This is a genomic window from Hydrogenophaga sp. (assembly GCF_026125825.1).
In the GTDB taxonomy this organism is placed as follows: Bacteria; Pseudomonadota; Gammaproteobacteria; order Burkholderiales; family Burkholderiaceae_C; genus Hydrogenophaga.
Map to the genome: position 1 here is coordinate 1 of NZ_JAHCKK010000014.1, position 56311 is coordinate 56311.

The 56311-nt window shown below is 66.4% G+C and carries 54 protein-coding genes (1 of these 54 cut by a window edge); 43 read left to right on the forward strand and 11 right to left on the reverse strand.

The features are described from left to right. From KIT86_RS07435 to lpdA (KIT86_RS07445), 3 genes are all read left to right on the forward strand, one after another. Positions 1–596, forward strand: a 596-nt coding sequence (locus tag KIT86_RS07435; protein WP_297396818.1) for a GGDEF domain-containing protein, incomplete at its 5' end; no start/stop codon positions are given. A 167-nt stretch (positions 597–763) separates the two neighbouring features. Further along, entirely contained in the window at positions 764–2095 is a 1332-nt protein-coding gene (aceF, locus tag KIT86_RS07440; RefSeq protein WP_297396820.1) for a dihydrolipoyllysine-residue acetyltransferase, read from the forward strand. A 12-nt stretch (positions 2096–2107) separates the two neighbouring features. Continuing rightward, a complete protein-coding gene (gene lpdA, locus KIT86_RS07445; protein WP_297396823.1) occupies positions 2108–3952 on the forward strand; it encodes a dihydrolipoyl dehydrogenase in 1845 nt (614 codons plus the stop codon). Between the two features lie 73 nt (positions 3953–4025). Here the strand turns inward: lpdA (KIT86_RS07445) and KIT86_RS07450 are convergent, their stop codons facing one another. Continuing rightward, positions 4026–5378 (reverse strand): hypothetical protein, encoded by a 1353-nt coding sequence (locus KIT86_RS07450; protein WP_297396826.1) that lies wholly within the window; start codon positions 5376–5378, stop codon positions 4026–4028. A gap of 97 nt (positions 5379–5475) precedes the next feature. Between KIT86_RS07450 and KIT86_RS07455 the strand changes: the two genes are divergently transcribed. Then, positions 5476–6411 carry a LysR family transcriptional regulator gene (locus KIT86_RS07455; RefSeq protein WP_297396829.1) on the forward strand — a complete coding sequence of 312 codons (936 nt, stop codon included), beginning with the start codon at positions 5476–5478 and terminating at the stop codon, positions 6409–6411. Further along, a complete protein-coding gene (locus KIT86_RS07460) occupies positions 6408–7385 on the forward strand; it encodes a tripartite tricarboxylate transporter substrate binding protein (protein WP_297396832.1) in 978 nt (325 codons plus the stop codon). The genes KIT86_RS07455 and KIT86_RS07460 overlap by 4 nt, the downstream gene beginning before the upstream one ends. A 43-nt stretch (positions 7386–7428) precedes the next feature. Here the strand turns inward: KIT86_RS07460 and KIT86_RS07465 are convergent, their stop codons facing one another. Together KIT86_RS07465 and KIT86_RS07470 are read right to left on the reverse strand one after the other, a co-directional pair. Further along, entirely contained in the window at positions 7429–7986 is a 558-nt protein-coding gene (locus KIT86_RS07465) for a C40 family peptidase (RefSeq protein WP_297396835.1), read from the reverse strand. 82 nt (positions 7987–8068) lie between these two features. Continuing rightward, on the reverse strand, positions 8069–9727 hold the full coding sequence (locus KIT86_RS07470; protein WP_297396838.1) for a 4-hydroxyphenylacetate 3-hydroxylase N-terminal domain-containing protein: 1659 nt from the start codon (positions 9725–9727) through the stop codon (positions 8069–8071). Between the two features lie 148 nt (positions 9728–9875). On the opposite strand from KIT86_RS07470, the gene KIT86_RS07475 reads away from it, so the two are divergent. From KIT86_RS07475 to zapE, 8 genes are all read left to right on the forward strand, one after another. After that, entirely contained in the window at positions 9876–10598 is a 723-nt protein-coding gene (locus KIT86_RS07475; protein WP_367185428.1) for a TetR/AcrR family transcriptional regulator, read from the forward strand. A 68-nt stretch (positions 10599–10666) separates the two neighbouring features. Then, complete coding sequence (locus KIT86_RS07480; RefSeq protein WP_297396843.1) at positions 10667–11275, forward strand: isochorismatase family protein; 609 nt, start codon at positions 10667–10669, stop codon at positions 11273–11275. Between the two features lie 125 nt (positions 11276–11400). Next, positions 11401–13296, forward strand: a complete 1896-nt coding sequence (locus tag KIT86_RS07485) for a propionate--CoA ligase (RefSeq protein ID WP_297396845.1) — start codon at positions 11401–11403, stop codon at positions 13294–13296. A gap of 109 nt (positions 13297–13405) precedes the next feature. Continuing rightward, entirely contained in the window at positions 13406–13780 is a 375-nt protein-coding gene (locus KIT86_RS07490; protein ID WP_204731485.1) for a helix-turn-helix transcriptional regulator, read from the forward strand. Between the two features lie 178 nt (positions 13781–13958). Then, positions 13959–16850, forward strand: a complete 2892-nt coding sequence (locus KIT86_RS07495; RefSeq protein ID WP_297396850.1) for a 2-oxoglutarate dehydrogenase E1 component — start codon at positions 13959–13961, stop codon at positions 16848–16850. Between the two features lie 89 nt (positions 16851–16939). Further along, positions 16940–18205 carry a 2-oxoglutarate dehydrogenase complex dihydrolipoyllysine-residue succinyltransferase gene (gene odhB, locus KIT86_RS07500; RefSeq protein ID WP_297396852.1) on the forward strand — a complete coding sequence of 422 codons (1266 nt, stop codon included), beginning with the start codon at positions 16940–16942 and terminating at the stop codon, positions 18203–18205. Positions 18206–18268: 63 nt separating this feature from the next. Beyond that, the gene (gene lpdA, locus KIT86_RS07505; protein ID WP_297396854.1) at positions 18269–19696 is read left to right on the forward strand and encodes a dihydrolipoyl dehydrogenase; all 1428 of its coding nucleotides are present in this window, start codon (positions 18269–18271) and stop codon (positions 19694–19696) included. A gap of 9 nt (positions 19697–19705) precedes the next feature. Beyond that, positions 19706–20803, forward strand: coding sequence for a cell division protein ZapE (zapE, locus tag KIT86_RS07510; protein ID WP_297396856.1), 1098 nt, complete (start codon positions 19706–19708; stop codon positions 20801–20803). 8 nt (positions 20804–20811) lie between these two features. On the opposite strand, the gene KIT86_RS07515 is transcribed toward zapE, so the two are convergent. Continuing rightward, positions 20812–21570, reverse strand: coding sequence for a protein phosphatase 2C domain-containing protein (locus KIT86_RS07515; protein ID WP_297396859.1), 759 nt, complete (start codon positions 21568–21570; stop codon positions 20812–20814). A gap of 164 nt (positions 21571–21734) precedes the next feature. Here KIT86_RS07515 and KIT86_RS07520 point away from each other — a divergent pair, with 164 nt between their 5' ends. Continuing rightward, entirely contained in the window at positions 21735–23768 is a 2034-nt protein-coding gene (locus KIT86_RS07520; protein ID WP_297396862.1) for an ATP-dependent DNA helicase, read from the forward strand. Here KIT86_RS07520 and KIT86_RS07525 read toward each other — a convergent pair. After that, entirely contained in the window at positions 23731–24537 is an 807-nt protein-coding gene (locus tag KIT86_RS07525; RefSeq protein ID WP_297396865.1) for an outer membrane protein assembly factor BamD, read from the reverse strand. The genes KIT86_RS07520 and KIT86_RS07525 overlap by 38 nt on opposite strands. Positions 24538–24539: 2 nt before the next feature. On the opposite strand from KIT86_RS07525, the gene KIT86_RS07530 reads away from it, so the two are divergent. From KIT86_RS07530 to KIT86_RS07635, 22 genes are all read left to right on the forward strand, one after another. Next, positions 24540–25622: an RluA family pseudouridine synthase gene (locus tag KIT86_RS07530; protein ID WP_297396868.1), complete on the forward strand. Its 1083-nt coding sequence runs from the start codon at positions 24540–24542 to the stop codon at positions 25620–25622. A gap of 200 nt (positions 25623–25822) precedes the next feature. Continuing rightward, a complete protein-coding gene (gene scpB, locus KIT86_RS07535) occupies positions 25823–26587 on the forward strand; it encodes an SMC-Scp complex subunit ScpB (RefSeq protein ID WP_297396871.1) in 765 nt (254 codons plus the stop codon). Next, positions 26553–27857, forward strand: coding sequence for a pseudouridine synthase (locus KIT86_RS07540; protein WP_297396874.1), 1305 nt, complete (start codon positions 26553–26555; stop codon positions 27855–27857). Before scpB ends, KIT86_RS07540 begins: the two co-directional genes overlap by 35 nt. A 114-nt stretch (positions 27858–27971) precedes the next feature. After that, the gene (ndk, locus tag KIT86_RS07545; RefSeq protein ID WP_297396878.1) at positions 27972–28397 is read left to right on the forward strand and encodes a nucleoside-diphosphate kinase; all 426 of its coding nucleotides are present in this window, start codon (positions 27972–27974) and stop codon (positions 28395–28397) included. Positions 28398–28404: 7 nt separating this feature from the next. After that, positions 28405–29553 carry a 23S rRNA (adenine(2503)-C(2))-methyltransferase RlmN gene (rlmN, locus tag KIT86_RS07550; protein WP_297396880.1) on the forward strand — a complete coding sequence of 383 codons (1149 nt, stop codon included), beginning with the start codon at positions 28405–28407 and terminating at the stop codon, positions 29551–29553. Further along, complete coding sequence (pilW, locus tag KIT86_RS07555; protein ID WP_297396883.1) at positions 29550–30410, forward strand: type IV pilus biogenesis/stability protein PilW; 861 nt, start codon at positions 29550–29552, stop codon at positions 30408–30410. The genes rlmN and pilW overlap by 4 nt, the downstream gene beginning before the upstream one ends. Then, a complete protein-coding gene (locus KIT86_RS07560; protein WP_297396886.1) occupies positions 30403–31338 on the forward strand; it encodes a helix-turn-helix domain-containing protein in 936 nt (311 codons plus the stop codon). Before pilW ends, KIT86_RS07560 begins: the two co-directional genes overlap by 8 nt. Positions 31339–31340: 2 nt before the next feature. Beyond that, complete coding sequence (gene ispG / locus KIT86_RS07565) at positions 31341–32621, forward strand: flavodoxin-dependent (E)-4-hydroxy-3-methylbut-2-enyl-diphosphate synthase (RefSeq protein ID WP_297396887.1); 1281 nt, start codon at positions 31341–31343, stop codon at positions 32619–32621. A gap of 49 nt (positions 32622–32670) precedes the next feature. Continuing rightward, positions 32671–33975 carry a histidine--tRNA ligase gene (hisS, locus tag KIT86_RS07570; protein WP_297396889.1) on the forward strand — a complete coding sequence of 435 codons (1305 nt, stop codon included), beginning with the start codon at positions 32671–32673 and terminating at the stop codon, positions 33973–33975. Positions 33976–34070: 95 nt separating this feature from the next. Further along, positions 34071–34736: a tetratricopeptide repeat protein gene (locus tag KIT86_RS07575; protein WP_297396892.1), complete on the forward strand. Its 666-nt coding sequence runs from the start codon at positions 34071–34073 to the stop codon at positions 34734–34736. A 5-nt stretch (positions 34737–34741) separates the two neighbouring features. Next, positions 34742–35896, forward strand: a complete 1155-nt coding sequence (gene bamB, locus KIT86_RS07580; protein WP_297396894.1) for an outer membrane protein assembly factor BamB — start codon at positions 34742–34744, stop codon at positions 35894–35896. Between the two features lie 50 nt (positions 35897–35946). After that, positions 35947–37281: a ribosome biogenesis GTPase Der gene (gene der / locus KIT86_RS07585; protein WP_291113300.1), complete on the forward strand. Its 1335-nt coding sequence runs from the start codon at positions 35947–35949 to the stop codon at positions 37279–37281. Positions 37282–37346: 65 nt separating this feature from the next. Then, complete coding sequence (gene hfq / locus KIT86_RS07590) at positions 37347–37616, forward strand: RNA chaperone Hfq (RefSeq protein WP_084360358.1); 270 nt, start codon at positions 37347–37349, stop codon at positions 37614–37616. Positions 37617–37737: 121 nt separating this feature from the next. After that, positions 37738–38880, forward strand: coding sequence for a GTPase HflX (gene hflX, locus KIT86_RS07595; protein ID WP_297396987.1), 1143 nt, complete (start codon positions 37738–37740; stop codon positions 38878–38880). Positions 38881–39013: 133 nt separating this feature from the next. After that, positions 39014–40324: an FtsH protease activity modulator HflK gene (gene hflK, locus KIT86_RS07600; RefSeq protein ID WP_297396902.1), complete on the forward strand. Its 1311-nt coding sequence runs from the start codon at positions 39014–39016 to the stop codon at positions 40322–40324. Between the two features lie 26 nt (positions 40325–40350). Further along, complete coding sequence (gene hflC, locus KIT86_RS07605; protein WP_297396906.1) at positions 40351–41244, forward strand: protease modulator HflC; 894 nt, start codon at positions 40351–40353, stop codon at positions 41242–41244. 32 nt (positions 41245–41276) lie between these two features. Then, positions 41277–41462, forward strand: coding sequence for a DUF2065 family protein (locus KIT86_RS07610; RefSeq protein WP_297396908.1), 186 nt, complete (start codon positions 41277–41279; stop codon positions 41460–41462). A 104-nt stretch (positions 41463–41566) separates the two neighbouring features. Then, positions 41567–42760, forward strand: a complete 1194-nt coding sequence (locus KIT86_RS07615) for an ATP phosphoribosyltransferase regulatory subunit (protein WP_297396911.1) — start codon at positions 41567–41569, stop codon at positions 42758–42760. Next, positions 42757–44145, forward strand: a complete 1389-nt coding sequence (locus KIT86_RS07620) for an adenylosuccinate synthase (RefSeq protein ID WP_297396913.1) — start codon at positions 42757–42759, stop codon at positions 44143–44145. Before KIT86_RS07615 ends, KIT86_RS07620 begins: the two co-directional genes overlap by 4 nt. A gap of 66 nt (positions 44146–44211) precedes the next feature. Further along, a complete protein-coding gene (locus tag KIT86_RS07625) occupies positions 44212–44736 on the forward strand; it encodes a phosphoribosyltransferase (protein ID WP_297396916.1) in 525 nt (174 codons plus the stop codon). Between the two features lie 5 nt (positions 44737–44741). Further along, complete coding sequence (locus tag KIT86_RS07630) at positions 44742–45941, forward strand: PLP-dependent transferase (protein ID WP_297396919.1); 1200 nt, start codon at positions 44742–44744, stop codon at positions 45939–45941. Positions 45942–45977: 36 nt separating this feature from the next. Further along, positions 45978–46169 carry a hypothetical protein gene (locus tag KIT86_RS07635; protein WP_297396922.1) on the forward strand — a complete coding sequence of 64 codons (192 nt, stop codon included), beginning with the start codon at positions 45978–45980 and terminating at the stop codon, positions 46167–46169. A gap of 36 nt (positions 46170–46205) precedes the next feature. Here the strand turns inward: KIT86_RS07635 and mnmH are convergent, their stop codons facing one another. Further along, on the reverse strand, positions 46206–47285 hold the full coding sequence (gene mnmH, locus KIT86_RS07640; protein ID WP_297396924.1) for a tRNA 2-selenouridine(34) synthase MnmH: 1080 nt from the start codon (positions 47283–47285) through the stop codon (positions 46206–46208). 6 nt (positions 47286–47291) lie between these two features. Then, a complete protein-coding gene (locus tag KIT86_RS07645; RefSeq protein WP_297396926.1) occupies positions 47292–47954 on the reverse strand; it encodes an arylesterase in 663 nt (220 codons plus the stop codon). A gap of 16 nt (positions 47955–47970) precedes the next feature. Here KIT86_RS07645 and KIT86_RS07650 point away from each other — a divergent pair, with 16 nt between their 5' ends. Continuing rightward, the gene (locus tag KIT86_RS07650; RefSeq protein WP_297396929.1) at positions 47971–48657 is read left to right on the forward strand and encodes an ABC transporter ATP-binding protein; all 687 of its coding nucleotides are present in this window, start codon (positions 47971–47973) and stop codon (positions 48655–48657) included. A gap of 6 nt (positions 48658–48663) precedes the next feature. On the opposite strand, the gene KIT86_RS07655 is transcribed toward KIT86_RS07650, so the two are convergent. Genes KIT86_RS07655 through KIT86_RS07670 form a run of 4 tightly spaced genes read right to left on the reverse strand, consistent with a single transcriptional unit; the run spans position 48664 to position 51740 of the window. Then, on the reverse strand, positions 48664–49011 hold the full coding sequence (locus KIT86_RS07655) for a thioredoxin family protein (protein ID WP_297396931.1): 348 nt from the start codon (positions 49009–49011) through the stop codon (positions 48664–48666). After that, on the reverse strand, positions 49001–50314 hold the full coding sequence (locus KIT86_RS07660) for a cytochrome c (RefSeq protein WP_297396934.1): 1314 nt from the start codon (positions 50312–50314) through the stop codon (positions 49001–49003). The genes KIT86_RS07655 and KIT86_RS07660 overlap by 11 nt, the downstream gene beginning before the upstream one ends. Beyond that, positions 50311–51054: a c-type cytochrome gene (locus KIT86_RS07665; RefSeq protein WP_297396936.1), complete on the reverse strand. Its 744-nt coding sequence runs from the start codon at positions 51052–51054 to the stop codon at positions 50311–50313. Before KIT86_RS07665 ends, KIT86_RS07660 begins: the two co-directional genes overlap by 4 nt. Then, entirely contained in the window at positions 51051–51740 is a 690-nt protein-coding gene (locus KIT86_RS07670) for an acyl-CoA dehydrogenase family protein (protein WP_297396939.1), read from the reverse strand. Before KIT86_RS07670 ends, KIT86_RS07665 begins: the two co-directional genes overlap by 4 nt. 156 nt (positions 51741–51896) lie before the next feature. Here KIT86_RS07670 and KIT86_RS07675 point away from each other — a divergent pair, with 156 nt between their 5' ends. The 6 genes in view from KIT86_RS07675 to KIT86_RS07700 are tightly spaced (at most 56 nt apart) and all read left to right on the forward strand, a layout consistent with a single transcriptional unit that may run on beyond the window. Further along, on the forward strand, positions 51897–52292 hold the full coding sequence (locus KIT86_RS07675; protein WP_297396942.1) for a CidA/LrgA family protein: 396 nt from the start codon (positions 51897–51899) through the stop codon (positions 52290–52292). Further along, positions 52253–52969 (forward strand): LrgB family protein, encoded by a 717-nt coding sequence (locus tag KIT86_RS07680; RefSeq protein WP_297396945.1) that lies wholly within the window; start codon positions 52253–52255, stop codon positions 52967–52969. Before KIT86_RS07675 ends, KIT86_RS07680 begins: the two co-directional genes overlap by 40 nt. Before the next feature lie 56 nt (positions 52970–53025). Then, on the forward strand, positions 53026–54450 hold the full coding sequence (locus KIT86_RS07685) for a PLP-dependent aminotransferase family protein (RefSeq protein ID WP_297396947.1): 1425 nt from the start codon (positions 53026–53028) through the stop codon (positions 54448–54450). Positions 54451–54476: 26 nt separating this feature from the next. Further along, the gene (gene rlmB / locus KIT86_RS07690; RefSeq protein WP_291113339.1) at positions 54477–55220 is read left to right on the forward strand and encodes a 23S rRNA (guanosine(2251)-2'-O)-methyltransferase RlmB; all 744 of its coding nucleotides are present in this window, start codon (positions 54477–54479) and stop codon (positions 55218–55220) included. Between the two features lie 5 nt (positions 55221–55225). After that, the gene (locus KIT86_RS07695; protein WP_297396989.1) at positions 55226–55948 is read left to right on the forward strand and encodes an NAD-dependent deacylase; all 723 of its coding nucleotides are present in this window, start codon (positions 55226–55228) and stop codon (positions 55946–55948) included. A gap of 29 nt (positions 55949–55977) precedes the next feature. Then, positions 55978–56311 carry the 5' portion of an N-acetyltransferase gene (locus KIT86_RS07700; RefSeq protein WP_297396950.1) on the forward strand. Its footprint extends 122 nt past the window's final position, so 334 of the gene's 456 nt are visible here — the first part of the coding sequence; the start codon lies at positions 55978–55980; the stop codon falls past the right edge of the window.

Here is a 56311-nt window from a genome sequence, read left to right on the forward strand (position 1 = left end):
CCGTACTGGCCGATGGCGACTACATCACGATCGGCGGCTGCGTGCTCAAGTTCATGCAGCGCTCGTCGGTGGAGGCGCGCTATCACGAGGAGATCTACCAGCGCGCCACGCGTGATGCGCTCACCGGCCTGTGCAACCGGAGGCTGTTCCTCGAACTGCTTGAGCGTGAGTTGCAACGCTCGGTGCAGCGTGGTTACGCGCTCGCGCTGCTCATCATCGACCTCGACCATTTCAAGTCAATCAACGACAGTCATGGTCACGTGGTCGGCGACCGCGTGCTGGAGCAGGTCGGGGCCGTGCTGCAGGCGGTCGCACGTGGCAACGCGCTGGCGGCACGCATCGGCGGCGAGGAGTTCGCGATCGCGCTGCCCGAGCACGACGCGGCGGCTGCCCGCGCCGTCGCCGAGCGCATCCGTGCCAACGTCGAGGCGCTGCCGCTGCGCCTGGGCGAGCAGGTCCACACACTCACGGTGAGCGTGGGCGTGGCCAGCTGGCGGCCGGGCTGGCACACGGTGGGCCAAGTGCTGGCCGCCGCCGACCAGGCGCTGTACCGCGCCAAGGAAGCAGGCCGCAATCGCGTCGAGGCAGCCACCTGAGCGCAGCCGGTGCAGGTCCCGGGCGGCGACTCATGCGCCCGCGCCGCACGCGGGGCCGGGTGTCGTCCGTGTCGAGCCGCGATGCCGACGATTGGCCTTGCGCCATGCCGGCGTGACAGAATCACAGGCTCGGATCACCTGCCACGCACTGCAACCGGAGTCAGCGGATGGCCACGCACGAAATCAAGGTTCCTGACATCGGCGACTTCAGGGACGTCGCGGTGATCGAGGTGCTGGTCAAGCCCGGCGACAAGATCTCGGTAGAGCAGAGCCTCATCACGGTCGAATCCGACAAGGCCTCCATGGAAATCCCGTCCTCGGCCGCTGGCGTGCTCAAGGAGCTCAAGGTCAAGATCGGCGATACCGTGAACATCGGTGACCTGCTGGCCATTCTGGAAGGCGCTGCCACGTCCGCCGCCCCCGCAGCGGCACCCGCTCCAGCACCCGCTGCCGCCGTGGCGACGGTACCCGCCGCCCCCGCCGCAGCGCCAGCATCTCAGGTCGCCACCGCATCGGCCCCTGCCGCCGCCGCACCGGCACACAACCCCACCGCCACGGCGCCGCTGGGCCTGCCTCACGCCTCGCCCTCGGTGCGCAAGTTCGCCCGCGAGCTCGGCGTGCCACTGGAAGAGGTCAAGGGCAGCGGCCCCAAGGGCCGCATCGTCCTGGATGACGTGCAAAGCTTCACCAAAGCGGTGATGGCGGGCGCCACGCAGACCAAGGCGCAGGCCGCCAAGGCCCCGGCCAGTGGCGGCGACGGCGCGGGCCTGGGCCTGATCCCCTGGCCCAAGGTCGACTTCGCCAAGTTCGGCCCGATCGAGCGCAAGGAGATGGGCCGCATCAAGAAGATCAGCGGTGCCAACTTGCTGCGCAACGCCGTGATGATCCCGGCGGTCACCAACCACGACGACGCCGACATCACCGACCTCGAAGCCTTCCGCGTGGCCACCAACAAGGAAAACGAAAAGAGCGGCGTCAAGGTCACCATGCTCGCTTTCCTGATCAAAGCCTGCGTGGCCGCTCTCAAGAAGTTCCCCGAGTTCAACAGTTCGATCGATGGCGATGCCTTGGTCTACAAGCAGTTCTGGCACATCGGCTTCGCGGCTGACACGCCCAACGGCCTGATGGTCCCGGTGATCAAGGACGCCGACAAGAAGGGCGTGCTGCAAATCAGCCAGGAAATGGGCGAGCTCGCCAAGAAGGCGCGCGAGGGCAAGCTGAGTCCGGCCGAGATGAGCGGCGCGACCTTCACCATCTCCAGCCTGGGTGGCATTGGCGGGCGTTACTTCACGCCCATCATCAACGCGCCCGAAGTGGCCATCCTCGGTGTGTGCAAGAGCACGATGGAACCCGTGTGGGACGGCAAGGCCTTCCAGCCGCGCCTGATGCTCCCGCTCTCGCTGACCTGGGACCACCGTGTGATCGACGGCGCCGCCGCCGCCCGATTCAACGTGTATCTCGGCCAGATCCTCAGCGACTTCCGTCGCGTGTTGCTGTAAAGGACCACGCAGATGGCACTCATCGATATTCAAGTCCCCGACATCGGCGATTTCGACGAAGTGGCGGTGATCGAGTTGCTGGTCAAGCCGGGCGACACGGTCAAGGCCGAACAAAGCCTGATCACGGTCGAGTCCGACAAGGCTTCGATGGAAATTCCGTCGTCTCAGGCGGGCGTGGTCAAGGAGCTCAAGGTCAAGCTGGGTGACAAAGTCAAGCAGGGCAGCGTGGTGCTGACGCTGGAAACGGCGGGTGAGGCCGCTGCCGCGCCCGCTGCAAGCGCACCGGCACCCGCGCCGCAGGCGGCGGCACCTGCCGCGGCACCGGCAGCGGCCCCCGTGCCCGCTCCCACCGCTGCCAGCTTCGGTGGCAGCGTCGACCTCGAGTGCGACCTGGTGGTGCTCGGTGGCGGCCCCGGTGGTTACAGCGCGGCCTTCCGCGCGGCCGACCTCGGCCTGAAGGTGGTGCTGGTCGAGCGCTACGCCACCCTGGGGGGCGTGTGCCTGAACGTGGGCTGCATCCCGTCCAAGGCGCTGCTGCACGTCGCTGCTGTGATGGACGAGGTCAGCCATATGGCCGCCCTGGGCGTGGAGTTCGGCCGGCCTGTGGTCAACATCGAGAAGCTGCGTGGCCACAAGGAAAAAGTGATCGGCAAGCTCACCGGTGGCCTGGCTGCCATGGCCAAGATGCGCAAGGTCACGACCGTGCGTGGAGTCGGCGCCTTCGTGGGCGCCAACCACCTGGAAGTGGAAGAAACCACGGGCGCCACGGGTCAGGAGAAGACGGGCAAGAAGCAGGTGATCGGCTTCAAGAAGGCCATCATCGCCGCTGGCTCGCAGGCCGTGCGCCTGCCATTCATGCCCGACGACCCACGTGTGGTGGACAGCACCGGCGCGCTCGCGCTCAAGGAAGTGCCCAAGCGCATGCTGATCCTGGGCGGCGGCATCATCGGCCTGGAAATGGGCACGGTCTACAGCACCCTGGGCGCGCGCCTGGACGTGGTGGAGATGCTTGATGGCCTGATGCAGGGCGCCGATCGCGACCTGGTGAAGATCTGGCAGAAGATGAACGCGCCGCGTTTCGACAACATCATGTTGAAGACCAAGACGGTGTCGGCCAAGGCCACGCCGGCCGGCATCGAGGTGACGTTCGAGAGCGCTGAGCCCGGTGGCGCGGCGCCCGCGCCGCAGACCTACGACCTGGTGCTGCAGGCCGTGGGCCGCACGCCCAATGGCAAAAAGATCGGCGCTGAGAGGGCCGGTGTGGCGGTGACGGACCGGGGCTTCATCAACGTCGACATCCAGATGCGCACCAATGTGCCCCACATCTTTGCGATCGGCGACATCGTGGGCCAGCCCATGCTCGCGCACAAGGCCGTGCACGAGGCACACGTGGCGGCCGAGGTCATTGCGGGTGAACTGCAGGGCAACAAGGAGCTGGCCAGCGCGGCGTTCAACGCCCGCGTCATTCCGAGCGTGGCCTACACCGACCCCGAGGTGGCCTGGGTGGGCCTTACCGAAGACCAGGCCAAGGCGCAGGGCATCAAGGTCAAGAAGGGCCTTTTCCCGTGGACGGCCTCAGGCCGCGCCATCGCCAACGGGCGCGACGAGGGTGTGACCAAGCTGCTGTTCGACGACTCGCCCGAAGCCCACGGCCACGGCAAGATCCTGGGCGGCGGCATGGTGGGCACGCACGCGGGCGACATGATCGGCGAGATCGCGCTGGCCATCGAGATGGGTGCAGACGCGGTGGACATCGGCAAGACCATCCACCCGCACCCCACGCTGGGCGAGAGCATCGGCATGGCGGCCGAGATCGCCCACGGCTCGTGCACGGACGTGCCGCCGCAACGCAGATAGACGCGCGCAACGCCGCAAATGGAAAAAGCCACCGGCCCTTGAGGTTCGGTGGCTTTTTTCCAGGGGTCCGCGTTCAGCGTGGCGCGACGCGGGTGGCCAGCGGCGCGCTGCGGTAGTCAGGGAGGAGCCTGCAGGTGTCGCCGTAGGCGGACTCGAAGCCCTTGCAGAGCTTGGCCACGGTCTGAGGCGTGGGTTTCTCATTCCTGTCGATCCAGTTGAGCAGGGCGGTGAACAGCGCGGGGTACTGTGGCTCGCTCAGGTAGCTGTGCTCGGACTCGTCGCTGAAGGTCTGCACGAGGAGGTGGCCCTTGCCCGCGCGGTCGATGGTCTCGCGATAGGCGGACTCGAGTTCGACAAACGCAGTCGGATCGTTGACGGCGTGCAAGGACAGCACGGGCATGTTGATCCTGCCTTCGGGGTCGCTGTCCTGTGCCAGCTCGGCCACGGCTGCCGGGTCGGCGGTGTAGCGGAGCACGCCGGCGTTCAGTGCGGCGTCGTCCGTGGAACCGGTGTACCTCACGTTGGCGTTGGTGAACGGATTGCGGTTGCCCAGTCGCAACTGCGTCAGGTCACGGAACAGCCAGGTCGCCCAGTTGAGGTGGGCAATGAGCGAGCGCTCGGGGATCTTGATGACGTTGACGATGTTGGCGAGATGGATCTTCTGCTGCTCGGTGCGTTGACCCGCTGGCTTGCGCACGCCGGTGCATTCGTCCACGCGGTTGGCGAGTTCGGCACGCGTCAGCCGCGCGTCCATGGGCAGGCCTTGCCACAGGGGGTACTGCGGCTCGTCGGCCTTCGGATGGTTCTTGCAGACGTATTGATAGACCACGCGCAAGTCGAGGCGGAAGTCGTAGGCGCGGGTGCCGCCGCCCAGCACGCCGCTGGTGAGCAGCATGCCGTCGTAGGGCCCCTTGAGGGGGCCGTTGGGGCCGTCCACCGTGGCATAGAGCTCGGCACCCTTTGCGGCGACCGAGGCACCGTAGCTTTGCCCGTGCAGGATGGTGCGGCGGGGCGGGCCGAAGTGCTTCACGAACACGCGGCGCACGCGCTCGGTGTCTTCTGCCGCCATGGTCACGCCGAAACCACCCCGGCGGTAGGTTGCGCCTGCCCAGGCGTGGCCCGCCTTGACGGTCACAGCCCAGCGCTTGAGGTCTTCCTCACCGCGCGCCAGGGTGGCCGGGCCGGTGTCGGCGGGGCCGCCGTGGGCATGCACCACGAGCACACCTGTCTTGGCTTCCCATTGGGCGGGCAGCGCGATCCAGTAGAAGCCTCCAAGGCCGTCCTCGCCTGTGTGGCAGGTGGCACCGGTTGGCAATTCGGCCGGACAGGCGCGTGGCTGAGGATCGGTGGGCACCTGGGCAATCGCGCCGCCGCTGTGGCCCGCGAGAGCCGCCAGCGCCAGCAGCGCGATGGGGCGAAGAGTCATGAGGGTCTCCAATGGTGGTTCGATGGCATGCGGACGATAGGTGCGCAGAACCCCCATGTCAAATATACTGAGATGGGCATTTCAATATCTTCAAAGTATGGAAATAAGGCACCTGAGGTACTTTCTGGCCGTTGCCGAGGCCGGTCACATGACTCGTGCTGCAGAGCGTCTGGGCATCCAGCAACCGCCGCTGAGCCTGCAGATCAAGGCACTGGAAAAGGAGTTGGGCGTTGCCTTGTTCCGCCGCCATCCCAAGGGCGTGGCGTTGTCGGACGCCGGGCGCCTGTTCGAACGGGAGGCGCGCCAGCTGATGGACGACATGGCGGCCATGGAGCAACGCATGGCGCGCGTGGCGCGCGGCGAGCTCGGGGTGCTGCATGTGGGTTTCACCAGTTCGGCCGCCGCGCATGCGTTCACGCCCGAGGCCTTGCGCGCCTGCCGGCGGGCCTGGCCGGGTATCGCGCTGTCGATCCGAGAAGACCATGCTGCCGGCATTACCGAGGCGGTCGAGGCGGGGCGGCTGCATTGCGGACTGATCCGCGTGCCGGTGTCGCAGCCCCAGAGCCTGACCTTCGAGGTGCTGCTGCGCGAGCCGGTGCTGGTGGCACTGCCCACGGACCATGCCCTGGCGCGACGCCGGCCGGCCTCGCTGGCGCTGGAGGATCTGCGCGATGAGGGCTTCATCCTGGTGCGCCAGCCGGGTGCCCCGGGGCTCTACGCCAACCTCTTGGCACTTTGCGAAGCCCACGGCTTTCGTCCGCGCATCGCCGCGGAAGTCGAGCGCATGGTGACCAGCCTGAACCTGGTGGCCGCGGGCGCGGGCATCGCGGTCGTGCCTGCCTCCATGAGCGGGCTGCATCCCCATGCGGTGGTCTATCGGCCCTTGCAGGAGGGCACACCGCTGGACGCGCCGCTCACCCTGGTGTACCGATCGGCCGAAGCCTCAGGCCCGGCCGCGCATTTCCTGAAGATCGCCCGGGACACGGCGCGAAAGGCTCAAGCGCCTGCGCGGCGGGGGCATGCCGTGGCATGAAGACACTGCTGTCCCGGCGACGGTCGCTGGTGGCGCTGCTGGGGCTGGTCGGGCTGCAGGCCAGTCGCGCACAGACGGCCTGGCCTTCTCAACCGGTGCGAATCATCGTCGTGTACCCCCCTGGCGGGCTCAGCGATGGGGTCGCTCGCGCGCTGGCCGAGCGTCTTTCGTGGCAACTTGGTGTGGCCGTGCGGGTGGAAAACCGGGGCGGAGGCGGGGGCAGCGTGGGGCTGCAGGCGCTGGCGCGCGCACCGGCCGATGGGCACACGCTGGCCTTTTCAGCGGTCAGCCCCTTGACCCTGCGCCCGCACCTTGGCGCGGTGGGCTACGACCCGTTTCGCGACATCGAACCGGTGGCCAGCGTGATGTACACGCCCGTGCTGCTGGTGGGCACGCCGAGTTTCACCGGCCGCCGCTTTGCGGATCTGCTCGCTCAAGCCAGAGCCCATCCTGGCGCCTTGCGTTGGGGCACTTCGGGCCTGGCCACGGCGGGCCACCTGGTGCTGGAACGGGTGCAGCTGGGCGGCGGAGTGGCGGTCACGCACATTCCGTACAAAGGCGGCGGCCAGCAGCTCACTGACGCACTGGGCGGGCAGTTCGAGTTGCTGTCGACCAATGTGGCGCCAGCGCAGTTGGCCCATGTCCAGGCGGGCCACTTCAAACCCTTGGCTGTGGGAGCTCCTCACCGCCTCGAGGTCTTGCCGCAGGTGCCCACCTTCGCAGAACTGGGCCTGCCTCAGGCGAATGTGACATCCTTGTTTGGTCTGTTCGCGCCGGGCGGCACGCCGACGCAGGTGCTGGATCGCCTGAATGTTGAAATCAACGCAGCGGTGCAGACACCGTCCTTGCGAGAGCGGCTGTTGGCGTCGGACAACCTGCCCGCGCAGGGGGACCGTGCGTCCTTCGCGCGCCGAATTGCCCAGGAGTGGCACAGCAACCGCCAGCTCAAGGGCGCGAACATCAAGATGGAGTGAGCGTCAGGGGTCGACGCAGAGGCCGGAGCGGCCAGAAGGAAAATCAGGGGGCCTTGTCGGCCACTTCCACGCGCCGTGCCCCGTTGAAACGCTTGTTCCAGTAGGACATGCGCATGTCTTCCATGCGAACCTGTGCACCGCTGCGCGGGGAGTGGATGAATTTGCCTTCGCCCACGTAGATGCCGACGTGGCTGAAGGCGCGGCGCATGGTGTTGAAGAACACCAGATCACCGGGCTTGAGCTCGCTGCGGTCGATGGTTTGGGTCGCGGCTGCCTGCTCGTCGGATCGCCGGGGCAGGATCTTGCCAAGCGACTGCTCGTACACCGCGCGCACGAAGCCGCTGCAATCGAAACCCGTTTCGGCGCTGTTCCCGCCGTAGCGGTACGGTACGTCCAGGAAGGCCATGGCGTTGATGACAAGGCTGGAGGCCTGGTCGCTCACCGTCTCGCGGGCGTGTTGCACTTGCTGGCCGATGCGGGCCATGAGGCCTTTGTCGCTGAGCAGCGAGTCCATGTCGTCGTAGCCGGCGGCACTGCCCGGCGCGGCATGGACCACGGCCGAAGTACATACCAGGAGAACAATGGGGAGCCAACGCGACATAGGGCGTGAGGGTATCGGCGCTGCTGTTGGAAGTCAAGCGAGAATCGAGAGCCAACCCCTTGATTTACAACCACTTTCGTATTCACTTCGAGGTGTTCGAGCCGGCTCGCGACGGAAGGCGGCTGGCAACCGACGGGAGATCGACCATCACCGGCTGTCCGGGTGCGGTGCAGCCCGTGTCGCAGCACTTGCCGGGTTGACGGTTCTTCGTGATGGCGCGGGCCGGGTCGTGAGGTGCTGCGGCGGCGCTGCCGTCGGCCGCCACGCCCCGCTCCAGCAGCCGTTCAACCAGCTCCACCTTGTTGCCGACGGGGTAATTGCGCCAGATTTCCTGCTTCATGGCGGCCGGCGAACCACCACCGTGCAGGCTGATCACGCTGTACCAGCCGCCCTGGTAGCCGGCGGTCAGGTCTTCGATGAGGCGTGCCGTCTGGATTCGCTGCTCGTAGGGGACGTCGGGATGGGCGCGCAGCACGTCCGAGAGTTTCGCGCCGGTCTCGGGGTTGTGGTCTTCGTCCGGGCCGGGCAGGGTGACGATCAAGCCGCCGCTCACGTAGTGGGCGATGCGGTGCATGTCGTAGATCTTGGTCGCCAGCAACAGCTTGCCGATGTTGGAAAACACCGGGTCGGGCATGAAGGTTTCGCTGTGCGGGTCGGCTTTGCCATAGACGCTGGCCGCCACGCCGCAGGCGTAGAAGCCCTCGGTGATGGTGATGAGTTCCACCATCTGTTCGCGCAGATGCGTTTCCCGGCCGGGGTCGAAACCGTTGGCTTCGCACATGAGCGCACCGGCACCGATGAGCAGGTCGCCAAAGCCGGCGCGCGCGCCGATGCAGGTGTGGCGGTGGTGGGTGGCGTAGCTGTAGGTGAGGTGGCTGGAGTGCTCCCACTCGCCCGCGTAGAACACCCTGTCCCACGGTACGAACACCCGGTCGAAAATGCAGACACCCGTGCTCTGTCCATACTTGCGGCTGAACAGGGCCTCTCCATGCTCGACCTTGTCCCCAGGCCGGCCGGCGGGGCGCGCGACGATGGTCAGGCCCGGCGCGTCGATGGGCACGGCGCAGCAGACAGCGAAATCCGCATCCTCGCGCCCCATGTGGCGGCAGGGCATCACCAGCAACTCATGCACATAAGGTGCCCCGGTGACGATGGCCTTGGTGCCGCTGATGACGATGCCTCGGGCGGTTCTCTCCACCACGTGCACGTAGCTGTTCGCATTGGCTTGCTCGTGCGGGCGACGGCTGCGGTCGCCCTTGGCATCGGTCATGGCCACGCCCAGGGTCAGATCCTGGTCTTGGACACGGTGCAGGTAGTTGAGGAAGCGTGAGGTGTGATCGGTGGTCCCACGGGCGTCGTCGATGCGGGCCGAAACCTGCCCGATGGCGTTGAGCGCGTCGTGCGTGAGGTAGCGCTGGGCACAACCGGTCTCCTGGCAAACCAGGCGCACGGCTTCCAGCTTGTTGAGCAAGTCGCCGCTGCTGGTGTTGATGTGGCTCAGGCGGTTCACTCGACGGCCACTGCTCTGCTGCACGGCTGTCATGAGGGGCGCGTATCGGTGCTCGAGCGCCAGGTCGTAGGTCAGGGCGATGGCGTTGATCCCGGGCTGCAAGGCCGGCTCATCGGCCACGTTCTCCACGGGCCGCCCATCCACGAACACGCGTGGCTTGCGCTCTCGAAGCGATTCGCGGAAATCCTTCCCGCTCATGAGGGAAGGCGATGGTGCAAGAGTGTCGTTCATCAGCGAGATCCCTTGTCAGCAGATGGATCGGATAGAAGATTTTTGCCGGCTGTATTGACATTTAAACAATGTTCAAATAATTAATCAACAGTTCATTTTGTGCTGCAGATGTTCATCCTGGCGATAAACTGCCCCTATGGATGTCCACTTGAACGAACTCATCCCAGTGCCTTCGGCGGCTGAAGCCGAAGCGGCGCGAGAGCAGCAGCGACAGCGGCAACAGCGACAGGCGGCGCAGTCGGATTCCCGCCGCGCCCTCGTGCTGGAGGCGGCGCGAAGTGTCTTCGCCGAAAAGGGTGTGGAGGGCGCCAGCATCCGGGAGATCGCCAAGCGGGCGGCGTACACACCTGGCGCGATCTACAGTTACTTCGAGAGCAAGGAAGCGATTTACGCCGCGCTGCTGGCCGAATCGCTGGAGCGGCTCAATCGCGAGGTGGCCGCCGCCAGGCCCGCCAAGTCCCAACCCCAGGCGATGCTCGCGGCCAAAGCGCAGGCCTGGTTCGGTTTCTACGCCCGAAACCCGCGCGATCTGGATCTGGGCTTCTACCTGGTGCAGGGGTTGGCACCAAGAGGGCTGACCAGCGAGTTGAACCAGCAGCTCAATGGCCGGCTGCACGATGCCTTGCATCCTTGCGAGCAGGCCTTGCAGGCCATGGGGCTCTCGCCTGAATCTGCGCTGCGCGAGAACACCTCGCTTTTTGCCCACGGGGTGGGGCTGCTTCTGCTTCAGCACACAGGTCGCATTCGCATGTTCGGGCAGTCCCCCGACGCGCTGTTCCAGGCCTATGTGGATCATCTCGTGGCCCGGTTGAGCCCGCGCGATGGTGCGAGTGCAGCCGAGCCAGGGCAGGCCGATCTGTTTGGTGGCTGAGGGCATTGGCGGCTGCGCCAGGCGGGCCTGCGAAAATCCCGGTGACTTCTTAGACGAAAGACAAACCGATGCTGCTGGATGCTTCTGACTCTCAACTCGTGCTGGTGGACTACCAGGCTCGCCTGATGCCCGCCATTTTCGAAGGCCCTCAAGTGCTGGCCAATGCCGTGCGCCTGGCGCGCATGGCCCATGTTCTGCGGGTCCCCACTTGGGGCACCGAGCAGAACCCAGAGAAGCTGGGCCCGAACCCGCCCGAGTTGCGCGAGCTTTGCCAGAAAACCTTGTCCAAGATGCACTTTGGCGCCGTGTCCGATGGCCTGGGTGACTGGCTGCGCCCGCCCGTGCGTCAGCAGGCGTCAGGCAACGCGCGCAGCCTGCCCAAGCACCTGCAGAAGCCGGCGGCGGCACCCGCCGCCGAACGCCAGACGGTGGTCGTGGCCGGATGCGAAGCCCATGTCTGCCTCCTGCAGACAGCGTTGGAGCTGATCGAGCAGGAGTTTGACGTTTGGGTGGTGACGGATGCCTGCAGCTCGCGCACGGAGCGCAACCGCGATGCGGCGTTTGACCGGCTGGCTGGCGCGGGCGCCGAGTTGGTGACGACGGAAATGGTGGCCTTCGAGTGGCTGCGCACGGCCGAGCACCCTGCCTTTCGCGAGGTGCAGGCGATGATCAAATAAGGGAACGGGGCGCACGGAGCGAGGTGAAGGTCACGCGCCGTGTCAGTCTCGCGCAAGCGGGCTCGACATAATTATGAATTCAGTTCGAGCATGCTCTTTGAGCCAACCATCCGCAGGAGACATCCATGAGTCAGGGCTACGCCGAGTTCTACCGCCGCTCCATCGAGGAGCCCGATGCCTTCTGGACGGAGCAGGCCGCGCTGGTGGACTGGCACAAGCCCTTCCACCGGGTCTGCAACCACGACAACCCGCCGTTCGCGCATTGGTTTGAAGGGGGGCTCACCAACCTGTGCCACAACGCGGTAGACCGGCATCTGAAGGATCGCGCCGATCAAAACGCGCTTATCTATGTGTCTACCGAGACCGACACCGAGCGCACTTACAGCTTCCGCGAGCTGCACGTCGAGGTGCAACGCATGGCGGCGGTGTTGCTGGGGCAGGGCGTGAAGAAGGGCGATCGGGTATTGATCTACATGCCCATGATTCCAGAGGCCACCTTCGCGATGCTGGCCTGCGCGCGCATTGGCGCCATTCATTCGGTGGTGTTTGGCGGTTTCGCCAGCCATTCGCTGGCCAACCGCATTGACGATGCGTCCCCCGTGGCCATCGTGAGCGCCGACGCAGGCTCGCGTGGCGGCAAGGTGGTCGAGTACAAGCCCTTGCTGGACGAAGCCCTGCGGCTTTGCAGCCACCAACCGGCCTCGGTGATCCTGGTGAATCGGGGCTTGGCACCAATGTCTCTGGTGCCTGGTCGCGACCACGACTACACCGCGCTTCGCCAGCAGCACCTGGATTCGCAGGTGCCCTGTGAATGGATGGCGTCGACCGACATCAGTTACACCATCTACACCAGCGGGACCACGGGCAAGCCCAAGGGCGTGCAGCGCGACACCGGGGGCTACCTGGTGGCGTTGGCCGCGAGCATGAAGCACATCTTCATGGGCAAGCCCGGGGAGACCTACTTTTCCACCAGCGACATCGGCTGGGTGGTGGGGCACAGCTACATCGTCTATGGTCCGCTGATTGCCGGCATGGCGACCATTCTTTACGAGGGCCTGCCGATCCGGCCCGATGGAGGGATCTGGTGGCGATTGGTCGAAAAGTACAAGGTGACGGTCATGTTCAGCGCTCCCACTGCGGTGCGCGTGCTCAAGAAGCAGGACCCGGCCTACCTGAAGCAGTACGACCTTTCCAGCCTCAAGGCGCTGTTTCTCGCTGGCGAGCCGCTGGACGAGCCCACGGCACGCTGGATCAGCGAAGGCCTGGGCGTGCCCATCATCGACAACTACTGGCAGACCGAGAGCGGCTGGCCCATCCTCACCATTGCCAACGGGGTTGAGCGAAAGCCCAGCAAGTTCGGCAGCCCGGGTGTGCCGATGTACGGCTACCGTGTCAAGCTGCTGCACGAATCCACTGGGGAAGAACTCACCGGCGCTGACGAAAAAGGCGTGGTGGTGATCGAAGGGCCGACGCCACCCGGTTTCATGCAGACGGTTTGGAAGGACGATGCGCGCTTCGTCAACACCTATTGGAAGAGCATTCCGGGCAAGCAGGTCTACAGCACCTTCGACTGGGGCATCCGTGACCGGGACGGCTACTTCTACATCCTTGGCCGCACCGACGACGTCATCAACGTGGCTGGCCACCGGCTGGGCACGCGCGAGATCGAAGAGAGCATTTCCAGCCATGCGAACGTGGCCGAGGTGGCGGTGGTGGGCGTGGCGGACCAGCTCAAGGGGCAGGTGGCCATGGCCTTCGTGGTCGCCAGGGACACCTCGGCGCTCGGTGACGACGCGTCAAAACTCCGGCTGGAAGGTGAAATCATGAAGCGGGTGGACGAGCAGCTCGGTGCCGTGGCCCGGCCAGCCCGGGTCCGTTTCGTGACCGTGTTGCCCAAGACACGCAGTGGCAAGCTGTTGCGACGAGCGATCCAGGCGGTCTGCGAAGGCCGCGATCCGGGCGATCTCACCACCATGGACGATCCGGCCGCACTGCAGCAGATCAAGGACCTCCTGAATTGACGCGCGGGAGACGCCGCGCCGGCATGGCCGCCTCGCGGGCAAGGCGTGGTGGATCCGGGTGTTTGTAAGTACAATTCATGCTTATATTTACCCGAGCAACGAGACCGCCATGGAACAGATGATCGCGTCCGAAGGCCAAGTGGAAAAAGTCCGCGTGTTTGAACTCGCGGCCGAACTCTTCGGCGTGCTTGCCACTCCCATGCGGCTGCGCATCCTCAGTGCGCTTTGCGACAAGGAGAAGTCAGTCTCCCAGCTGTTGCAGGAAATCGACACCACCCAGCCCAATCTGTCGCAGCACTTGAACCTGCTTTACCGGGCGGGCGTGCTGGCCAAGCGCAAGGACGGCACGCAGGTGATCTACCGCGTTCAGAGCGAAAAGGCCGTCACCCTGTGCCGCACGGTCTGCACCCAGATCGCCATCGAGATGGACGAACCGAGCTCTGTGCCGGCGTCCGAGCGGCTGTCGCCCCGCGTCGCATCCTGACGGGCGGTTGCCGCAACGCATCTTTTTACACAGGGCTGGTCCCGCGGTGGCACAATCGCGGGTTGCAGTCAGGTCCTTCCACAGTCACTGTCGCATCCGCCAAACGGTTCAGCCGTGCCGCGGAAGGTTGTCTTAACCAGCTTATGTTTCCTGAAGGGAAACGGAGGTCAGCGGATTTATGAGCGATTCCCAATCGAACGGGGGCAACGTCTATGTTGCCTACAAAGGCAACTCGTACCTCTTCGGCGGCAACGCGCCGTATGTGGAAGAGATGTACGAAAACTACCTGGACAATCCTGGTAGCGTCCCCGACAACTGGCGCGGCTACTTCGACGCGCTGCAAAACGTTCCCGCCGGTGATGGCACCGACGCCCGCGACGTCCCCCACCAGCCCGTCATCAACGCCTTCGCCGAGCGCGCGAAGCAGGGTGGCACCAAAGTCGTCGTCGCCGCCGGAGCCGATTCCGAACTCGCTCGCAAGCGCACAGCCGTCCAGCAACTGATTGCCGCCTACCGCAATGTCGGCGCCCGCTGGGCCGACCTGGATCCTCTCAAGCGCGCCGAACGCGATCACATTCCCGAACTCGAGCTGTCGTTCTACGGCTTCACCGATGCCGACCTCGAGACCGTGTTCAACACGAGCAACACGTTCTTCGGCAAGGAGACCATGTCCTTGCGGGAGCTGCTCAACGCCCTGCGCGAAACGTACTGCGGCTCCATCGGCGCCGAGTACATGTACATCACCGACCAGAGCCAGAAGCGCTGGTGGCAGGAGCGCCTGGAAGCCACGCGCACCAAGCCCGCCTTCAATGCCGAGAAGAAGAAGCACATTCTCGATCGCCTGACGGCGGCCGAAGGCCTGGAGCGTTTCCTGCACACCAAGTACGTCGGCCAGAAGCGCTTCTCGCTGGAAGGTGGCGAGAGCTTCATTGCCTCGATGGACGAGCTGATCAACCAGGCCGGCCAGATCGGCGTGCAGGAAATCGTGATCGGCATGGCCCACCGCGGTCGCCTGAACGTGCTGGTCAACACCCTGGGCAAGATGCCCAAGGACCTGTTTGCCGAGTTCGATCACACCGCACCCGAAGAGCTGCCCGCCGGCGACGTGAAGTACCACCAGGGTTTCAGCTCCGACGTGACCACCCCGGGCGGCCCGGTCCACCTGTCGCTGGCTTTCAACCCCTCGCACCTGGAAATCGTGAACCCCGTCGTGGAAGGTTCGGTGCGTGCCCGCATGGACCGCCGTGGCGACCCGTTGGGCAAGCAGGTGCTGCCGGTGCTGGTGCACGGCGATGCCGCTTTTGCCGGCCAGGGCGTGGTGATGGAAACCCTGGCGCTGGCCGAAACCCGTGGCTATTCCACGGGTGGCACGGTGCACCTGGTGATCAACAACCAGATCGGCTTCACCACTTCCGATCCGCGCGACAGCCGCTCCACGCTGTACTGCTCCGACGTCGTGAAGATGATCGAGGCGCCGGTGCTGCACGTGAACGGGGACGACCCTGAAGCGGTGGTTTTCGCCACCCAACTGGCGCTCGACTTCCGCATGACCTTCCAGAAGGATGTGGTGGTTGACATCGTTTGCTTCCGCAAGCTCGGTCACAACGAGCAGGACACCCCGAGCCTGACGCAGCCGCTCATGTACAAGAAGATTGCGGCCCACCCCGGCACGCGCAAGCTGTACGCTGACAAGCTGGCCGCTCAGGGCCTGGGCGATTCGCTGGGCGACGACATGGTCAAGGCCTACCGTGCCGCGCTGGATGCCGGCCGCCACACGGTGGACCCGGTGCTGACCAACTTCAAGAGCAAATTCGCGGTCGACTGGAGTCCTTACCTGGGCAAGAAGTGGACCGACAGCGCGGACTCTGCCATCCCCATGGCCGAGTGGAAGCGCCTGGCTGACCGCTTGACGGCGATCCCCGACAACATCACCCCGCACCAGCTGGTGAAGAAGGTGTACGCCGATCGCGCGGCCATGGGTCGTGGCGACATTCCGGTGGACTGGGGCATGGGCGAGCACATGGCTTTCGCTTCGCTGGTGGCCAGCGGCTTCCCGGTGCGCCTCTCGGGTGAGGACTGCGGCCGTGGCACGTTCACGCATCGGCACGCCGTCATTCACGACCAGAACCGCGAAAAGTACGACGAGGGCACCTACGTCCCGCTGCAAAACGTGGCCGACAATCAGGCCCCGTTCGTGGTGATCGACTCGATCCTGTCTGAAGAGGCCGTGCTCGGTTTCGAATACGGTTACGCCTCGAACGACCCGAACACCCTGGTGATCTGGGAAGCGCAGTTCGGCGACTTCGTCAACGGCGCGCAAGTCGTGATCGACCAGTTCATCGCCTCCGGCGAAGTGAAGTGGGGCCGTGTCAACGGCATTACGATGATGCTGCCGCATGGCTACGAAGGCCAGGGCCCGGAGCACAGCTCGGCGCGCCTGGAGCGCTTCATGCAGCTGGCCGCCGACACCAACATGCAGGTGGTGCAGCCCACCACCGCGAGCCAGATCTTCCACGTCTTGCGCCGCCAGATGATTCGTGGGCTGCGCAAGCCGCTGATCATCTTCACGCCCAAGTCGCTGCTGCGCAACAAGGACGCGACGTCCCCGCTGTCCGAGTTCACCAAGGGCGGCTTCCAGACCGTGATCCCGGAACAGAATGCCGACGTCGTGAAGAAGGCCGAGAAGGTCAAGCGAGTGATCTGCTGCTCGGGCAAGGTGTACTACGACCTCGTGAAGAAGCGCGAAGAGCGGGGTTCGGACGACGTGGCGATCGTGCGCGTGGAGCAGCTGTACCCGTTCCCGCACAAGGTGTTTGGTGCCGAGCTGCGCAAGTACCCCAATGCGACGGACATCGTCTGGTGCCAGGATGAGCCGCAGAACCAGGGTGCCTGGTTCTTCGTGCAGCACTACATCCACGAGAACATGCTCGACGGGCAGAAGCTGGGCTACGCCGGGCGTGCGGCCTCCGCATCGCCGGCAGTGGGTTATGCCCACCTCCACCAGGAGCAGCAGAAGACGCTGATCGAAGCCGCTTTTGGCAAGCTCAAGGGCTTCATCCTCACCAAGTGACTTGAACGGACCCCCAGCCGGTCACCCGACGTTGACGTCCCGTGACCGGCTTGTCCGGAGCACCCCATAAAACCCTAGGTAGAACACTCATGGCAATCGTAGAAGTCAAAGTTCCGCAACTGTCCGAATCCGTGGCCGAAGCCACCTTGCTGGCATGGAAGAAGAAGGCCGGCGAGGCCGTCGCCGCCGATGAAATCCTGATCGAAATTGAAACCGACAAGGTCGTGCTCGAGGTGCCCGCGCCCGCCGCTGGCGTGCTGGTTGAACTCGTCCAGGGCGATGGCGCCACCGTGGCCGCCGACCAACTGATCGCGCGCATCGATACCGCCGCGGTCGCTGGTGCCTCAGCGCCCGCGCCTGCCGCAGCGCCAGCCGTGGCGGCGGCACCCGCCGCCACGCCGGCCGCCGCCGCGGCTGCAACGTCTCAGTCCAAGGCCGGTGTGGCCATGCCGGCCGCCGCCAAGTTGATGGCCGACAACAACCTGGCCGCTGGCTCGGTTGCCGGCACCGGCAAGGACGGTCGCGTGACCAAGGGCGACGTGCTGTCGGCCGTGGCCGCGCCCAAGGCCGCTGTGGCCGCGCCCGTGGCGATTCCCACCGGCGCACCCACCAAGGTGCTGCCGCAGGTGCCCGTGGTCGCTCCCGACCTGGGCGACCGTCCGGAAGAGCGCGTGGCCATGACCCGCCTGCGCGCCCGTGTGGCCGAGCGCCTGCTGCAGTCGCAATCGACCAACGCCATCCTGACCACGTTCAACGAAGTGAACATGGCGCCCGTGATGGAGATGCGCAAGAAGTTCCAGGAAAAGTTCGAGAAGGAACACGGCGTGAAGCTGGGCTTCATGAGCTTCTTCGTGAAAGCCGCTGTGCACGCGCTCAAGAAGTATCCGATTCTGAACGCCTCGGTGGACGGCAACGACATCGTCTACCACGGCTACTTCGACATCGGTATCGCGGTTGGCTCGCCCCGCGGCCTGGTGGTGCCCATCCTGCGCAATGCGGACCAGATGAGCTTTGCCGACATCGAGAAGAAGATCGCCGAATTCGGTCAGAAGGCCAAGGACGGCAAGCTGGGTCTGGACGATCTCACCGGCGGCACGTTCTCCATTTCCAACGGCGGCACCTTCGGCTCGATGATGTCCACCCCCATCATCAACCCGCCCCAGTCGGCCATCCTGGGTGTTCATGCCACCAAGGACCGCGCCATGGTGGAAAACGGCCAGGTGGTCGTGCGCCCCATGAACTACTTCGCCATGTCCTATGACCACCGCATCATCGATGGTCGTGAGGCCGTGCTGGGTCTGGTGGCGATGAAGGAAGCGCTGGAAGATCCTGCCCGCCTGCTGTTCGACATCTGATCTGCAAACTCTCCCGCCAACGCCCCGACAGGGGCGTTGGCCCATTGAATTCAGGAAAACAACATGTCCCAATCCTTTGACGTGGTCGTGATCGGCGGCGGCCCCGGTGGCTACATCGCGGCCATCCGCGCAGCGCAACTCGGCTTCAAGGTCGCCTGCATCGACGAGTGGAAGAACGCCGCCGGCGGTCCGGCACCGGGTGGCACTTGCACCAACGTGGGTTGCATCCCCAGCAAGGCGCTGCTGCAATCGTCCGAGCACTTCGACCATGCCAACCACCACTTTGCCGACCACGGCATCAGCGCGACCAATGTGAAGATCGACATCGCCAAGATGATCGGCCGCAAAGACTCGGTGGTGAAGCAGAACAACGACGGCATCCTTTACCTGTTCAAGAAGAACAAGGTCACCTTCTTCCATGGCCGCGGATCGTTCGTGAAGGCCGTCGAGGCGGGCTACGAGATCCAGGTGACCGGACCCAAGGAAGAGCTCATCACGGGTCAGCAGATCATTCTGGCCACCGGTTCCAACGCCCGTGCACTGCCGGGCGTGCCGTTCGACGAAGAGAGCGTCCTGTCCAACGACGGCGCGCTGCGCCTGGGTGCCGTGCCCAAGAAGCTGGTGTTGATCGGCTCCGGTGTGATTGGCCTGGAAATGGGCTCTGTCTGGCGCCGACTGGGTGCGGACGTGACCATCCTCGAAGGTCTGCCCACTTTCCTGGGGGCGGTGGATGAACAGATCGCCAAGGAGGCCAAGAAGGCGTTTGACAAGCAGGGCCTGAAAATCGAGCTGGGCGTCAAGGTCGGCGAGGTCAAGACGGGCAAGAAGGGCGTGAGCGTGGCCTACACGAACGCCAAGGGTGAGGCGCAGAACATCGATGCCGACAAGCTGATCGTCTCCATCGGCCGTGTGCCCAACACCGTCGGCCTCAATGCCGAGGCTGTGGGCCTGCAGCTCGACGAGCGCGGCGCGATCGTGGTGGACGGCGAATGCCGCACCAGCCTCAAGGGCGTGTGGGCTGTTGGCGATGTGGTGCGCGGCCCCATGCTGGCACACAAGGCGGAAGAAGAGGGCGTGGCGGTGGCCGAGCGCATCGCTGGCCAGCATGGGCACGTCAACTTCAACACCATTCCCTGGGTGATCTACACCAGTCCCGAGATCGCCTGGGTGGGCCGCACCGAGCAGCAGCTCAAGGCTGACGGTGTGAAGTACAAGGCCGGCACCTTCCCGTTCCTGGCCAACGGCCGTGCGCGGGCCCTGGGCGACACCACCGGCATGGTGAAGTTCCTGGCCGACGCCACCACCGACGAAATCCTAGGCGTGCACATCGTCGGTCCCATGGCCAGCGAACTGATCGCAGAAGCCGTGGTGGCCATGGAGTTCAAGGCCAGTGCCGAGGACATCGCGCGCATCTGCCACGCCCATCCTTCGCTGTCCGAAGCGACGAAGGAGGCCGCACTGGCGGTGGACAAGCGCACGCTGAACTTCTAAGCGCCGATCTTGAGCGTCCGCAGCACGTATGAGGCTGCGCTCAAGGAGCGCGGCTACACGACGGATCCCGCCCAGCAGCGCGCCATCGACGCGCTGGAGCGGTGTGCGTCCGAGTGGGCGGCGTACAAGCAGAAGCGCTCGAACTCGCTGAAGAAACTCTTTGTCAACCCGGAGATCCCGCGAGGCGTGTACATGTACGGCGGCGTGGGCCGGGGCAAGAGTTTCCTCATGGAGTGCTTCTTCGAAGCGGTGCCGCTGCGGCGCAAGACACGGCTTCATTTTCATGAGTTCATGCGGGAGGTGCACCGGGAACTGCGCGAGTTGCAGGGCACCGTGAACCCGCTGGACGAGCTTGGTGCGCGCATCGCCAAGCGGTACAAGCTCATCTGTTTCGATGAGTTCCATGTGGCGGACGTGACAGATGCGATGATCCTGCACCGCCTGCTCGACGCGCTGTTCAAGGCGGGCGTGGGGTTCGTCACCACTTCCAACTTCCGACCGGACGACCTTTACCCCGATGGCTTGCACCGGGATCGCATCCTGCCCGCGATCGAGTTGCTCAAGCAACGGCTGGAGGTGCTCAGCGTGGACAACGGCACCGACTACCGCCAGCGCACGCTCAATCACATCCAGCTTTACCACTGTCCCCTGGGGCCGCAGGCCGACGCTGCGATGGAGGCCACCTTCAACGAACTGGCCGAGATGGGTGACCAGGACGCGGTCATGCACATCGAAGCGCGGCAGATTCAGGCACTGCGGCGTGCAGGCGGCGTGATCTGGTTCGACTTCCGCACCCTGTGCGGCGGACCCCGCTCGCAAAACGACTACCTGGAGATCGCGTCCCAGTTTCACACGCTGATGTTGTCGAACGTGCCTCAAATGTCGGTGCGACAGGCGTCGGAAGCCCGGCGCTTCACCTGGCTGGTGGATGTGCTGTACGACCGGCGGGTCAAGCTGGTGATGTCCGCCGCCGTGCCACCCGAGGAGCTGTACGTGGAAGGGCCGATGTCGCACGAGTTCCCGCGCACGGTGTCTCGACTGACCGAGATGCAGTCACAGGAATTCCTGTCGCTCGAGCATCGGCTGGTGGACACCGGCCTGACTTGAACCCCTTTTTAGCCCAGTGGGTCGAGTTTGACGATTGCGATCGACAGGTTGTCGCCCATGCCCTTGGCGCGCGAGCGCGCCTTCTGGATCAGGAACTCGCAGGCCTCGCGAGGCGAGAGCATGGCAATGGTGCTGGAGAGCTCTTCCGGGGTGAAGTAGTGCCAGATGCCGTCGCTGCAGGCCATGATCGCGTCGCCCGCGCTCAGCTGAGGCACCACATGAAGGTCCACGGGGGGATCGTTCTCCGTGCCCAGGCAGCCCATCAGGATGTTGGCGTGCGGGTGGTCCAGCGCTTCTTCTTCACTGATTTCGCCCTGGTTGACCAGCGTCTGCACATAGGAATGGTCCATGGTTCGAAAGACCATCCGGCCATTGCGGAAGTGGTAGATCCGCGAGTCGCCTGCATGCACCCAGTGGCTGTCACCGCCCGGGTTGATGAGGAAGGCGGCGATGGTGCTGTGCGGCTCCTGTTCGGCGGAGACGGCCGTGAGCTTGATGACCAGATGCGATTCCTCGACGATCTGGCGCAGCAGCGCGGCGGCATCATCCGTTTCGGGGTCGTAGCGTTCAAACAGTTGCCGCGCCGTGAGCATCACCTGGTCAGAGGCCTTGCGCCCGCCGCTGCGACCTCCCATCCCGTCGGCCAGCACCGCAAGCAGGCAGGAGCCTTGGCGCGGATGGTGCAGCAAGCAGACCTGGTCTTGCTGGTAATCGCGGTCGCCCCGATGGATGCCGGTGGAGGCCTGGATGCGGTAGCCTTTGGACATGAATATGCTGGGCGATCTGTTCGAGTAGGGAAATGCGCCCAATGGTATCCACATCTGTGGCGTGCAAAGCCCGGCAAAGGCCGAAACCGTGAACCCTTGCGCACCGGCCCGCCGTCCGGCAGCGTGGACCTGCTCAACGGTGTCCGGCTTGACCTGGAGGCAGCTTGAGCGAACTTGAAGTCGGTGTGGCGGCCGCGTTCGCCGCAGACGGTCCCCTGGCGCGTGCGCATGGCAGGCTGAGCCCGCGTCAGGGGCAGCTTGACATGGCCGTCGCCGTGGCCCGAGCCATTGAAAAAGGCCACGGCCTGGCTGTCGAGGCCGGAACCGGGGTGGGGAAGACATTTGCCTACCTGGTGCCCCTGCTGCTCAGCGGCCGGCGCGCGCTGCTGTCGACCGCCACCCAGGCTTTGCAAGACCAGTTGTTCACGCGTGACATTCCTGCGGTGGTCCGCGCGCTCGGTCTGCCGGTGCGTGTGGCCTTGCTCAAGGGCCGCTCAAGCTACGTGTGCCTGCACCGGCTGGAGCAGGCCTTGCATGGGCCGGCGTCGGCCGGGTTGCGCGATCCGGCGATCACCGCTGCGCTTGCACAGATGCTGAGTTGGGCCCATCGATCGCGCAGCGGCGACCTCGCCGAGCTGGAGGCACTGGACGAACGCTCGCCGTTGCGGCCGATGGTCACGTCCACCCGCGACAACTGCCTGGGCGCGAGCTGTCCGCGCCACGGTGAGTGCCACGTCAACCGGGCGCGCGGTGAGGCCCTGCAGGCCGAGTGGGTGGTCGTCAACCACCACCTGTTCTTTTCCGATCAGCTGCTGCAGGAGTCGGGCGTGGCGTCGTTGTTGCCGGCCGCCGAGGTGGTGGTGTTCGACGAAGCGCATCGGCTGAACGACACGGGCATTCCGTTTTTGGGTCGCACCCTGGGCACAGGGCAGTTGCGGGAGTTGGCGCGCGATCTGGCCCTTCAAGGGCCGCAGTGGGCGCGGGGCCAGCGGCCGTGGGCGCACCTCGCACTGGCCATCGAACAGGCCGCGCGCGCGATGGCCACCGTGCCCCGCCAGGCCGGTGGCAGTGGCGGCCGCCACCGTTGGCAAGCCATGGCGCCCGAAGGCGTTGACGCTGCCGCCTGGCAGGCCTGCGTCATCGGCCTTGACCGGGCGCTGGCTTCCAGTCAGGAGGCGCTGGCCGCCACCGCTCAGGCCTCGGTGGAGCTGGAGCGCCTTGAAGCCCGTGTGCTGGCCCTTTTCTCTGCGTGGAGAGGCATGGCCGCTGGCATGCCGGCGGCCGATCGGGTTCGGTGGGTGGAGTGGGCCGGTAGCGGACATTGGCGTGCGGTGTATGCACCATCCGACTGCGCTGGTCTGTTCCAGCCTCTGCTGGACGAATCATCGGGTCGGCGCAGCTGGGTGTTTTCATCGGCCACCTTGGGCAGCGACGACGGGCTGAGCTGGTTCACGCGGGGCCTCGGCCTGGAGGCGCTGCCGAGTCTGCACACGCTGCGCGTGCCGAGCCCGTTTGACCACGCGGCCCAGGCGGCGCTGTATGTGCCCCACGACCTGCCCGAGCCGGCCGACGCCTCGCACACGCCCGCGCTGGCCGACGCGGTGGCGCGTTGGGCGGCGAGACTGGGCGGCCGAACGCTGGTGTTGACCACCACCTTGCGCGCTGCGTCGCGCATGGCGGAGCATTTGCAGAGCCTGGTGGCGCAGGGGCGATGTGCACCCCTTCAGGTGTTGGCTCAGGGGCGCCTGTCCAAGCGCACACTGTTGGCCCGGTTCCGTCAGGCGGACGCTCCTTCGGTGCTGGTGGCGTCGGCGTCGTTCTGGGAGGGCGTTGATCTGCCCGGCGACGCGCTGCAGCTGCTGGTCATCGACAAGCTGCCTTTCCCACCGCCGGACGATCCCCTGATGCAGGCGCGCGGCCAGCGCCTGGAAGCCCAGGGCTTGAGCGCATTCAACGACGCCTTTCTGCCCGAGGCGGCCATGGCGCTCAAGCAGGGGGCGGGGCGCCTGATCCGCTCCGAGACCGACCAAGGCATTCTGGTGATCGGCGACAGACGCCTGCTCACCCGTTCTTATGGCAACCGTTTGCTTGGCGCTTTGCCACCCATGAGCCGGCTGGTGGATGAGGCGGACATGACCGCACGCCTCGATGCGCTGGTGCTTACCAGATCTTCCACCAGGGATCGTCTTTTGACTTGAACCCCTTGCTCAAGTACTCGCTCTGGGGATAGCTGGCCTGCATCACACGGCGGGTGTCGTCGCGCAACTGCGTCATGCCCAGGGCCTCATAGGACTGCAGCATGATGAAAAGGGCCTCCTCGAGGGCCGGCGCGTTGACGTAGTCCGTCAGCGCCGTCTGGGCCCGGTTGATGGCCGCCAGATAGGCGCCGCGGCTGTGGTAGTAGCGCGCGACATGCACCTCATACTGCGCCAGCGAATTGACGATGTAGGTCATGCGGTCCCGCGCATCGGGGCTGTAGCGCGAATCCGGGAATCGCGAGACGAGCTCTCGGAACGCTTCAAACGATTCCTTGGCGGCCTTCTGGTCGCGTTCGGAGAGGTCCTGTCGCGCCAGCGAGCCAAAGAGGCCCAGGTTGTCGTTGAAGTTGACCAGCCCCTTGAGGTAAAGGGCATAGTCCATTGCCGGGCTGGTGGGGTGCAGCTTCTGGAAACGGTCCAGGGTGGCAAGCGCCTGGGCCTGCTCGCCGGCCTTGTACTGGGCGTACGCCTTGTCGAGTTGCGCCTGTTGCGCCAAAGGGGTGCCGGCAGCTCGGCCTTCGAGCTTTTCGTACAGCGTCACCGACTTCTCGTAGTTGCCCGCTGCACGCTCTTCGGTGGCTTCGCTGTAGATTCGGTTCGGGCTCCAGCCGACCGTTTCATCCACGGGTGTCGAGCTGCATGCGCTGAGCACCAGCGCCGAGGCCACCGCGGACAGGGGCACAGCCGATAATCTGGACGTCAACTTCACGGGTGCACCTTTACAACGGAACAATGGACTTGGCTTCGCAAATTATATCGACGGGGGATGTGACAGAAGGTTCCGTGCCGGGCCTCGACTCGGAAGCGGGCGCCATGCTTGAGGAATTCGCGGCGGAAGTGGAAACCCGGCTGTGTGAAGTGCCTGCCGACATGCACGGCTGGCGCATCGATCGCGCACTGGCGCAACTGATCCCGGAGTTCTCTCGCTCGTACCTGCAGCAACTGATGGCCGACGGCGCCGTCGTCATGCGTGGCTTGCCCCTGCGCAAGCCCTCGGCCCGCATTGCCGCGGGGGATCGGTTGGCCGTGGAACTGCGTCCCACCCAGCAGGCGCAGGCCTTTGTGGCACAGACCATGGCGCTGGACGTGGTGTTCGAAGACGCTGACTTGCTGGTGATCCAGAAACCTGCCGGCCTGGTGGTGCACCCGGCGGCAGGCCATTGGACCGGCACTTTGCTCAACGGCCTGCTCGCGCACCACAGTGGCGCTGCGGCGCTGCCGCGCGCCGGCATCGTGCACCGCCTGGACAAGGACACCTCAGGTCTCATGCTCGTGGGCAAATCGCGGCAGGCCGTCGAGTCGCTTGTGCGCGCCATCGCCGCGCGCGAGGTGAATCGCCAATACCTTGCCCTGGCCCACGGCGCATGGCAGGGCGCGCCCGAGAAGGGTGTGGACCAACCAATCGGTCGCGACGTGCACAACCGCCTGCGCATGGCCGTCGTGCGCGCCGACACCGGCATCGGAAAGGCCGCGCAGACCACCATTCGCCTGCTCGACGGATCGGATCAGGCCTGCCTGGTGGCCTGCAAGCTGCATACGGGGCGCACGCACCAGATTCGCGTCCACATGGCCTGGTTGGGGCATCCCCTGGTGGGCGACACGATCTACGGTGGCCGCGCACGGTGGGGCATGCAACGCCAGGCCTTGCATGCAGCGCGGCTTTCGCTGCGGCATCCGATCACCGGGGAGCCGTTGACGTTTCGCTCAGATCCTCCACCGGATCTTCTCGCCGCCATCGCAGGCAGCGGCCTCCATTACAATGGGGCGGGTCTGGGCAGCGGATTCCTCGAGTGAGTGCTACCGCGCGACCACCGCTGCGCGGCGAGTCGAGGTCCTGACTTCACGATCTCCCAGTTTGCCCTGCCAGGCAACAGGTTCTTTGCCGGCGTTCCGAGCCGACGGCCACCGCCGTCTTCGCCGGTTTGAGTGCGACGGGCCCCGTGCCCACCCCCTGTACCGTCCCGGTCCCTACCGGTTTTTGACAGACTGAAACCATGAACACCACGGATGCCAAGCGCGTCCTCGAGACGGCGTTGATCTGCGCGCCCCAGCCCCTGTCTGTGCGGGAGCTGGGCGCGCTGTTCGATGGCGAAGTCTCGGCGGACACGCTCAAGACCTTGCTGGCCGATCTTCAGCTGGAATGGACCGGGCGCGGCGTCGAGCTGGTGCGGGTGGCCAGCGGCTGGCGTTTCCAGAGCCGGCCCGAATTGCGCCCCTACCTGGATCGTTTGCACCCCGAGAAGCCGCCGCGCTACAGCCGCGCCACGATGGAGACCTTGGCCATCATCGCCTATCGCCAGCCAGTGACGCGCGGCGACATGGAAGACATCCGTGGCGTGACGATCAACTCGCTCATCATCAAGCAGCTGGAGGACCGGGGTTGGGTCGAGGTGATCGGCCACCGCGAGACCGTGGGCCGTCCTGCGTTGTTTGCCACGACGCGCCAGTTTCTCGACGATCTGGGTTTGTCATCGCTCGATCAACTGCCCCCGCTCGAAGGCAATGAAATCCAGGAATCGGCGCTGGATCGGCTGGACTTCGAAGCGCTGTCGTCCAACCTGCCATCCGAGGCTGCGCAGGAGGCGGAGGCCGCAGAGGTGGCAACCGGTCCGCAGATGGCGGCGGTCGATGCACCCGAAGCACCCGTGGCCGCCGAGCCGGCGACCAACGCCGAAACCGTCCCACCCGATCCGCTGAGCCCCGATCCCACCACCCAGGAACACCATGAACCCGGCGAACACCCCTCCCGCGACGCCTGAGTCGATCTCCGACGCCACCCTGCCGTCCGCCGACCACGTGGTGTCGCCTCCGGCGGCCCATGTCGATGCCGAAGTCCTGCGCTTCGACGATGTGGTCAGCGGGGCTTTTGACGCCGAGCAGGAGCAGCCCCTGGCGCTGCCGACCAAGCGCGTGCTCGCGCCGCAGGCCGAGTCGCCCAAGCTGCACAAGGTGCTGGCCCAGGCGGGTATGGGCTCGCGCCTGGAGATGGAGCAGCTCATCTTGGAAGGGCGCATTTCGGTCAACGGCGAGCCAGCCCACATCGGACAGCGCATCCAGTTCGGTGACGTCATCAAGGTCAACGGTAAGCCGGTTCGCGTGCGCATGACACCGCCACCGCCCCGCGTGCTGGCCTACCACAAGCCCGCCGGGGAAGTGGTCTCCCACGACGACCCGCAGAACCGACCGACCGTGTTCCGCCGCCTGCCCAAGCTGATGCAAGGCAAGTGGCAGTCGGTCGGCCGGCTCGACCTCAACACCGAAGGCCTGCTGCTGCTGACCAACTCGGGTGAGCTGGCCAACCGCCTGATGCACCCCCGGTTCGGTCTGCAGCGGGAATACGCCGTGCGCGTGCTCGGCGCCTTGTCCAACGAAGAAAAGCAGCGTCTGCTTGACGGCGTGCGGCTGGACGATGGCGTGGCCCAGTTCGCCTCGATCGAAGATGGCGGTGGCGAGGGCGCCAATTGCTGGTACCGCGTGACGATCGGCGAGGGCCGCAACCGCGAGGTGCGCCGCATGTTCGAAGCCGTCGGCCATGCGGTCAGCCGGCTCATTCGCATCCGTTATGGCGCTGTGATGCTGCCGCGCGGGCTCAAGCGTGGCGTGTGGCTGGAGTTGGACGACCGCGACATCGCGCGGCTGACTGCGGCGGCCGGGCTGGTGGAGGCCGACGAACCGCGTGGCCCGCGCCCCGGCGGTCGTCACCCGGCCCAGCGCGGCAAGCAAGGCCCAAAGGCCGGTCGTACCCAGGGCAAACCGCCAGGCAGTCGCGCTGATGGCCCCGGTTTCGGCGATCGGCGCACCAACAGCGGCTACGGTATGGGCGGGGCGCCGGGTGGCGCCAAGCCGCGCGGCGTCAAAGGCGCGGGCAAGGGGCCCGGGGGGGCGGGCTCGCAGCCTGATCCGATGAAGACCTCCTTTGGCTACATCGGACAGGACGCCCTGCAGCGCAGGCGCGAGCAGGATGCTGGCAGAGGTGGCCCACCGGGTGGCGGCCGGCGCCGGGGCGGCGGACGTTCGGGCGGGCGCTGAAAGGCGCCTGCCACGCCCCCACTCCTCAGCGCGGACACCCGAGCAATGTAGAATCGTGGGCTTTGTGAGGCCTTGTGGCTTCGGCAAATTCAACCAAGAAACTTCAGGATTCCTATGGCCATCGAACGCACCCTCTCGATCATCAAGCCCGACGCCGTCGCCAAGAACGTCATCGGCCAGATTTATGCCCGCTTTGAAGCCGCTGGCCTGAAGGTCGTGGCCGCTCGCATGGCCCACCTCTCGCGTGGCGAAGCCGAGGCCTTCTACGCCGTGCACAAGGCCCGTCCCTTCTTCAAGGATCTGGTCGACTTCATGATCTCCGGCCCTGTGATGATCCAGGTGCTCGAAGGCGAAGGCGCCATCGCCAAGAACCGCGACCTGATGGGCGCCACCGATCCCAAGAAGGCCGCTGCCGGTACCATCCGCGCCGACTTCGCCGACAGCATCGACGCCAACGCCGTGCACGGCTCCGATGCGCCCGAGACGGCAGCCGCCGAAGTGGCTTTCTTCTTCGCCGGTCTCAACGTCTACTCGCGTTGATCATGGTATGACGGCCAATCTGCTCGACTTCGATCTCGAGGGTTTGGCCGCCTTTTGCGAGCAGCTGGGCGAAAAGCGCTTCCGCGCCGTCCAGTTGTTTCGCTGGATTCATCAGAAGGGGGCGTCTGACTTCGCCCAGATGACGGACCTGGCGCGCAGCCTGCGCGACAAGCTGCCCGGCGTCTGCACTGTCACCGATCTGCCGGTGCTCTCGCGCCAGGACTCGGCCGATGGCACCATCAAGTGGCTCTTCGATGTGGGCGACGGCAACGCGGTGGAAACCGTGTTCATCCCCGAGGACGACCGGGGCACCCTGTGCATTTCTTCCCAAGCCGGTTGCGCCGTCGGCTGTCGCTTCTGCTCGACTGGCCACCAGGGCTTTTCGCGCAACCTCACCACAGGTGAGATCCTGGCCCAGCTCTGGCATGCCGAGCATTTTCTCCGCCGTCACTTGAAACGTGGGGAACGCGTGATCACGAACGTGGTCATGATGGGCATGGGTGAACCCTTGCAAAACTACCACGCGCTCGTGCCTGCACTGCGCGTGATGCTTGACGACCATGGCTACGGGCTCTCGCGCCGCCGCGTGACGGTGTCCACTTCGGGCGTGGTGCCGATGATCGATCGCCTGGCACAGGATTGCCCGGTGGCCCTGGCGGTGTCGCTGCACGCGCCGAACGACCCTCTGCGCGACGACCTTGTGCCCTTGAACCGCAAGTACCCCATCGCCGAGTTGCTCGATGCCTGCCTGCGCTACCTGCCCGCCGCGCCGCGCGACTTCATCACCTTCGAGTACTGCATGCTCGACGGCGTCAACGACCAGCCCGAGCATGCACGCGAACTGCTGGCCCTCCTCAAGCGGCATGGCGAGCGGGGCGTGCCCTGCAAAATCAACCTGATTCCCTTCAATCCTTTCCCCGACTCTGGGCTGATCTGTTCACCGCGCGCGGTGGTGCAGCGTTTTGGGCAAATGCTCAACGAAGCCGGGGTGGTGACCACGGTGCGCAAGACCCGTGGGGACGACATCGACGCGGCCTGCGGCCAGCTCGCTGGCGACGTGCTGGACCGTACCAACGCGGCCAAGCGCCTGGCGCAGCGACGCAGCAGCGCCAGCGAGCGCCCCATTCGTTTCGTTCAAAAGGAAAGGCAGGCATGACAAATCCGACCCGCACCGCTTCTTGGTCGCAAGGCGCACCATCGCGTGGCATGGTGGCCAGCTTCTGGCTGGGCGTGCTGCTGATCCTGCTGGCCGGTTGTGCGCAGACGCGCGGCCTGCCTGCCACCACGGCCGCTGCCGTGGCCGCTGGCGCAGAGCCGGTCACCGAGTCGGACGAGCCCGAATCACGCAAGCGCGCGCGCATCCGCGTGGAGCTGGCGTCAGGCTACTTCGAGCAAGGTCAGACCACGGTGGCGCTCGACGAGATCAAGCTGGCCTTGGGTGCCGATCCGAACTACGCGCCGGCCTATACGCTGCGCGGCCTCGTGTACGCGCGCCTGAACGAACTGCGGCTTGCAGAGGACAGCTTCAAGCGCGCGCAATCCCTCAGCCCGCGCGATCCTGACGTGCTGCATCACTACGGTCTGTTCGCTTGTCAGCAAGGCCGTTACCCCCAGGCGATCGAACTGTTCCAGCAGGCGCTCGCCAGTCCGGTATACGGCGGACAGGCCAAGACGTTGATGGTCAAGGGCATCTGCCAGGTGCGGGCGGCGCAGTTCGACGAGGCCGAGGGGAGTCTGGCGCGTTCCTACGAACTCGACCCTGGCAACCCGATCACAGCCTACAACCTGGCGGCCTTGCAATTCCGCCGAGGCGAGAACGCCAAAGCGCAGTTCACCATCCGCCGGTTGAACAACAGCGAACTGGCCAACGCCGAAACATTGTGGCTGGGCATCAAGGTGGAGCACCGCATGGGCAACGCCGAGGCCATGGCCCAGCTGGCTCAGCAGCTGAGCCGGCGTTATCCCGACTCGCGTGAGTGGGCGTCGTATCAGCGGAGAGCTTTTGATGAATGAGGTGTATGCCAACGAGGGAGCCGCGCCGGCGGGGGAGGGCGCTTCCCGTCCCGTGTTGCTGCGCGCCGCGCGCGAGGCTGCGGGTCTGCACATTGCCGCACTCGCCGCGGCCCTCAAAGTGCCGGTGAAAAAGCTTGAAGCCCTGGAAGCAGGGCGCTATGGGGAGCTGCCCGACCTGACCTTCGCGCGCGCGCTGGCATCCAGTGCCTGCCGCCACCTCAAGGTTGATCCGGCACCCATCCTCGAACAGATCCCGCAAGGTGGCATCCCCGAACTGGGCGGATCGCGCCATGCGATCAACGCACCCTTTCAGCCCGCGCACGATCCGGCACCCATCAACCCCTTGAGCTGGCTCTCGCGCCCTGCGCTGCTGGCAGCGATCGTCTTGCTGCTGGGCGCTCTGGTGATCGTGTTCCTGCCTCGCATGGAAGAGTCGGCACAGGAGCCGGCAAAGGCCGAGACGGGCCAGGTGGCGACGCCGCTGGAGCAGCCTGCGGAACCCGTGGCGGCCGTGGAGCCCGAGCCTGCTCAGGAGCCCGTTGCGTCGGCTGTGCCTGCGGCGCCCGCTGCGGGAGGCGCGACGCCTCCGGCTCCCGTCGCGCCGGTGTCCGCGTCGCCCGCACCCGCCACAGCCGCGACCGCCGGCCCTCCCGCTGCGCCTGCCGCGGCGACGCCTGCCGCACCCGCGTCGGGCAGCTTGCTGACCATCGCCGCCACCGGGGAGTCCTGGGTGGAGGTCGTCAATGGTTCGGGCAGTGTGGTGATCCAGCGTGTGCTGCAGGCAGGTGACGCCGTTGATTTCTCCAGTGCGCCGCCCTACACCGTGGTCCTCGGCCGTGCCGAGGCCGCGCAGGTGACGGTGCGTGGCAAACCGTTCGACGTGACCCGCATTGCGCGCAACAACGTCGCCCGATTCGAGGTCAAATGAACATGGACAGCTTGGTCCGCCCCGCCACGTCGTGCGAACCGATTCCCTTGTCGGCGGCGCGACCGCGCCGCACCCGCCAGGGCGTTGTGACCTGGGGTGACCACCGCGTTACCGTGGGCGGCGATGCGCCGGTGCGCGTGCAGTCCATGACCAACACCGACACCGCAGATGCCGTGGGCACGGCGATCCAGGTCAAGGAACTGGCGCTGGCCGGTTCCGAGCTGGTGCGCATCACGGTCAACAACGACGATGCCGCCAAGGCTGTGCCTTACATCCGCGAGCAGCTCGACCGCATGGGCGTGAACGTGCCGCTGATTGGGGACTTCCACTACAACGGCCACCGCCTTCTCACCGATCACCCGGCGTGCGCCGAGGCACTGTCCAAGTACCGCATCAACCCGGGCAATGTGGGCCGGGGCGACAAGGGCGACCGCCAGTTCGCGCAGATGGTGGAAATCGCAGCGCGCCATGACAAGGCCATCCGCATCGGTGTGAACTGGGGCAGCCTGGACCAAGATCTGCTGGCTCGCCTCATGGACGAGAACGCCAAGCGCAGCATTCCCTGGGAAGCGCGCCAGGTGATGTACGAGGCGCTGATCACCTCGGCGCTGGAATCCGCTCGCAAGGCCGAAGAGATCGGCCTGAACGGCAACAACATCGTGTTGTCCTGCAAGGTCAGTGGCGTGCAGGATCTCATTGCGGTCTACCAGGCCTTGGCCCAGCGCTGCGATTACGCACTGCACCTGGGTTTGACCGAAGCCGGCATGGGCACCAAGGGCGCCGTGGCGTCGGCGGCGGCGCTGTCGGTGCTGTTGCAGCAGGGCATTGGGGACACGATCCGTGTCTCGCTCACGCCGCAGCCGGGCGAAGCACGCACGCAGGAGGTGGTGATCGCCCTGGAGATCCTGCAGGCCCTTGGCATGCGCGCCTTCGTGCCGTCGGTCACCGCCTGTCCGGGCTGTGGCCGCACCACCAGCACCACCTTCCAGGAACTTGCCAAGCAGATCGACGACTACCTGCGCAGTTCGATGCCGCTCTGGCGCGCGCGCTACCCTGGGGTCGAGAACCTCAAGGTCGCCGTGATGGGCTGCATCGTCAACGGCCCGGGTGAAAGCAAGCACGCCGACATCGGCATCAGCCTGCCTGGCACCGGCGAGGCGCCTGCCGCCCCGATCTTCATCGACGGTCAGAAGGCCATGACGCTTCGGGGCGACGGTATCGCGCGCGAGTTCCAGCAGGTCGTTGAAAACTACATCGAGAAGAAGTACGGTGCGACGGCCTGACCGTCGGAACCATCCGGTGCCGCTGGCGCATGGCTGAACGAGAAATTGCATGGCAGAGAAACTGAGCGCCGTCAAAGGCATGAACGACATTGCCCCTCCCGCGTCGTCGCACTGGGAGTGGCTCGAAGAGACCCTGCGCACGCTGATGCGCCGCTACGGCTATCGCAACCTGCGCACACCCATTGTTGAGCCCACAGCGCTGTTCGTGCGGGGGCTGGGCGAAGTGACCGATATCGTCGAGAAGGAGATGTACTCCTTTGAGGACCGGCTCAACGGCGAGCAGCTCACCTTGCGGCCAGAGAACACCGCGGGCGTTGTGCGCGCGGCGCTGGAGCACTCCCTGTTGTACGACGGCGGCAAACGGCTGTACTACATGGGCCCGATGTTCCGGCACGAGCGGCCACAGCGGGGCCGTTACCGGCAGTTTCACCAATTCGGCGCCGAGGCTCTGGGCTTCGCTGGTCCCGACGTGGATGCCGAACTCATCGTGCTGGCCTGCGACCTGTGGACCGAGCTCGGCCTGACCGGCATCGAACTCGAGATCAACAGCCTGGGCCAGCCGCCCGAGCGCCTGGCCCATCGCAAAGCGCTGATTGCCTACCTTGAGGCCCACGCCGAGCAGCTCGACGAGGAAGCGAAGCGCCGCCTGCACAGCAACCCACTGCGCATTCTGGACACCAAGAACCCCGCCATGCAGGATCTGGTCAATGCCGCCCCGCGCCTGATGGACCACCTGGGCGAGGAGTCGCTCGACCATTTCAACCGGCTGCGCAGTCTGCTCGATGCGCATGGCGTCATTTACCGCATCAATCCGCGCCTGGTGCGCGGCATGGACTACTACAACCTCTCGGTGTTCGAGTTCGTCACCACCCAGTTGGGTTCACAGGGAACCGTCTGCGCAGGGGGCCGCTACGATGGCCTGTTTGAACAGATCGGCGGCAAGGCCGCTCCGGCGGTCGGCTGGGCCATGGGCATGGAGCGCATCCTGGAGCTGCTGAAGGAGCAGGGTCGCCTGCCCGAGCAGCCCGCGCCCGATGCGTACGCGGTGGTACCAGATGCAGCCCGTGTGCCGCAGGTCATGCCCGTGCTGCGGGCTTTGCGCCATCAAGGTGTGAACGTGCAGATGCATGCCGCAGGCGCCGATGGCATGGGTAGCATGAAATCCCAATTCAAGAAGGCCGATGCCAGCGGTGCGCGCTTTGCATTGATTTTTGGCGAACAGGAAATGCAGCAGGGCATGGTGGCGCTCAAGCCCCTGCGCGGCCCGCGCACCGACGCGCCGGGGGACGCCGCGCAAAGCATGCTGCCCCTGGACACCGTCGCCGATTGGGCGGACCGTCTGCGCGGCGCCTGAAGCCCGCCCACCCACCCCCGGGGCGGCCCCCGGGGCCGCCCGCCTACAATCCTCCGTTGCGCAACCTGCGCACGCATTCCAGACCCGCATCCACCATGGCCAAACACCTCGACCTCGAAGAACAGGAACAGATCGACCAGATCAAGCACTTCTGGGCCCAGTACGGCAACCTCATCAGCTGGGTGCTGATCGTTGTCTTCGGTTCGTTCGCTGCCTGGAACGGCTGGAACTACTGGCAACGCACGCAGGGCGTGAAGGCCGCTGCGTTGTATGACGAGGTCGATCGGGCCGTGCTGGCGCGCGACAACGAGCGCCTGGAGCGCGCCCTGGCCGACATGCAGGCCCAGTTCGGGCGCACCACTTTCGCCAGTCAGGCATCGCTGCTGGCGGGCAAGACCCTCTTTGAAGCAGGGCAGGTCGACAAGGCCCGAGCCGCGCTGACCTGGGTCGTCGACAAGTCCGGTGACGCGTCGTACCAGGCCGTGGCACGTTTGCGCCTCGCCGCACTCGACGTGGAGGCCAAGGCTTTCGATCAGGCCCTCAAGACGCTGGAATCGTCCGTGCCCAAGTCATTCGAACCCCTGGTGGCCGATCGCCGAGGCGATGTCTTCATGGCCCAAGGCAAGGCCGATGAGGCCAAGGCTCAATACCAGAGCGCATGGCGGGCCTTGGGCGCGCGCACCGAATACCGCCGATTGGTCGAGGTGAAGCTTGCCGCCCTGGGCGTCGACACCGCCAGCCTGTCTTCCACCGGACGTTGAAACCCATGGCCACCTGCAAAACCCGCTCATTCATGGCGCCTTGGCGCCGGTGCCTGCCCGCCATCGTGCTGCTCGCTGCGGCCTCGCTGTCGGCGTGTGGCTCGAGTTCAAAGAAGCCGCAGCCGGCCGAGCTGCCTGCTGTGGCTGCCCTCATGGGCACCCAGCTGGTATGGTCGGCCCAGGTCGGCGAAGGCCACGCTTCGCTCGCGCCGCTCGTGGCGGGTGGGCGCGTCTTCGTCGCAGGCGGCGCGGGCAACGTGGCTGCGTTGGATGCCGCCACCGGCAAGGACGTCTGGCGCCTGAACCTGGGCACAGCCATCGCAGCCGGGGTGGGTGCCGACGGGCAGACCGCTGCCGTGGTGACCCGCAACAACCAGCTGGTCGCGATCGCCGATGGCGCCGAGCGCTGGCGCGTGCGTCTGCCGGCGCGCTCGTTCACGGCACCTCTTGTGGCCGGTGAGCGGGTGTTCGTGCTGACGGCCGATCGCGTGGTCACGGCATTCGACGGCAAAACCGGCGCGCGGTTGTGGAGCCAGAGCCGTCCCGCAGAGCCGCTGGTGCTGAGCCAGACGGGCGCGCTGCTGGCGGTGGGCGACACCCTCGTGGTGGGCCTGGCCGGGCGCCTGACGGGCCTGAATCCCGACAACGGCTCGGTGCGCTGGGAAGCCCCTGTGGCCACGTCCCGAGGCACCAACGAGGTCGAGCGGCTCGTCGACATCGTGGGGCCGGTCAGCCGCATCGGCAACAGCGTGTGCGCACGGGCCTATTCGGCTGCCGTGGGCTGCGTCGACGCGAGCCGTGGCACCGTGGTATGGACGCGCGCCGCGCAAGGCACGACGGGCGTGCACGGCGATGACCGCCTGGTTTTTGGCAGCGAGAGCGATGGCCGCTTCCAGGCCTGGCAGCGCGCCACCGGAGAGCCGGCCTGGAACATCGATCGCCTGAAGTACCGTGGGCTGACCGCGCCGCTGGCCCTCGGCCGTGTGGTGGCCGTGGCTGACAGCCGTGGCCTCGTCCACCTCATCTCGCGCGAGGACGGCAGCGAAATGACCCGCCTGACCACCGACGGCTCGGCCATCGTGGCCCCACCGGTGCTCGCTGGCGATGCGCTGGTGGTGCAAACACGCAATGGCGGCGTCTTCGCCTGGCGTCCCCAGTAATGCGCATCGCGAACACCGTGTTCGTGGTGGCCTGAACGAAAGCTCTCTTCGTGAAACCCGTCATCGCCCTGGTGGGCCGGCCCAATGTGGGCAAGTCCACCCTGTTCAACCGCCTGACGAGTTCACGCGACGCCATCGTGGCAGATTTTGCCGGCCTCACCCGCGACCGCCACTACGGCAACGGGCGCCAGGGTCGGCGCGAGTACATCGTCATTGATACGGGTGGCTTCGAGCCAGAGGCCAGTGAGGGCATCTACAAGGAAATGGCCAAGCAGACCCGGCAAGCCGTGGCCGAGTCCGACGTGGTGATCTTCGTGGTCGATGCGCGTGCCGGCATCAGCGCTCAGGACCATGAGATCGCGGGCTACCTGCGCCGCCTGGGCAAGCCCACGCTGCTGGTGGCCAACAAGGCCGAGGGCATGACGCAGGGCCTGCAACTGGTGGAGTTCTACGAGCTGGGGCTGGGTGAGGTGATGGCCGTCTCTGGCGCCCACGGGCAGGGCGTTCGCTCCATGCTGGATGGCGCTCTGGAACTCATCCCCGGCCTGCCGCCCGAGGACGAGGAAGAGCCCGAGGTCGAGACGGGGGTGATCCGGCTCGCGGTGGCCGGTCGTCCCAATGTCGGCAAGTCCACCCTCATCAATGCTTGGCTCGGCGAAGAACGCCTGGTGGCCTTTGATTTGCCGGGCACCACGCGCGACGCCATTTCCGTGCCATTCGAGCGCTCGGGCCAGAAGTTTGAACTGATCGACACGGCCGGCATCCGCCGCAAGGGCAGGGTGTTCGAAGCGATCGAAAAATTCTCGGTCGTCAAGACCCTGCAGGCCATCGAGAACGCCCATGTGGTTCTGCTGCTGCTGGACGCGACGCAGGGCGTGACCGATCAGGACGCCCATATCGCCGGCTACATCCTGGAAAGTGGTCGCGCCGTGGTGCTCGCCATCAACAAATGGGATGCGGTGGATGCGTACCAGCGCGAGCAGATCGAGCGCCAGGTCGAGACGCGGCTGGCTTTCCTCAAATTTGCCTCGCTGCACCTGATTTCCGCCCAGAAGCGCCAGGGCCTGGGCCCGGTGTGGAAGTCGATCACGCAAGCCCACGCTTCGGCGATGCGCAAGATGTCAACGCCGGTGCTCACCCGGTTGCTGATGGAGGCGGTCGCCTTCCAGGCGCCGACCCGCAGCGGAATGTTCCGGCCCAAGATGCGTTACGCCCACCAGGGCGGCATGAACCCACCGGTGATCGTGATCCACGGCAATTCCCTGGAAAACGTGCCGGACGCCTACAAGCGGTTCCTCGAAGGTCGCTTCCGCAAGGCCTTCGATCTGGTGGGAACGCCGCTGCGCATCGAGTTCAAGACCTCGGCCAATCCCTTCAAGGAGTAGGAGTTTCGACTCAACTGCAGTCCGCTGGCAAGGCTGTGGTATTGTCCATTCCTCATTAACTTTCATTGAACACGGAGCATATCGTGAGCAATAACAAAGGCCAGCTCTTGCAAGACCCTTTCCTGAACCAGCTTCGCAGGGAACATGTGCCTGTTTCGATCTATCTGGTCAACGGCATCAAATTGCAGGGTCAGATCGAGTCGTTCGACCAGTACGTCGTGCTGCTTCGCAACACGGTCACGCAAATGGTTTACAAGCACGCGATCTCCACCATCGTGCCGGGTCGCCCGGTGCAGTTCTCGGCCGTCGGCACGGACGAGCCGGCAGCCTCCTGATTCACCACCTGAATCACACCCGGCCCGTGCAGCCGATCTGCCGGGCCGGCAACGCCTCGCGCGTTGCTTCCCTACCGAATTGAATTCACCTACTTCCCTTTCATCTTCCACGCCCTCCGTCATTCTGGTTGGCGTGGACTTTGGTGTGCCTCATTTCGACGCCGGCCTCGAGGAGCTGGGCCTGTTGGCCCAGACGGCGGGTTACACCGTGGCCGAGCGGGTCAGCTGCAAGCGCCGCGCACCCGACCCTGCCTTGTTCGTGGGATCGGGCAAGGCCGACGAAATCAAGATGCTCGCGCAGTCCACCGGGGCGACCGAGGTGCTGTTTGATCAGGCACTCAGCCCTGCGCAGCAGCGCAATCTGGAGCGGCATCTGGGTCTGCCGGTCAACGACCGCACCCTGTTGATCCTGGAGATCTTTGCCCAGCGGGCGCGCAGCCACGAGGGCAAACTGCAGGTCGAGCTGGCTCGCCTGCAGTATCTTTCGACGCGGCTGGTGCGTCGCTGGTCGCACCTGGAGCGGCAAAGCGGGGGCATCGGCATGCGCGGGGGGCCTGGTGAAACGCAGATCGAGCTGGACCGCCGCATGATCGGCGAGGCCATCAAGCGAACGAAAGAGCGGCTTGAAAAAGTGAAGAAGCAGCGCTCCACCCAGCGCCGCCAGCGTGAGCGCCGCGATACCTTTTCCATCTCGCTCGTGGGCTACACCAATGCGGGCAAGTCCTCGCTGTTCAACGCCCTTGTGAAGGCGCGGGCCTACGCGGCCGACCAGCTCTTCGCCACGCTGGACACCACCACCCGCCAGCTCTATCTTGGCGAAGCCGGGCGCTCGGTCTCGCTCTCGGACACCGTGGGGTTCATCCGCGATCTGCCGCACGGGCTGGTCGATGCCTTCGCCGCCACGCTTCAGGAGGCCGCGGATGCCGACCTGCTGCTGCACGTCGTCGATGCCTCCAACCCGTCCCACCTCGAACAGATCGCCTCGGTGCTGGGCGTGCTCAAGGACATCGGCGCCGATCGTGTGCCCCAGATCCTGCTGTTCAACAAGCTCGACGCGATGGACCCCGCGAACGTGCCACACGTTTTAAGCGATGCCATGGAACTGGAAGGCCAGTCGGTCCCTCGAATCTTCGTCAGTGCGCACACTGGTGCGGGGATGCCCGAGTTGCGGGCCCTGCTGGCGGCGCAGTTGATCGCGCAAAAACCCGGGGCGAACCCCATGCTCCCCGGGGCGCTCCCGGAAATAGGCGAACCGGTGTCCTGATTGGGCACAATGTGATGGTTTTGAATCGAAAAAGAGTTGCCAACCCATGGATGTGAATCTGCAAACACCCGCCCGCGGCGCTGATCGAGCGACCCGCCCTGACCGCCGTCCTGGTTGGCGTGGGCTGTGGGGCATGTTCAATCTGAACGACCCCCGCTGGGGCCGGGGCGACGACGAACCGCGCAACGATGCTGGCCAGGAGCCGGGGCGGGACGACGATCGCAACCCACAGCGCCAGCCTCCGCGCGGGCAAGGTCCGAACCAGGGTCCGCCGGACCTGGACGAACTCTGGCGCGATTTCAATCGAAAGCTCGGTGGACTGCTCGGCAACAAGGGCCGCGGCGGTAACCAGGGCGGCGGCAACGGTTCTGGCGGCAACGGTGGCATGCAGGGCTTCAACCCCAATCCCAAGGCCACCGGCATCGGCTTTGGGCTCATCGCTGGCGTGGCCGTGCTCATCTGGATGGGCACGGGCTTTTTTATCGTGCAGGAAGGCCAGCAGGCCGTGATCACCCAGTTCGGCAAGTACCACAGCTCCGTGGGTGCCGGCTTCAACTGGCGCCTGCCGTACCCGATCCAGCGCCACGAGACCGTGTTCGTCACCCAGATCCGCTCGGTGGATGTGGGCCGTGACAACGTCGTGCCTGCCACGGGCCTGCGCGAGTCGGCCATGCTCACCGAAGACGAGAACATCGTGGAAATCAAGTTCGCCGTGCAGTACCGTCTGAACGACGCACGAGCTTTTCTGTTCGAGAGCCGGGACCCCGACGCGGCCGTCGTGAAGGTCGCCGAGACCGCGGTGCGCGAAGTGGTCGGCAAGATGAAGATGGATGCCGCGCTGGCCGAGGAGCGCGATCAGATCGCGCCGCGCGTGCGCACCCTGATGCAGAGCATCCTCGACCGCTACAAGGTCGGCATCGAGGTGGTCGGTATCAACCTGCAGCAGGGTGGGGTGCGTCCTCCTGAGCAGGTGCAGGCGTCGTTCGACGATGTGCTCAAAGCTGGCCAGGAGCGTGAACGCGCCAAGAACGAGGCCCAGGCCTACGCCAACGACGTGGTGCCGCGCGCCCGTGGTGCAGCCTCGCGGCTGACCGAAGAGGCAGAAGGCTACCGTGCTCGCATCGTGGCCCAGGCCGAGGGTGATTCGCAGCGGTTCCGTGCGGTGTTGACCGAGTACCAGAAGGCGCCTCAGGTGACCCGTGAGCGCATGTACACCGACGCCATGCAGGAGATCTACAGCAACGTCACCAAGGTGCTCGTGGATTCCAAGTCGGGCTCCAACTTGCTGTATCTCCCGCTGGACAAGATCATGCAGATGACAGGGCAACCCGCCGCCACGCCTAGCAGCGCACAGCCCAGCACCCCTGCGCCGAGCACGATCCCGGTGCCCACGAGCCGCAGCACGGACAACACAGCCCGTTCGCGCGAGCGCGAGAGCCGCTGAACGCCGCCAGCGACGAGAGAAGCAACATGAACAAACTCGGTTTCATCATCACATCTTTCATCGTGGTTCTGGCAATCGCCAGCTCCATGCTGTTCGTGGTGGACCAGCGCCAATTCGGCGTGGTCTTCCAATTGGGCCAAATCAAGCAGGTCGTCACCGAACCCGGCCTGAATTTCAAGCTCCCCCCGCCATTCCAGAACGTCTCCTACATCGACAAGCGCCTGCTCACGCTGGAAAGCACCGACACCGAGCCGACACTCACCGCTGAGAAGCAGCGCGTGGTGATCGACTGGTATGTGCGCTGGCGCATCAGCGAGCCTCAGGAGTACATCCGCAACGTCGGCGTCAACGAGCGCGCCGGTGCGCTGCAGCTCAACCGCGTGGTGCGCAACTCCTTCCAGCAGGAAGTCAACAAGCGCACGGTGAACGAACTGCTGTCGACCCGGCGCGAGCAGCTCATGGCCGACGTCAAGCGCGAAGTGCTGGCGGCCGTGCGCGGTGCCGACAAGCCCTGGGGCATGGACGTGGTCGACGTGCGCATCACACGCGTCGATTACGCTGAAAGCATCACCGCCTCGGTCTATCAACGCATGGAAGCCGAGCGCAAGCGCGTGGCCAACGAACTGCGCTCCACCGGCTTTGCCGAGGGCGAAAAAATCCGCGCCGATGCCGACCGCCAGCGGGAGGTGATCGTCTCCGAGGCTTACCGCGACGCGCAAGCGATCAAAGGTGCAGGCGATGCCAAGGCGGCGGCCTCGTTCTCCGAAGCCTTCGGCCGCGATCCGGCGTTCGCCCAGTTCTACCGCAGCCTGGAAGCGTACAAGTCAAGCTTCGCCAGCAAGTCCGATGTGCTGGTCGTCGATCCGTCGTCGGACTTCTTCAAAGGCATGCGCAGCAGCAACGTGGCGCCGGCCCGATGAGCCCTGTGCGCTGAAGGGCCCGGGGTCACGACATGTCCGACGCGATCTGGCCTGCGCTGGCCCTGGTGCTGATCTTCGAAGGGGTGCTTCCCCTGGTGGCGCCCAGGCTGTGGCGTCGCGTCTTCACCGACATGCTGAGCCTGCGCGATGGGCAATTGCGATTCTTCGGACTGATCTGCCTGGGCAGCGGCGTGCTGCTCTGGTGGTCGCTGTCCTGACGCCGCGCTTCTTTTCCAGCGCGGCCCCGCGCTGAACAATACCCGCCGGAGTAGCCTCCGGGGGGCCGGTAGAATCACGTTTTTAACAGCGCCTGAAAATATCCATGTCTGCCTGGGTCCTCCCGGATCACATTGCCGATGTCCTGCCTTCCGAGGCCCGTCACATCGAAGAACTTCGCAGGGGCTTGCTGGACACGGCCCGTGGCTACGGCTACGAGCTGGTCATGCCGCCGCTCCTGGAGCACCTGGAGTCCCTGCTCACCGGCACGGGCGAGGCACTTGGTCTTCAGACCTTCAAGCTGGTCGATCAGCTCTCTGGCCGCACCCTGGGTTTGCGCGCGGACAGCACGCCCCAGGTCGCCCGCATCGACGCCCACCTGCTCAACCGCCAGGGCGTGGCGCGACTGAGCTACTGTGGCCCCGTGGTGCACACGCGCATCGACCGGCCACTGGCCAGCCGTGAACCGCTGCAATTTGGCGCCGAGATCTACGGTCATGCCGGGCAGGAAGCGGACCTCGAGATCATCGAACTCGCGCAGGCCTGTCTGCGCAACGCAGGCGTAAAAGGCCTGCAGCTGGACATGGCGGATGTGCGTGTGATCGACGCTGTGCTCGCGCCGGTGTCGCTGACCGCCGCGCAAGAGGCGCGCATCCATGCTGCGCTCAACGCCAAGGACGTGGCCGAACTCGATGTGCTCGCACAAGAGCTGCCGGCCGCCGTGCGCCGCGATCTGACGGCGCTGCCTCGCCTGTTCGGCGGGGTGTCCGTGCTGGATGAGGCCCGGCGCATTCTGCAGCCCTCGCCAGCCCTGCACGCGGCGTTGGACAGCCTGCGCTGGCTGGCTTCGCACGCGCAGGGCATGGACGTGTCGATAGACCTGGCCGACCTCCGCGGTTACGCCTATTACACCGGCATGCGTTTCGCGCTGTTCGCCCATGCCCCCGAAGGCCGGGCGGGGCAGACGCTCGAACTGGCACGGGGCGGCCGTTACGACGAAGTCGGTGCCGTGTTCGGCCGAAACCGCCCGGCGGTGGGTTTCAGCCTGGACCTCAAGGAACTGGTGGCGGCGGTGGCGCCGCGTCCCCTGGTGGCGGCGATCCGCGCACCCTGGGGCATGGACGCCGGCCTGCGCCAGGCCATTGCCGAACTGCGTGCGCAAGGGCACACCGTGGTGTGTGCGTTGCCAGGCCACGACCACCAGGTCGACGAATTTCATTGCGACCGCGAACTCGTGCCTGATGCGGCCCGTCGCGGCGCCTGGACAGTTCAAACCCTTCAAACGGAAACCAGCAAATGACGAACAGCAGCAGCGCCGTGACCCCAGGGCGCAACGTGGTGGTGGTAGGCACCCAGTGGGGTGACGAAGGCAAGGGCAAGCTGGTGGACTGGTTGACCGAGACCGCCACGGGTGTGGTGCGCTTTCAGGGCGGCCACAACGCAGGCCACACGCTGGTGATCAACGGCGTGAAGACCGCCTTGCACCTGATCCCCAGCGGCATCATGCGCGCTGGCGTCAAGTGCTACATCGGCAACGGCGTGGTGCTCTCGGTGGGCAAGCTGTTCGAGGAAATCGCCGGCCTGGAGAAAGCCGGTGTGGAGGTGCGATCGCGCCTGCGCGTGAGCGAAGGCTGCCCGCTGATCCTGCCGTTCCATGCCGCGATCGACATCGCGCGTGAGGCTGCCAAGGTCAAGGCCGGGACCGAGAAGATCGGCACCACCGGCCGTGGCATTGGCCCGGCCTACGAGGACAAGATCGCGCGCCGTGCACTGCGCGTGCAGGACCTGAAGTACCCCGAGCGGTTTGCGGCCAAGCTGCGCGATCTGCTCGACCTGCACAACCACGTGCTCACCACCTACCTGCACTCGGCCGACATGGCCTGGGACGACAAGATCGCCCCCTACATGAAGGACGGCGCGATCCAGTTCGACGCCGTGTATGGCGAGGCCATGCAGCAGGCCGAGCTGCTCAAGCCCATGATCGCCGACGTCTCGCGCGAGCTCAATGAGGCGCACGGTGCCGGTGCGAACCTGCTGTTCGAAGGCGCGCAGGGCACGCTGCTTGACATCGATCACGGCACTTACCCCTTCGTGACCTCCAGCAACTGCGTGGCCGGCAACGCCGCCGCCGGTTCGGGCGTGGGTCCCGGCCTGCTGCACTATGTGCTGGGCATCACCAAGGCCTACTGCACCCGCGTGGGCGGCGGCCCGTTCCCCACCGAACTGGAATGGGAGAAGGAAGGCACACCCGGCTGGCACATGGCCACCGTGGGGGCCGAGAAGGGGGTGACCACGGGCCGCAGCCGCCGTTGTGGCTGGTTCGATGCCGCGCTGCTCAAGCGCTCGGCCCAGGTCAATGGTCTGTCGGGCCTGTGCATCACCAAGCTCGATGTGCTGGACGGGCTCAAGGAGCTCCAGTTGTGCACGGGCTACGAACTGGATGGCGAGGTCATCGACATCCTGCCGATGAGCGCGGAAGACATCGCGCGCTGCAAGCCCATCTACGAGACGCTGCCCGGATGGAGCGAGTCATCGGTGGGGGCAACGCGGTACGAAGACCTGCCGGTCAATGCCCAGCGCTACCTCACGCGCATCGCCGAGACCACCGGGGTGCCGATCCACATCGTCTCCACCAGCCCGGACCGCGATCACACCATCCTGCTGCACAACCCCTACCATGGGTGAAACCACCGGGGGCCGCGCGCGGCCCTTCGTGCAAAATTCCCCACGACATTCCCATCCGGAGCCCGCATGCTGACCGAAGACGGCAAACACCTCTACGTCTCCTACGACGAGTACCACAACCTGATCGAGAAGCTCGCGCTCAAGGTCTACCAGTCGGGCTGGGAGTTCGACACCATCCTGTGCCTGGCACGGGGTGGCATGCGGCCGGGAGACATCCTCTCCCGCATTTTCGACAAGCCGCTGGCCATCATGTCCACCAGTTCCTACCGCGCCGCCGCAGGCACGCAGCAGGGCAATCTGGACATTGCGCGCTACATCACCACGCCCAAGGGCGAGATCGCCGGCAGGGTGCTGCTGGTGGACGACCTGGCCGACTCGGGCCACACGCTCAAGGCGGTCATCGACCTGCTCAAGAACAACTACAAGCCGATCACCGAAATGCGCAGCGCCGTGATCTGGACCAAGCAGCTTTCGACCTTCACGGCCGACTACTCGGTGGAGTTCCTCCCCACGAACCCGTGGATCCATCAGCCCTTCGAAGGCTACGACAGCCTGCGTCCCGCGCAACTCCTGGAAAAGTGGAAGCTCTGACCTGAATGAGTGACGACCTGTCCACCCGCCTGATCCACCATCCCTACAAACCCCCCGAGGGCTTCGAGGGGGTGGCGCCAGGGGTGTACAAGGCATCCACCGTCTTCTTTCCCACCGTCGAGGCCCTGCGCTCCACCGACTGGAAAGACAAGAGCGGCTACACCTACGGCCTGCACGGCACGCCGACCACCTTCACCCTGGAAGAGCGCATCGCCACCATCGAAGGCGGCGCGCATTGCGTGCTTGCGCCCAGCGGGCTGGCAGCGGTGTCGCTGGTGGATATGGCGCTGCTGCGCCAGGGCGATGAGGTGCTGATTCCCGACAACGCCTACGGGCCGGGCAAGTCGTTCGCCGCGGTGGAACTCGCGGCCTGGGGCATTTCGCACCGCTACTTCGATGCCATGGACCCGGCCGACCTTGCGCGCAAGATCGGTCCGGCCACACGCCTGGTCTGGCTGGAGGCGCCGGGGTCGGTCACGCTGGAGTTTCCCGACCTGCCCGCCCTGGTGGCCCAGGTGCGCGATGCCAATGCCCGCCGCGGCGGTGGCCACCAGCGTCCCATCGTCACAGCGCTCGACAACACCTGGGGCGCGGGCATCGCGTTCGCGCCTTTTGATCTGGGCGTTGACATCTCGGTGCAGGCCCTCACCAAGTACCCCAGTGGCGGTGCGGACGTGCTCATGGGCTCGGTCGTCACGCGCGATCTGGCGCTGCACCGACAGGTGTTGCTCACCCACATGCGCCTGGGCCTGAATATCGGCGTGAACGACGCCGAGCTGGTGCTGCGCGGCCTCCCCAGCATGGCGCTGCGCTACCACGCCCAGGACGCGAGCACCCGCGAACTCGCCACCTGGATGCAGCATCAGGCCGGCGTCGTGCAGGTGCTGCATCCGGCGCTGCCAGGTTCGCCCGGCCACGCCACCTGGCAACGCGATGCGAGCGCCGCGGCCTGCCTGTTCAGCGCGGTGTTCGACGCCTCCATTTCCCAGGCACGCATCGACGCGTTCTGCGACAGCCTGCGCCTGTTCAAGCTGGGCTGGAGCTGGGCCGGCCCGGTCAGCCTGTGCGCCCCTTACGACATCGGCCCCAGCCGCAGCCAGGGCTGGCCCCATGCCGGCGGTCTGGTACGCTTTGCCGTGGGCCTGGAGTCCGTGCACGACCTTCGTGCCGACCTGGCTCAGGCTTTGACCGCATTGAAGCCTTGAGACCCTTATCCTTTTCCACTGACCTGAAAGACTGACTTGGCTACTCCCAATTACGGATACGAAAAGCGCCAGCGCGAGCTTGCCAAGAAAAAGAAGAAAGAGGAAAAGCTCAAAGCCAAGGCCGCGGGTCGCCAGCACCAGGACTCCGATGCACCCGAAGAGCCGGGTGCTGGATCGCCTGAGGCACCTGGTGACGCCCCGGCGGGCGGCGACAGCGCGGCCGACTGAGTCCGCTGGCTCCCGCGTCGGCCGGCGCTGTCGCGCTCAGGCCGGGTGGGTGGCTGTGGCCTCGTCGGCCATCAGCGACCGAGCCGCCTCCATCAAGGCGTCGGGGGACCGGTCCCTCAGCACCAGCGGCCGGGCCTGCGAGAACCGCGTGAAATTGCGCGCAATCGACTGGGCGTACATCGGGTCATAGTGTCCCGTGAGCAGTTCCAGCACCACCTCTGGCGTGTGGCCCGCACGCACTTTGCCCGTCCAGCCCGACACCACCTGCTTGCCCCGCAGTTCCGTGAGGGCCTCCAGCCGTTCGCAAAACGCCGCCGGGTCCTTCACGAAGAAGTCGTAATCTTCCAGCAGCAAGGCCACCCGCTCCTCGTCGCCCAACTGCAGATCGATGCACGGGCTGGCGCGCATGGCATCGATCAGCGCCTCGTTCACGCGAACATTGCCCACCTTCTTGCTCTCGCTCTCGACGTACACCACCCGGCCTGGGTCGAAACCACGCAGGGCTTGCCACACCAGGGAATCGAATCGCTTCTGGCTGGGCTGCGGTTGGCCGGGGATCTGGCCGAGCACCGAACTTCGGTGGCTGGCCAGGGCCTCGAGGTCGAGCACCTGGGCGCCCTGGGCGGCCAGGGCATGGAGCAGGCGCGTCTTGCCGCTGCCGGTCGGGCCGCAGACCACACGGTACGACAAGCCTTGGGCCAGAGCCGGCAACGCTTCCACCAGCGCGGCGCGCCAGGCCTTGTAGCCACCTTCGATCAGCGTCACGTGAAAGCCGATGGCGCCCAGGATGGTGGCCAGCGCGCCGCTTCGATTGCCCCCGCGCCAGCAGTAGGCCAGCGGCTTCCAGCCCTTGGGCTTGTCGATCACCTCGCGTTCGATGTGGGCCGCGATGTTGCGAGCCGACAGGGCCGCGCCGCGCTTCTTGGCCTCGAAGGGGTTGACCTGCTTGTACATCGTGCCGATGTCGATGCGCTGCTGGTTGTCCAGCGTCGGCCAATTCACCGCGCCCGGCACGTGATCGAGCGCGTACTCGTCTTCGGTGCGCGCGTCGATCAGGGTGTCGAACTCGTCGAGGCGGGCCATCGCCGCGGTGGCGCTCAGGATGTGGACAGGCATACCCGATTATCGGGTGGCGAGCAGTTTGCGCAGTTCGGGCCAGACGTTGTCGCGCATGGTGGCCTGGGCGGATTCGTTGGGGTGGATGCGGTCGGCCTGAAACATCGCGGTGGGGTCTTTCGTGTCGGCGACGCCCTTGAGGAAGAAGGGCACGAGCGCGGTCTTCTCCGCCTTGGCGACGCTGGTGAAGACCTCGCGGAATTCCTGACCGTACTTCGCACCGTAGTTGGGTGGCATCTCCATGCCCAGCAGCAGGACCTTCGCGCCTGCCTCACGCGAGAGTCGGGCCATGGTGGCGATGTTCTCGCGTGTCATGTTCAGTGGCAGGCCGCGCAAGGCGTCGTTGCCGCCCAGTTCGATCACCACCAGCGCGGGCTGGTGCTGCTTGAGCAGTGGAGTGATGCGCGAGCGCCCGCCCGACGTGGTGTCGCCGCTGATGCTGGCGTTGACCACCCGGGCGCGAACTTTTTCCCGTTTCAGACGCTCTTCCAGCAAGGCCACCCAGCCGGTGCCGCGCTTGAGGCCGTATTCGGCGCTGAGGGAATCCCCCACCACGAGGATCAGCGGATCGGCGGACGTGCTGGCCTGAGCATGGGTCAAGCCCGAAGACCCTGCGACGGCCAGGGCGCACAGCGCGCCGGCCAGCGCGTTAAAGTGACGGCGTTTCAACTTGAGAAGTCCTTCCATGTCCGATGTGATGATTGCGGTCCAGCATGTGTTCAAGTCCGTGACCGACTCCACCGGCTCCCTGACGATTCTGCGCGATATCGATTTCACTTTGAACAAGGGTGAAACCGCCGCCATCGTGGGCGCATCCGGGTCGGGCAAGAGCACCCTGCTGTCGATCGTTGCGGGGTTGGACACGCCCAGCAGCGGCACAGTTCACATCGACGGCGTCGATTTGTTCGCCATGAACGAGGATCAGCGTGCCGCGCTGCGCGCGCAGAAGGTGGGTTTCGTCTTCCAGAGCTTCCAGTTGCTGGGCAACCTCACCGCGCTGGAGAACGTGATGCTGCCGCTGGAGCTGGCTGGCCTGCGCGACGCGCGCGCCACCGCCACCCAGATGCTGCAGCGGGTGGGCCTGGGCGAGCGCCTCTCAAGCTACCCCAAGGTGCTCTCGGGCGGCGAACAGCAGCGTGTGGCGCTGGCGCGCGCCTTTGTGGTGCAGCCGTCGGTGTTGCTGGCCGACGAACCCACTGGCAGCCTGGATTTCGCCACCGGCGCCCGGATCATGGAACTCATGTTCGAGCTCAACCGCGAGCAGGGGACCACACTCGTGCTGGTGACGCACGACCGGGCCATTGCCCAACGCTGCGAACGCCGCATCACGATCGAGGCTGGCCAGGTGGCCGTCGAGGGCGAAGCGGCCTGAGGAAGCTCAGGCGGACGCCCTGCGCAGCCGCTGCCAGAGCGCAGCCACCTCGCCGTCCACCTGCGTGGCCCGGTAGCCCGGTTCGCCGAGTGTCTCCAGCAGGCGCGTCAGCAGCTCCACGCGGGGCAGGACCGGCCCGAAAAACAGCACCCGCTCACCTTGGCCGATCAGCACGGAAGGCAGGGTTTCCACATCGAGGTCGCCCAGCAGCTCGGCTTCGTCCTCGATGTCCAGCCAGCGCCAGCGCAACTGCGGGTGGGTGCTGGCGACCTCGTCCATCACCGGCTTCCAGTCGCGGCAGGTGCCGCACCACTGGGCGCACAGGCTCACGACATGGAGCGGTTCAGCGACCAAGCGGTCCCCTGAGCTGTTGCACGTCCAGGGCACTGACCGGTGGCGCCTGGTTGCCCCACTGGGTGCGCACATAGGTCAGCACGTCGGCCAGTTCCTGGTCGCTGAGCTGCAGCACGAACGGAGGCATGCCAAAGGGACGCGGGTGGCCTTCGGTCGCGGGGCCGAAGCCACCGTTGAGCACGATTTGCACCAGGTTGGCGGGCGACGCCATCGTCACCGCACGGTTGCCGGCCAGAGCGGGGTAGGCCGTCGAGCCCTGGCTGAGGATGCCTTCACCCTGCTTGCCGTGGCATTGGGCGCAATGCTGCTCGTACCGCTGGCCGCCCATGCTGAGCGCGCGGCTGTCGGCGGCGGGAGGCTTCTCGCCGCGCGATGCCGATGGCTTGGGCAACTGCTGGAGGTAAGTGGCCATGGCCCGAAGGTCGGCCGGTGCCCAATGCTGCGTGCTGTGCTGCACCACCTCGGCCATGGGGCCGGACACCAGCGCGTCCCGGGCGCGGCCGTCCTTGAACAGGGCGACGATCTCCTCGATGGACCAGTCCTGGACGCCGGCCTCCGCCGGGTCGAGCAGTGAGGGCGCGTACCAGCGCTGCATGGGGATCAGACCGCCGGAAAGGCCGAGCATGTCCCCCTGGCCGCCCAGGGCGTCGCGCGGCACGTGGCAGGCGCTGCAATGGCCCAGGCCATTGACGAGGTAGGCGCCGCGCAGCATCTCTGGCGCGCGCGCGGCCGAGGTGGGCGGTTCGTCCGCGCCGGCCTTGAAGTACAGGGTGCGCCAGGCCTTGAGCGCGAGCTGGGTGTTGTAGGGCCAGCGGATGTCGTGCGGAGGCACCTGCGCGTCCACCGGTGGCAGGCTGCGGAAATACGCGTAGAGCGCGTCGCTGTCCTCGCGGGTGACCTGGGTGGTGTTGTTGTAGGGGAAGGCCGGGTTGAGCCAGCGGCCATCGGGTCCCTGGCCGTGGTGCATGGCGCGCCAGAAGTCGTCGGCGGTCCAGGGGCCCAGGCCGCTGTCGCTGGGTGTGAGGTTGCTGCCGTACACGGTGCCGAATGGCGTTGGCAGGGCATAGCCGCCGGCGAAAGGCTCGCCACCGCGCGTGGTGTGACACGCCTGGCAATTGCCCACCACCGACAGGTAACGCCCACGCTCGATGGTGTGCGGGTCGCGCAGGTCGGTGGCCACGGCGGGTGGTGCGACGGCGATGGGCTGTGCGGGCCATGCGAGCCAGGCGACCACGGCCACGCCAACAAGCACACATGCGGCGAACGCTCGCAAGGCGATGCGGGGAAGGGGGGCGGCGCTCATGGACGGCCTCCCTTCGGTGGCATGGCGCTGCCGCATTGCAGGGGCAGAGGCGTCGCGCCTGGTGGCACGGCGTGGGTGTTCGCCGGCAGGCGCTGCGTGGAGAGCCAGGCGCTCACGGCCGCGATGTCGCGGATGTCCAGGCGCTGGGCGATATCGGCCATGCAATCGGGCGCATGGGCCTTGCGTTGGCCGGTGCGCCAGGCGCCGAGTTGTGCGTTGAGGTAGTCGCGTGGCAACCCCAGCAGGCCAGGGGTGGCCGGCTGCACGCCGGTGAGCGCCGCACCGTGGCAGGCGACGCAGGCTGGCAGGCGGCGAGCGGAGTCGCCGTGCAGGGCCAGCTGCTCACCGCGCTGCAGTTCCTGCGGCGTGGCGTCGGCCTTGGCTGGCGCGGGGTAGGGCACGTCCATGGCGGCGAAGTGCTCGGCGATTTCCAGCAGGTAGGCGTCGCTCAGCGGATCGACCATCTGCGTCATCAGGCGGTAGGTACGGCGGCCATCGCGGAAATGCAGCAGCTGGTTGTAGAGATAGCCGGCGGGTTTGCCCGCCAGGCGCGGGTAGTAGCCATCGGGCGCGGCGCGCCCCTGGTTGCCGTGGCAGGCGGTGCAGGCCAGCATGCGCTGGGCCATGGTGTCCTCGAAGGTCGGCGGCTGCGCGGCGGCCGGCGCCAGCACGCAGGCCAGCGCAAGCAGCAGGGAGGGGCGCCAGCGCGGGCGCAGGGTTGAACGCGAAAACAGGGTCATGTCGTGGGGAACGTTGGAGGTGAGAGCGTGGGCAGGGCGGTTCGGTTCCAGTCGGTCGGGCAGGGCAGGCCGGCGGCCAGCGCGGCCGCCACTGGGCCCAGGCGCTGGGGCAGGTCCGGGCCGCACAGCCATTCGTCCTCGCGAAAAAAGACGTGCTCGAGCCGCAGCGTGGCGGCGTGGGCATTCGCAGGCCAGTGTGCCCCAGTATCGGGGAGAACCGACAGGCCATCTTCCTCGCTGCGCAGCAGCACCCAGTGGTCCACCGGGCCATTCAGGCGCACCGGCGCGACCAGGGAGAAGCCCGCCCATTGCAGGTTGGGCACCGGTTGAAGTTCGCCGCGCAGCAACCAGCCCCGGCCGGTGTCGTGCGCGTACAGCGCATCGAACGAAGGCGACACGGTGGCGGCGCGCTCGCCCGAGAGGAAGTCGGCCAGCCAGTGGTCGCGCAGGGCGATGTTGGGGGTTTGGAGCAAGGCTTCGATGGCCAGCCGCTGGGCCCAGAGCACCCCAGCCGCCGCCCGGTCGTGCCGCGCCAGCTCGGCCGCCCCGGCCGCCAGCGCGTCCAACCCTTCGCCCGAACCACCGAGGTGGATGGGCACGCCGCAGCGCAGCAGGCCGCTGTCCACCACCTCGCGCAGCGCGTCGGGGCCGGGTTGGGTCGGTGGCTTCACGGATTGCTGAGACATGCCGCCATCGTGGCCCAGGACCGTCTGATGTGCAAGATTCAGATTTATTGAAAAAACGCCGGATCAGATGGACTGGCTGATCCGTTCTGATCCGCTTGCATTGCAGCCCATCTGAGCCGTGGCAGATGCGGTGTGCCGCGCGATACTGGCCCGATGATGTCTCGCCTTCCTGAACTTCGTGGGCCGCGTGCCACCCGCCTGGCCGGCTGGTTGGCTGCCGCTGGGCTGCTGGTGGGCCTGCAGTGGCTGGGCGATGCCCTGGTGGCTTTCCTCGACTGGCCCTTGCCCGGTTCGTTGCTGGGCTTGCTTTTGTTGCTGGGCCTGCTGGCGCTTCGCGGCGGCGTGCCGCGCGGCTTGGACGATGTGAGCGCGCCGCTGCTGCGCCACCTCATGCTGTTCCTGATCCCCTCGGTGGCCGCCGTGGGGCTGTACAGCCATCTGCTGGTGGAGCACGCGGCGCTCTTTGTGTTGGCGGCCACCCTGGTGACGGCGCTCACGATCGCCGTGACGGGATGGACATTGCACCGGCTGATGCGCCGTCGGCTGCCGTGAGCGCGGCGTTCGTCTGGACGCTGCTGACCCTGGCGGCCTACACGGCGGCGCTGGGCCTGTACCGGCGCAGCGGCCATCATCTGCTGTGCCTGCCAGTGCTCACCGGCACGGGCCTGGTGCTGGGCGCGCTGGCACTGGCGGGCGCGGGCTACCCCGTCTATGCCGAGGGCACGCGCTTGCTGCGCTGGCTGACCGGGCCGGCCATCATCGCGCTGGCCGTGCCGCTGTACCGGCAGGCTGCGCTGCTGCGGCGCCTGGCGCTTCCCTTGGTGGGCGCCTTGCTCGCGGGCTGCCTGGCCTCGGTGCTCGGCACGCTGCTGCTGGCCTGGAGCCTGGCATCGCCGATGTCTTTCGCACTGTCGATCGCCCCCAAAGCCGCGACCATGCCGATCGCCATGCAGGCGGCGGAGCGCGCGGGCGGCCTGCCCTCGGTCGCGGCCCTGGCCGTGGTGGCCACCGGTGTCATGGGCACGCTGCTCGCCCGGCCGGTGCTGGGACTGATGAGGCTGGATGATGCGAGCACGCGCAGCTTTGCGCTGGGCCTGGTCGCACACGCCATTGGCACCGCGCGCACCCTGCAGACGCAGCCCGGCAGCGTGGCCTTCGCGGCGCTTGCCATGGGTTTGAACGGCGTGGGCACTGCGCTGGTGATCGCCTTGCTGGCCCGCTGGTTGTGAGAGGCCCGTCGATGGGGTCGCTAAGATCGGCCGACCCCCTTGCACACGCCGATCCCATGAGTGGCGCCCGCCTCACCCGCTACCAGCAACTGGCCGAAGAAATCGCCGATGGCATCCGCGCCGGACTGCTGCGCCCGGGCGAGCGCCTGCCGTCGGTGCGCCAGACCTGCGAGCAGCGTGGCGTGAGCCCCTCCACCGTGTTCCAGGCCTACGGGCAGCTGGAGTCGCAGGGGCTGGTGGAAGCGCGGGCCCGTTCCGGCTTCTTCGTGCGCGCCACGCGCCGCCCCGCGCGCTCCGCGCCCCAGGCCGCGCGGCCCAGCGGTGAAGCCACCCCGGTCGCCATCAGCGAACTGGTGTTTGAATTGCTGGGCTCCACGCGCGACGCCGACGTGGTACCGCTGGGTTCGGCCTTTCCGGCACCGCATCTGTTTCCTTTCGATGCGCTGGCGCGCAGCGGCGCGCGCGCCATGCGCCGGTTGCCAGCGGCCCGCATCACCGGCGCGCTGACCGCTGGCGACATCGGCCTGCGCCAGGCGGTGCGCCGGCGGTACGCGCTGCACGGCGTGCCGCTGGCAGAGGACGAGCTGGTCATCACCAATGGCGCCATGGAGGCGCTCAACCTCTGCCTGCAGGCGGTGACCCAGCCCGGCGACGTGGTGGTGGTGGAGTCACCCACCTTCTACGCCGCGCTGCAGGCGCTGGAGCGCCTGCATCTCAAGGCGGTGGAGGTCGCCACCGATCCCCGCGAAGGCGTGGACCTGGACGCCCTGGCCGCGCTGCTGGAGCGTCAGTCGGTGGCGGCCTGCTGGTTCATGCCCAGCTTTCAGAATCCGCTGGGCGCGCTCATGCCGCCCGAACGCAAGCAGGCCCTGGTGGCCCTGCTGGCACGCCATCGCGTGCCGCTGATCGAAGACGACGTGTACGGCGAATTGCACGCTGGCGCGCGACGGCCGCCACCGGCCAAAGCCTTTGACCGCGAAGGCGGCGTGCTGCACTGCGCGTCGTTTTCCAAGTGCCTGGCGCCGGGTTATCGCGTGGGCTGGGCCGCCGCTGGCCGCTACGCCGGGGCCGTGGAGCGCCTGAAGATGTCGAGCTCGCTGGCCACGGCCATCCCGCCTCAGCTTGCGCTGGTGGACTACCTCGCACAAGGCGGCTATGACCGCCACCTGCGCCGCCTGCGCGAGGCGCTCGCGGGCCAGCAGCGGCACGCGCTGCGCCTGGTGGAGCGCCACTTTCCCCCTGGCACGCGCGTCACACGCCCGCTGGGCGGCTACTTCCTCTGGCTGGAGCTGCCGCCCACGGTGGACGCCCTGGCGCTGCACCACCTTGCGCGCGCGCGCAGCATCAGCACCGCGCCGGGCGTGCTGTTCTCGGCCGACCGGCGTTTCACGCACCACCTCAGGCTCAACGTCGGCCACCCTGGCGATCCGCGCTTCGATGCGGCGCTGCGCCTGCTGGGTGAGCTGGCGCACGCCGCCTGAGGTCGGCCTGCGTCGATAATCGCCGGATGTCTTCCCCCAAAGTGCTGTTCGGCTTTCACGCCGTGGGTGTGCGCCTGAAAACCGCGCCGCAATCCATCATCGAGATCTACTACGAGCCGACCCGGCGCGACGCGCGCATGCGCCAGTTCCTGGACAAGGCGCGCGAGGCCAACGCCCGGCTGATCGAGGCCGATGGCCTGCGCATCGCCAAGCTCGCCGGCAGCCATGGCCACCAGGGCGTGGCCGCGCGCGTGGAGGCCGTGGCCCAGGTGCGTTCGCTCGACGACCTGCTCGAGCAGCTCGAACCCACCGGCATCCCGCCGCTGCTGCTGGTGCTCGACGGCATTACCGACCCGCACAACCTCGGCGCGTGCCTGCGCGTGGCCGACGGGGCCGGCGCCCATGCCGTGATCGCACCCAAGGACCATGCCGCCGGCATCAACGCCACCGTGGCCAAGGTGGCCAGCGGCGCGGCCGAGACCATGCCGTACTTCATGGTCACCAACCTGGCGCGCACGCTGGGTGAACTTAAAGAGCGCAACATCTGGGTCATCGGCACCAGCGACGATGCACCCAAGACGCTCTACCAGGTCGACCTCAAGGGCCCGGTGGCGCTGGTGCTGGGCGCCGAGGGCGCAGGGATGCGCCAGCTCACGCGCAAGACCTGCGACGAGCTGGTGAGCATTCCCATGGCCGGTGCGGTCGAGAGCCTGAACGTCTCGGTCGCCAGTGGCGTGTGTCTCTACGAAGCCCTGCGCCAGCGCAGTTGAGCACCATGCAGGAGACGGTGCGCGGCTGGATCCGGGACGCGCGCCACATCGCCGTGCTCACCGGCGCGGGCATGAGCGCCGAATCCGGTGTGCCCACCTTCCGCGATGCGCAGACCGGCTTGTGGGCGCATTTCGATCCGCAGGAGCTCGCGACCGAATCGGCCTTCCGGGCTCACGCCCAGCGCGTCTGGGACTGGTACGCCCACCGCCGCGAGATGATCCGCGCCGTCCTGCCCAACGCGGGGCACACGGCGCTCGCGGCCTTCGCGCGAAAACATCCCGGGCGCCTGACCCTGATCACCCAGAACGTGGACGGCCTGCACCAGCGCGCCGGTAACCCAGATGCCCTGGCGCTGCACGGCAACATCGCCGAGGATCGCTGGCTCGATGCGCCCCGTGCCTGCTGCCGTCTTGAAACCATCGAAGCAGGGCATCCGCCGCGCTGCGCGGTGTGTGGCAACCTGCGCCGCCCGGCGGTGGTCTGGTTCGGCGAGAACCTGCCCGCCGAAGCGCTCGAAGCCGCTGAACACGCGGCGCGCCACTGCGACCTGATGCTGGTGGTGGGCACCTCCGGCGAGGTCTATCCGGCGGCGGGCCTGGCTTTCACGGCCCACCAGGGCGGTGCACGCGTGGTCATCGTCAACCCCGAGCCGACCCCGCTGGACGTGGTGGCCGAGACCTGTCTCAGAGAGACGGCGGCGGTGTGCCTGCCGGCCTTGCTGGCCTGAGTGCCGATCCTTCATCCCACCCATCACGCATGCAAGTCATTCCCTGCACCGAAGCGCAACTCGATGTGGTCTCGGCGCTCTTCAACGACTATCGGATCTTCTACGGACAACCCAGCGACCTGCCAGGCTGCCGGGCCTTTATCCAGCAGAACCTCCGGCAGAAGCGGGCCCGGATTTTTCTGCTGCTGGATGACCAGGGCCAGGCGGTCGCGTTCTCACAGCTCTACCCGGCCGTCTGCTCGATCAGCATGCGGCCGTACTACTATCTGTCCGACCTGTACACCCAGCCATCGAGCCGCAAGAGCGGTTGCGCGCGGTACTTGATGAACCACATCACCGCGCATTTCACGGCGGAAGGGGCGC

What these genes read in the sequence shown, in the direction of transcription:
- mnmH (WP_297396924.1), bottom strand. Translation starts at nt 47,285, where the DNA reads ATGCCTGTCCACATCCTGAGCGCCACCGCGGCGATGGCCCGCCTCGAC.
- rlmN (WP_297396880.1), top strand. Translation starts at nt 28,405, where the DNA reads ATGACGGCCAATCTGCTCGACTTCGATCTCGAGGGTTTGGCCGCCTTT.
- KIT86_RS07460 (WP_297396832.1), top strand. Translation starts at nt 6,408, where the DNA reads ATGAAGACACTGCTGTCCCGGCGACGGTCGCTGGTGGCGCTGCTGGGG.
- KIT86_RS07480 (WP_297396843.1), top strand. Translation starts at nt 10,667, where the DNA reads ATGCTGCTGGATGCTTCTGACTCTCAACTCGTGCTGGTGGACTACCAG.
- hisS (WP_297396889.1), top strand. Translation starts at nt 32,671, where the DNA reads ATGGCAGAGAAACTGAGCGCCGTCAAAGGCATGAACGACATTGCCCCT.
- KIT86_RS07650 (WP_297396929.1), top strand. Translation starts at nt 47,971, where the DNA reads ATGTCCGATGTGATGATTGCGGTCCAGCATGTGTTCAAGTCCGTGACC.
- KIT86_RS07620 (WP_297396913.1), top strand. Translation starts at nt 42,757, where the DNA reads ATGACGAACAGCAGCAGCGCCGTGACCCCAGGGCGCAACGTGGTGGTG.
- lpdA (WP_297396823.1), top strand. Translation starts at nt 2,108, where the DNA reads ATGGCACTCATCGATATTCAAGTCCCCGACATCGGCGATTTCGACGAA.
- KIT86_RS07575 (WP_297396892.1), top strand. Translation starts at nt 34,071, where the DNA reads ATGGCCAAACACCTCGACCTCGAAGAACAGGAACAGATCGACCAGATC.
- KIT86_RS07625 (WP_297396916.1), top strand. Translation starts at nt 44,212, where the DNA reads ATGCTGACCGAAGACGGCAAACACCTCTACGTCTCCTACGACGAGTAC.
- KIT86_RS07610 (WP_297396908.1), top strand. Translation starts at nt 41,277, where the DNA reads ATGTCCGACGCGATCTGGCCTGCGCTGGCCCTGGTGCTGATCTTCGAA.
- hflK (WP_297396902.1), top strand. Translation starts at nt 39,014, where the DNA reads ATGTTCAATCTGAACGACCCCCGCTGGGGCCGGGGCGACGACGAACCG.
- KIT86_RS07670 (WP_297396939.1), bottom strand. Translation starts at nt 51,740, where the DNA reads ATGTCTCAGCAATCCGTGAAGCCACCGACCCAACCCGGCCCCGACGCG.
- ispG (WP_297396887.1), top strand. Translation starts at nt 31,341, where the DNA reads ATGGACAGCTTGGTCCGCCCCGCCACGTCGTGCGAACCGATTCCCTTG.
- KIT86_RS07675 (WP_297396942.1), top strand. Translation starts at nt 51,897, where the DNA reads ATGTCTCGCCTTCCTGAACTTCGTGGGCCGCGTGCCACCCGCCTGGCC.
- scpB (WP_297396871.1), top strand. Translation starts at nt 25,823, where the DNA reads ATGAACACCACGGATGCCAAGCGCGTCCTCGAGACGGCGTTGATCTGC.
- KIT86_RS07490 (WP_204731485.1), top strand. Translation starts at nt 13,406, where the DNA reads ATGGAACAGATGATCGCGTCCGAAGGCCAAGTGGAAAAAGTCCGCGTG.
- hflC (WP_297396906.1), top strand. Translation starts at nt 40,351, where the DNA reads ATGAACAAACTCGGTTTCATCATCACATCTTTCATCGTGGTTCTGGCA.
- KIT86_RS07515 (WP_297396859.1), bottom strand. Translation starts at nt 21,570, where the DNA reads ATGTCCAAAGGCTACCGCATCCAGGCCTCCACCGGCATCCATCGGGGC.
- KIT86_RS07485 (WP_297396845.1), top strand. Translation starts at nt 11,401, where the DNA reads ATGAGTCAGGGCTACGCCGAGTTCTACCGCCGCTCCATCGAGGAGCCC.
- KIT86_RS07540 (WP_297396874.1), top strand. Translation starts at nt 26,553, where the DNA reads ATGAACCCGGCGAACACCCCTCCCGCGACGCCTGAGTCGATCTCCGAC.
- odhB (WP_297396852.1), top strand. Translation starts at nt 16,940, where the DNA reads ATGGCAATCGTAGAAGTCAAAGTTCCGCAACTGTCCGAATCCGTGGCC.
- KIT86_RS07615 (WP_297396911.1), top strand. Translation starts at nt 41,567, where the DNA reads ATGTCTGCCTGGGTCCTCCCGGATCACATTGCCGATGTCCTGCCTTCC.
- KIT86_RS07630 (WP_297396919.1), top strand. Translation starts at nt 44,742, where the DNA reads ATGAGTGACGACCTGTCCACCCGCCTGATCCACCATCCCTACAAACCC.
- ndk (WP_297396878.1), top strand. Translation starts at nt 27,972, where the DNA reads ATGGCCATCGAACGCACCCTCTCGATCATCAAGCCCGACGCCGTCGCC.
- KIT86_RS07560 (WP_297396886.1), top strand. Translation starts at nt 30,403, where the DNA reads ATGAATGAGGTGTATGCCAACGAGGGAGCCGCGCCGGCGGGGGAGGGC.
- KIT86_RS07665 (WP_297396936.1), bottom strand. Translation starts at nt 51,054, where the DNA reads ATGACCCTGTTTTCGCGTTCAACCCTGCGCCCGCGCTGGCGCCCCTCC.
- KIT86_RS07450 (WP_297396826.1), bottom strand. Translation starts at nt 5,378, where the DNA reads ATGACTCTTCGCCCCATCGCGCTGCTGGCGCTGGCGGCTCTCGCGGGC.
- aceF (WP_297396820.1), top strand. Translation starts at nt 764, where the DNA reads ATGGCCACGCACGAAATCAAGGTTCCTGACATCGGCGACTTCAGGGAC.
- KIT86_RS07465 (WP_297396835.1), bottom strand. Translation starts at nt 7,986, where the DNA reads ATGTCGCGTTGGCTCCCCATTGTTCTCCTGGTATGTACTTCGGCCGTG.
- KIT86_RS07685 (WP_297396947.1), top strand. Translation starts at nt 53,026, where the DNA reads ATGAGTGGCGCCCGCCTCACCCGCTACCAGCAACTGGCCGAAGAAATC.
- lpdA (WP_297396854.1), top strand. Translation starts at nt 18,269, where the DNA reads ATGTCCCAATCCTTTGACGTGGTCGTGATCGGCGGCGGCCCCGGTGGC.
- KIT86_RS07695 (WP_297396989.1), top strand. Translation starts at nt 55,226, where the DNA reads ATGCAGGAGACGGTGCGCGGCTGGATCCGGGACGCGCGCCACATCGCC.
- KIT86_RS07680 (WP_297396945.1), top strand. Translation starts at nt 52,253, where the DNA reads ATGGACATTGCACCGGCTGATGCGCCGTCGGCTGCCGTGAGCGCGGCG.
- KIT86_RS07455 (WP_297396829.1), top strand. Translation starts at nt 5,476, where the DNA reads ATGGAAATAAGGCACCTGAGGTACTTTCTGGCCGTTGCCGAGGCCGGT.
- pilW (WP_297396883.1), top strand. Translation starts at nt 29,550, where the DNA reads ATGACAAATCCGACCCGCACCGCTTCTTGGTCGCAAGGCGCACCATCG.
- bamB (WP_297396894.1), top strand. Translation starts at nt 34,742, where the DNA reads ATGGCCACCTGCAAAACCCGCTCATTCATGGCGCCTTGGCGCCGGTGC.
- KIT86_RS07470 (WP_297396838.1), bottom strand. Translation starts at nt 9,727, where the DNA reads ATGAACGACACTCTTGCACCATCGCCTTCCCTCATGAGCGGGAAGGAT.
- KIT86_RS07660 (WP_297396934.1), bottom strand. Translation starts at nt 50,314, where the DNA reads ATGAGCGCCGCCCCCCTTCCCCGCATCGCCTTGCGAGCGTTCGCCGCA.
- rlmB (WP_291113339.1), top strand. Translation starts at nt 54,477, where the DNA reads ATGTCTTCCCCCAAAGTGCTGTTCGGCTTTCACGCCGTGGGTGTGCGC.
- KIT86_RS07495 (WP_297396850.1), top strand. Translation starts at nt 13,959, where the DNA reads ATGAGCGATTCCCAATCGAACGGGGGCAACGTCTATGTTGCCTACAAA.